This window comes from Armatimonadia bacterium, assembly GCA_039679385.1.
GTDB lineage: Bacteria > Armatimonadota > Zipacnadia > Zipacnadales > JABUFB01 > JAJFTQ01.
Genome location: JBDKVB010000129.1, coordinates 1 through 51,478 on the forward strand (window position 1 = coordinate 1; position 51,478 = coordinate 51,478).

Annotated in this window: 38 protein-coding genes, 1 pseudogene and 1 riboswitch; of the genes and pseudogenes, 22 read left to right on the plus strand and 17 right to left on the minus strand. The window is 64.8% G+C overall.

The genetic code is table 11. From position 1 onward, the window contains the following. The first annotated feature begins 108 nt into the window (after positions 1 to 108). Complete coding sequence (locus ABFE16_14455; GenBank protein ID MEN6346498.1) at positions 109 to 1,521, plus strand: type II and III secretion system protein; 1,413 nt, start codon at positions 109 to 111, stop codon at positions 1,519 to 1,521. A gap of 10 nt (positions 1,522 to 1,531) precedes the next feature. On the opposite strand, the gene ABFE16_14460 is transcribed toward ABFE16_14455, so the two are convergent. From ABFE16_14460 to ABFE16_14475, 4 genes are all read right to left on the minus strand, one after another. Then, on the minus strand, positions 1,532 to 2,134 hold the full coding sequence (locus tag ABFE16_14460) for a type II secretion system protein (protein MEN6346499.1): 603 nt from the start codon (positions 2,132 to 2,134) through the stop codon (positions 1,532 to 1,534). Between the two features lie 115 nt (positions 2,135 to 2,249). Continuing rightward, positions 2,250 to 3,239, minus strand: a complete 990-nt coding sequence (locus tag ABFE16_14465; GenBank protein ID MEN6346500.1) for a Gfo/Idh/MocA family oxidoreductase — start codon at positions 3,237 to 3,239, stop codon at positions 2,250 to 2,252. Positions 3,240 to 3,257: 18 nt separating this feature from the next. Then, complete coding sequence (locus tag ABFE16_14470; protein MEN6346501.1) at positions 3,258 to 3,707, minus strand: FxLYD domain-containing protein; 450 nt, start codon at positions 3,705 to 3,707, stop codon at positions 3,258 to 3,260. Further along, positions 3,688 to 6,135, minus strand: a complete 2,448-nt coding sequence (locus tag ABFE16_14475; protein MEN6346502.1) for an ATP-binding protein — start codon at positions 6,133 to 6,135, stop codon at positions 3,688 to 3,690. The genes ABFE16_14470 and ABFE16_14475 overlap by 20 nt, the downstream gene beginning before the upstream one ends. A gap of 209 nt (positions 6,136 to 6,344) precedes the next feature. Between ABFE16_14475 and ABFE16_14480 the strand changes: the two genes are divergently transcribed. Beyond that, positions 6,345 to 8,018 (plus strand): sialidase family protein, encoded by a 1,674-nt coding sequence (locus ABFE16_14480; GenBank protein MEN6346503.1) that lies wholly within the window; start codon positions 6,345 to 6,347, stop codon positions 8,016 to 8,018. 100 nt (positions 8,019 to 8,118) lie between these two features. Here ABFE16_14480 and nadA read toward each other — a convergent pair whose 3' ends face one another. From nadA to nifS, 3 genes are all read right to left on the minus strand, one after another. Next, complete coding sequence (gene nadA / locus ABFE16_14485; protein ID MEN6346504.1) at positions 8,119 to 9,030, minus strand: quinolinate synthase NadA; 912 nt, start codon at positions 9,028 to 9,030, stop codon at positions 8,119 to 8,121. Between the two features lie 86 nt (positions 9,031 to 9,116). Next, positions 9,117 to 10,397 carry an FAD-dependent oxidoreductase gene (locus ABFE16_14490; protein MEN6346505.1) on the minus strand — a complete coding sequence of 427 codons (1,281 nt, stop codon included), beginning with the start codon at positions 10,395 to 10,397 and terminating at the stop codon, positions 9,117 to 9,119. Beyond that, positions 10,398 to 11,582 (minus strand): cysteine desulfurase NifS, encoded by a 1,185-nt coding sequence (gene nifS / locus ABFE16_14495; protein ID MEN6346506.1) that lies wholly within the window; start codon positions 11,580 to 11,582, stop codon positions 10,398 to 10,400. It abuts the gene before it with no gap. Between the two features lie 364 nt (positions 11,583 to 11,946). Here nifS and ABFE16_14500 point away from each other — a divergent pair. The 17 genes and pseudogenes from ABFE16_14500 to ABFE16_14580 all read left to right on the plus strand — a co-directional run bounded on the left by ABFE16_14500 (position 11,947) and on the right by ABFE16_14580 (position 32,790). Further along, positions 11,947 to 12,201 (plus strand): annotated as a pseudogene (locus tag ABFE16_14500) (stalk domain-containing protein). A gap of 111 nt (positions 12,202 to 12,312) precedes the next feature. Continuing rightward, entirely contained in the window at positions 12,313 to 12,792 is a 480-nt protein-coding gene (locus tag ABFE16_14505) for a peptidylprolyl isomerase (GenBank protein ID MEN6346507.1), read from the plus strand. An 85-nt stretch (positions 12,793 to 12,877) separates the two neighbouring features. Next, positions 12,878 to 14,083, plus strand: a complete 1,206-nt coding sequence (locus tag ABFE16_14510; protein ID MEN6346508.1) for an argininosuccinate synthase — start codon at positions 12,878 to 12,880, stop codon at positions 14,081 to 14,083. A gap of 111 nt (positions 14,084 to 14,194) precedes the next feature. Continuing rightward, the gene (locus tag ABFE16_14515) at positions 14,195 to 17,131 is read left to right on the plus strand and encodes a discoidin domain-containing protein (GenBank protein MEN6346509.1); all 2,937 of its coding nucleotides are present in this window, start codon (positions 14,195 to 14,197) and stop codon (positions 17,129 to 17,131) included. A gap of 53 nt (positions 17,132 to 17,184) precedes the next feature. After that, a complete protein-coding gene (thrC, locus tag ABFE16_14520) occupies positions 17,185 to 18,300 on the plus strand; it encodes a threonine synthase (GenBank protein ID MEN6346510.1) in 1,116 nt (371 codons plus the stop codon). Positions 18,301 to 18,399: 99 nt separating this feature from the next. Further along, positions 18,400 to 19,467, plus strand: coding sequence for a nitronate monooxygenase family protein (locus tag ABFE16_14525; protein ID MEN6346511.1), 1,068 nt, complete (start codon positions 18,400 to 18,402; stop codon positions 19,465 to 19,467). Positions 19,468 to 19,563: 96 nt separating this feature from the next. After that, positions 19,564 to 20,442: a phosphoribosylaminoimidazolesuccinocarboxamide synthase gene (locus ABFE16_14530; protein MEN6346512.1), complete on the plus strand. Its 879-nt coding sequence runs from the start codon at positions 19,564 to 19,566 to the stop codon at positions 20,440 to 20,442. A 98-nt stretch (positions 20,443 to 20,540) separates the two neighbouring features. After that, positions 20,541 to 21,998: a tRNA lysidine(34) synthetase TilS gene (tilS, locus tag ABFE16_14535; GenBank protein ID MEN6346513.1), complete on the plus strand. Its 1,458-nt coding sequence runs from the start codon at positions 20,541 to 20,543 to the stop codon at positions 21,996 to 21,998. Positions 21,999 to 22,068: 70 nt separating this feature from the next. Next, the gene (gene ftsH / locus ABFE16_14540) at positions 22,069 to 24,030 is read left to right on the plus strand and encodes an ATP-dependent zinc metalloprotease FtsH (protein MEN6346514.1); all 1,962 of its coding nucleotides are present in this window, start codon (positions 22,069 to 22,071) and stop codon (positions 24,028 to 24,030) included. A gap of 185 nt (positions 24,031 to 24,215) precedes the next feature. Continuing rightward, positions 24,216 to 24,791, plus strand: coding sequence for a hypothetical protein (locus tag ABFE16_14545; protein ID MEN6346515.1), 576 nt, complete (start codon positions 24,216 to 24,218; stop codon positions 24,789 to 24,791). Between the two features lie 87 nt (positions 24,792 to 24,878). Beyond that, complete coding sequence (folK, locus tag ABFE16_14550; protein MEN6346516.1) at positions 24,879 to 25,403, plus strand: 2-amino-4-hydroxy-6-hydroxymethyldihydropteridine diphosphokinase; 525 nt, start codon at positions 24,879 to 24,881, stop codon at positions 25,401 to 25,403. 65 nt (positions 25,404 to 25,468) lie between these two features. Continuing rightward, positions 25,469 to 26,347 (plus strand): ATP phosphoribosyltransferase, encoded by an 879-nt coding sequence (gene hisG / locus ABFE16_14555; protein ID MEN6346517.1) that lies wholly within the window; start codon positions 25,469 to 25,471, stop codon positions 26,345 to 26,347. A gap of 131 nt (positions 26,348 to 26,478) precedes the next feature. Continuing rightward, a complete protein-coding gene (locus ABFE16_14560; GenBank protein ID MEN6346518.1) occupies positions 26,479 to 28,320 on the plus strand; it encodes a DUF4838 domain-containing protein in 1,842 nt (613 codons plus the stop codon). 71 nt (positions 28,321 to 28,391) lie between these two features. After that, on the plus strand, positions 28,392 to 29,105 hold the full coding sequence (locus tag ABFE16_14565; protein ID MEN6346519.1) for a nucleotidyltransferase family protein: 714 nt from the start codon (positions 28,392 to 28,394) through the stop codon (positions 29,103 to 29,105). Between the two features lie 67 nt (positions 29,106 to 29,172). Further along, a complete protein-coding gene (locus ABFE16_14570) occupies positions 29,173 to 30,420 on the plus strand; it encodes a M14 family zinc carboxypeptidase (protein ID MEN6346520.1) in 1,248 nt (415 codons plus the stop codon). A 65-nt stretch (positions 30,421 to 30,485) separates the two neighbouring features. Beyond that, positions 30,486 to 30,815 (plus strand): thioredoxin, encoded by a 330-nt coding sequence (gene trxA, locus ABFE16_14575; GenBank protein MEN6346521.1) that lies wholly within the window; start codon positions 30,486 to 30,488, stop codon positions 30,813 to 30,815. Between the two features lie 412 nt (positions 30,816 to 31,227). Then, positions 31,228 to 32,790: a trypsin-like peptidase domain-containing protein gene (locus tag ABFE16_14580; protein ID MEN6346522.1), complete on the plus strand. Its 1,563-nt coding sequence runs from the start codon at positions 31,228 to 31,230 to the stop codon at positions 32,788 to 32,790. Between the two features lie 120 nt (positions 32,791 to 32,910). On the opposite strand, the gene ABFE16_14585 is transcribed toward ABFE16_14580, so the two are convergent. From ABFE16_14585 to ABFE16_14625, 9 genes are all read right to left on the minus strand, one after another. After that, positions 32,911 to 34,275: a PFL family protein gene (locus ABFE16_14585; protein MEN6346523.1), complete on the minus strand. Its 1,365-nt coding sequence runs from the start codon at positions 34,273 to 34,275 to the stop codon at positions 32,911 to 32,913. A gap of 59 nt (positions 34,276 to 34,334) precedes the next feature. Next, entirely contained in the window at positions 34,335 to 34,604 is a 270-nt protein-coding gene (locus ABFE16_14590) for an ACT domain-containing protein (protein ID MEN6346524.1), read from the minus strand. 52 nt (positions 34,605 to 34,656) lie between these two features. Next, complete coding sequence (locus ABFE16_14595) at positions 34,657 to 35,613, minus strand: lysophospholipid acyltransferase family protein (GenBank protein ID MEN6346525.1); 957 nt, start codon at positions 35,611 to 35,613, stop codon at positions 34,657 to 34,659. Between the two features lie 218 nt (positions 35,614 to 35,831). Beyond that, the gene (locus ABFE16_14600; GenBank protein ID MEN6346526.1) at positions 35,832 to 36,779 is read right to left on the minus strand and encodes an aldo/keto reductase; all 948 of its coding nucleotides are present in this window, start codon (positions 36,777 to 36,779) and stop codon (positions 35,832 to 35,834) included. Positions 36,780 to 36,828: 49 nt separating this feature from the next. Further along, positions 36,829 to 37,860, minus strand: a complete 1,032-nt coding sequence (locus ABFE16_14605; GenBank protein MEN6346527.1) for a sugar kinase — start codon at positions 37,858 to 37,860, stop codon at positions 36,829 to 36,831. A 176-nt stretch (positions 37,861 to 38,036) separates the two neighbouring features. After that, complete coding sequence (locus ABFE16_14610; GenBank protein ID MEN6346528.1) at positions 38,037 to 38,831, minus strand: sulfide-dependent adenosine diphosphate thiazole synthase; 795 nt, start codon at positions 38,829 to 38,831, stop codon at positions 38,037 to 38,039. Positions 38,832 to 38,913: 82 nt separating this feature from the next. Then, positions 38,914 to 39,019: riboswitch (TPP riboswitch) on the minus strand. A gap of 95 nt (positions 39,020 to 39,114) precedes the next feature. Further along, a complete protein-coding gene (locus ABFE16_14615; protein MEN6346529.1) occupies positions 39,115 to 40,080 on the minus strand; it encodes a hypothetical protein in 966 nt (321 codons plus the stop codon). 141 nt (positions 40,081 to 40,221) lie between these two features. Further along, positions 40,222 to 41,481 (minus strand): 2-C-methyl-D-erythritol 2,4-cyclodiphosphate synthase, encoded by a 1,260-nt coding sequence (gene ispF / locus ABFE16_14620; protein ID MEN6346530.1) that lies wholly within the window; start codon positions 41,479 to 41,481, stop codon positions 40,222 to 40,224. Continuing rightward, complete coding sequence (locus tag ABFE16_14625) at positions 41,478 to 42,611, minus strand: PIN domain-containing protein (protein MEN6346531.1); 1,134 nt, start codon at positions 42,609 to 42,611, stop codon at positions 41,478 to 41,480. Before ABFE16_14625 ends, ispF begins: the two co-directional genes overlap by 4 nt. 641 nt (positions 42,612 to 43,252) lie before the next feature. On the opposite strand from ABFE16_14625, the gene ABFE16_14630 reads away from it, so the two are divergent. The 3 genes from ABFE16_14630 to ABFE16_14640 all read left to right on the plus strand — a co-directional run bounded on the left by ABFE16_14630 (position 43,253) and on the right by ABFE16_14640 (position 50,575). Continuing rightward, a complete protein-coding gene (locus tag ABFE16_14630; protein MEN6346532.1) occupies positions 43,253 to 44,299 on the plus strand; it encodes a C45 family peptidase in 1,047 nt (348 codons plus the stop codon). Between the two features lie 96 nt (positions 44,300 to 44,395). Beyond that, positions 44,396 to 48,505 (plus strand): carbohydrate-binding domain-containing protein, encoded by a 4,110-nt coding sequence (locus ABFE16_14635; protein ID MEN6346533.1) that lies wholly within the window; start codon positions 44,396 to 44,398, stop codon positions 48,503 to 48,505. A 132-nt stretch (positions 48,506 to 48,637) separates the two neighbouring features. After that, positions 48,638 to 50,575: an adenylate/guanylate cyclase domain-containing protein gene (locus ABFE16_14640; protein MEN6346534.1), complete on the plus strand. Its 1,938-nt coding sequence runs from the start codon at positions 48,638 to 48,640 to the stop codon at positions 50,573 to 50,575. Positions 50,576 to 51,138: 563 nt separating this feature from the next. On the opposite strand, the gene ABFE16_14645 is transcribed toward ABFE16_14640, so the two are convergent. After that, the coding region (locus ABFE16_14645) for an IS110 family transposase (GenBank protein MEN6346535.1) at positions 51,139 to 51,478 on the minus strand (340 nt) is incomplete at its 5' end.

A 51,478-nucleotide genomic window follows, 5' to 3' on the forward strand; every position in this document is an offset into this window, starting at 1 on the left:
CGGCGAGAGGGGGCCTTGCGCCTCCTCTCGCCGAAGGGCGTTACTACCTCGACGCAAGGGTACGCGAGCAGTCGGGGTGCCGCGCAAGCAAGTGAAAGGTCTGGACCAATGGCACGAGCCTTGACGACGCGCAGGGGAACCCTACTCGGTGTACTGATCGCGCTGCTATGCTGCGGTGCTGCGCAGGCGGAAGACGCCAAGGGCCCTTCGGCCGAGAAGCCCGAGGAACCGGCTCTGGTGAACAACTCCTTCTTCAACACCGATGTGCGGCAGGCGCTGTCGGACCTTGCCGCGGACACCGGAGTGACGATCCTGCTGGACGAGAGCGTCGTCGGGTTCATCAGTCTGGACCTCAAGGACGTGCCGCTGGACCGGGCTCTGAAGCTGATGCTGCTGCCCCTGGGGATGGTGTACCGGGAGATCGAGCCGGGCGTGTACCTGGTGACGGCTGCAGACCCGAGGGCTCCGAGCTTCCGACTGGTGGCGGAGACGCAGATCCTGCCGATCGGCCACCTTGACCCACAGAACCTGACGCGGCTGCTGCCGGACCGCTATGCGCAGTTCGTGCGAGTGGACACGGCTGCACGTCGCTGCCTGATCGAGGCCCCCAAGGAGTACCTGGAGGATATCGTGCGCCTGATCCGGTCGCTGGACACGGCGCCGGGACAAGTGCTGATCGAGGCCCTGGTGCTGGAGACGACAACGGGGGCGCTGAAGCAGTACGCACCGACCTTTGCTTCCTCACATCTCGCGGGTGATATTGCCGGGGGGATCTTCAACTACCAGTCGAACTCGCGGAACCTGAGCAGCGCGAACACCTCGACAACCAGCCAGAAGCCGACACCGGGGAACCTGCTCGTCGGCTTGCAGTGGCTGATGGAGAACAACCAGGCGTCGCTGCGGGCCAACCCGCGTGTTGTGGCGCCGGATGGAACGGCGGCGGAGATCGAGGTCGGCACACAGCAGTACTTCAGCCTGCTGACCGGGTCGGCGGTCTACGCCTACACGAGGCTGGAGCGCGTCGATGCGACGATCAAGCTGAACATCAAGCCGCGGATCCTGCCCGAGGGGCAGGGGATCGAGTGTGACATTGAGCCCAACGTGGCCGATGTCGTGGGCCAGGGCTCCGATGGGCTGCCGGTGATCACCATCCGGCGTGCCAAGTCGACGGTGCGGGTGCAGAACGGGCAGGGGATTGTGATTGGCGGACTGCTGCAGGAGACCTCGTCCTCCACGGAGAGCAAAGTGCCGATTCTGGGCGATCTGCCGGTGATCGGCAAGCTGTTCCGGTCGAAGAACACCTCGAAGGGCCAGCGGGATATCCTCTTTGTGATCTCACCGCACCTGCTGGATGCGAACGGGCAGTTCGAGGGTCCACTGCTGAGCGAAGTGCTGATGTCGCGCAAGGCCCCCAGCAGCGTCGGCGAACTGCAGACGCCGCCGAAGCCGGTGCCCGTGAAGCAGGAGACAGGCGCAACCCGGGCCGACCTGGGGCAAGCCTTTAGCGTGAAGGCCCAGTAGGGCGCAGCCGTCAAGGCTCCCAGTGATTGTCGGCGCCGGTCAGGTCTCTGGGCTGCAAGGTCTCCGGCGGACGGTTCCATTTCACGTTGCCGGCGAGGTAGACGAAGTTGGCCCCGATTCCATGGCGAGCGTCGACACGGCCCAGACCATTGGCTTTGAGGCCCAGGCCCGTGCTGCGAACAGAGCCCCGTAGGTCGAAGAGGAGGATCGTCTGCGCCGGACAATCCACCTGGTCCATGAGCAGAGAAGCCCCGCTGTAACCTCCCACTAAGGTCAGGTCGTGGTTGATCCCATAGCTGTGCGACCGGCAGACCATGCCGCTAGCCGTGTTCGGCATCTGGTCGGCAGGGCACAGGAGCAGCATCCCCGAGCGATAGTAGGGCTCGAGGATTACGTCCCAACACAGGTCGGTGTTGCGCAGGCCGGAGGGCGAACGTGCAGGGACGAGGCGACCATCGTTGTCCTGGACGTAGAGCATGACTGCCCCCGCGAGGCTGCGCAGGTTGGTCATGCAGGTGGCGCGTTCGGCACTCTTGGTGGCGGTCTCATACACCGGCAGCAAGACGGCCGCCAGGATGAGGATGATGGCGACGACAACGAGAGTCTCTACCAACGTGAACCCACGAGCGGACTGCAAGAACCTCGCGCCCCCCGGCGGTTGAGTTCAGGACGGCCCCGGCAGGATGACGGCCAAGAGCCGGAAGTGCCAAAGGATGGTAAGGCCCGCGTCAGGCGGGCTGGGAATCACGACCGATCTGCATGAGCTGCAACTGCAACCGCAGGTTAGCCAGCCCCTCCTCCAGAGTGACCAGCGGGGCGCCCTCGCCCCGGACTGCGGCCACGAAGCGGCTGATGGAGTCCTGCACAAAGTCCACGGACTTGAGGCGATGGTCCCCGATGCTCAGGTATGCGGCGAAGACCCCATTTTCGTCGTTGCGCCCCTCGTAGTCAGCCAGCACGTCGTCGAGGCCAAAGCGGCGAGCCAGCGGTCCTTCGGGCACGTTGACGGTGTCGATGACGGCCTGGACCGAGCGCCCCGCGTCAGTCCGGTACGTGAAGTCGGCACGGACCTGGTGAGCATCAACAAGGACGCGGGTCGAGGAAGCCTCGAGCTGTCCCGGGCCGGCAAGGGCGAGGAGCAGGCTGAGCGGATGGGGTGAGAGGTCTACCCAGATCTTCTCGCCGCTGGCGCCGGACTTGCCGCCGCGCGAGTCCATGCGCATGTAGAAGCGCTCGAAGGAGGCCGGGTCGACGGGCTGACCGGAGAGTTCGCACAGCTTCAGGTAGGGCTCAAGTGCGGCGACGTACTGGGTGTTTGTGGCCGCAAGAAGACTCCGCGTGCGGGCCGCCTCAACCATGGAGCCGGCTTCGTCGAGGAGCTGCTCGAAGGGCTTGTCCCAGTCCCACACCAGGGGCTTCTCGCAGAGGATCGCGCAGCCGGCGTCAGCGGCCAGCGCGAAGTGCTCGGCATGCAATTGCGGCGGCGAGCACAGGGCAAGGAGGTCGGGTCGGGCAGCGTCGAGCATGGGCTCGACGCCAACATAGCCCTTTCCCGTGAAGCCGAAGAGCTTGTGGAGGACCTCCGTAGTGGCGGCGACGGACTCCTTGCTGGTGCCTGCGAAGGCCACGACCTCGCAGCCGAGAGCGTTGAACCACTTGGCGTGGTGCTTGCCGATTCCGGATGCGCCGATCACGGCGGCGCGCAACGGGCTGCTCATGGTTGGGCCCCCTGCAGGTCAGTTGGAGTTGTCGGGCGCGGCATCCTTGTCGGGAGAGGTCTGGGCCTCCGGTGCGCCGGGTCGAGCGATGCGGAACTCGACGTCGCGCTCCTTGCCGTGGCCGGTGACGGTGATGGTGAAGACCTTGGGCTGTCCAGGCTTGATGTCCGTGACGACGACGCGGTTGATGCCCCGCTCCTCGCCGCCGGGTCCGCGAAGGGTGACGATCACCATTGCTTCCTTAACCGGCCGGTCGCCATGGTTCACGATCTCGGCCATGACGCGGGCCAGGTGGTGCTCCTCGTCGAGGTTGTAGCGATAGCGATCGATGCGCAGGTTGGCGATGTCCTCGGTTACCCGCGGAGCACGAGTGCCACACCCGCCGGCGAGAGCGCCCAGGAGGCACGCCAGCAGTCCCCAGGAAGCCAGAGGTGTGCTGCGGAACGACCTACCGATTGTTGTTGTCATTCTTGGCTGGCTTGGCATGGTTCGCGGTACCGTTGTCCATTCCGCGGCCGTCGAAGGAGGCGGCGAAGTTCTCAAGGGTGGCTGTGACGAGTTGGTTGATGGTGCCTTCGGGATACGTACCGTTCTTGCGCCTGCTGCCCGCTGGTACGCCGGTGAGGACCTCCAGGCCCTCGTCGACGGTGGAGACCGCGTAGATGTGGAACTTGCCGTCACGCACGGCCTCAATGACCTCGGGCTTGAGCATCAGGTGCTGCACGTTGCTCTTCGGGATCAGCACGCCCTGCTCGCCCGTGAGGCCGCGCGACTTGCAGGAGTCGAAGAACCCCTCGATCTTCTCGTTGACGCCGCCGATGGCCTGGACGTGGCCTGCCTGATTGACGGAGCCCGTGACGGCAAAGCCCTGAGAGATCGGGGCGCCCGCGAGGCTAGAGAGGATGGCGTACAGTTCGGCGGAGGAGGCGCTATCCCCTTCGATCAGGTCGTAGTTCTGCTCAAAGGTCAGGGAGGCCGCCAGGGTCAGCGGCTTCTCATGGGCGTAGCGGCCGTTGAGGAAGCCGGTGAGGGTGAGCAGGCCCTTGTCGTGCAGGCGCCCGGTGAGCTTGGCTTCGCGGTCGATCTGCATGACCCCGCTCTTGCCGACGAAGGTGATGGCGCGCAGGCGGTTGGGACGACCGAACCAGTAGTCGCCCAGGGGGATCACTGAGAGCGCGTTCACCTGCCCGATTTCCTTGCCCTTGAAACTCAGCTCGATGAGGCCGCGGTCGGACATCTCGCGCATTCGCTCCTCGATGCGGTTCGAGCGGGAGACGTGCTCCTCGATCGCGCGCTGTACGTCCTCGGCGGTCACCAGGGAGTTGCCATTGTGCCCGCACCAGTAGGCGGCTTCGCGGACCAGGTCGGCCACATCGACGAAGCGGGTGGTGAGCCGCATCTGGTCGGCGACGAGGCGCGAAGCCTGCTCGAGGATCCTGGCGACGGCTGGGGCCTCGAAGTGGGGCAGTCCTTCCCGGCGGCAGACGGTGGCGACGAACTGGGCATACCGGCGCAGGGCCGTGCGGTTGCGCGGAGTGCTGGCGTCGAAGTCGGCTTTGACCTTGAAGAGCTTGCGGAAGTCGTCATCGTAGTTGTACAGCAGGTAGTACAGCTCCGGTGAGCCGACGAGGACCACCTTCACGTCGAGAGCGATGGGCTCGGGCTCAAGCGTAACGGTGGACATGAAGCGGAACTGATCCTGCAGGCTCTCGATGCGGACCAGTTTGTTCTTGAGCGCGCGCTTGAGGGCCTCGTAGGCGTAGGGCTTGCGCAGGAGAGTCTCGGCCTCGAGAACCAGATAGCCTCCATTGGCGCGGTGAAGGGCACCGGGACGGATCATGGTGTAGTCCGTGACCAAAGCGCCCATCTGAGTGCGGTGCTCGATCAGGCCGGTGAGGTTGTCGATGGTCGGGTTCGACTCATAGACGACGGGTGCGCCGTCGCGCGGCCCACAGGAGAGCAGGACATTGACCCCGTAGAGGGAATAGCGGCTGTCCGGAGTGGGCACAGCGATGGGGAAGGGCATCTGCGGCGTGTCCTCATCGCGTGCGCGCAGGCCCTCGATGTTGTCGATGATGTCATCGAGGATCTGGCGCAGGTGCTCGCAGACCCGCTCCTCGGTAGCATATCGCTTCTGCAGCTCCTCGAAGAGATGGCCGACGGCGAAGCGAGCGACCTCCTGGTCTAGCTTCTTGACCTCCACGCGGACCATCTTGTCCTTGCGATGGTGCCGGCGAAGCATCTCCTCGAGCTTGTCCTGGAGCTTAGCGCGCCGAGCGTCGATGGCCTTGCGGTCTTCCTCCGTGAGCTCCGCGTAGTCCTGGGGGCTCATGACCTCGCCGTCTTTGGCCGGCGCAACGAGGACACCCGCGGGTCCGCGCCCAACGACCATATTGGCCGCCTCAGCCTCCTTCTCGAAGGCTGCCAGTTCGGCCTGGCGCTCCTCGCGGAAGGTCTTGAGGGCCTCCTCGCGACGGTCGACGTACTCCTCGCTCTCGAAGGCTGCGGCGAGTTCGCGCTGCACGTCCTCGATGAGTTCGTTCATGTCATCGCGGAACTCACAGGCGGAGCCGCTGGGCAGGTGCAAAGCCTTGGGCTGGTTTGGCTGGTCGAAGTTGTGCACGTACACCCAGTCGCCCGGGGCAGGCTGTTGCGCGGCCGCCTGGTCAAGCATGGCGCGGCTCATGGAACTGCGGCCGGTGCCCACAGGGCCCATCACGAAGACGTTGTAGCCGTCGCTCTGGATATTGACGCCAAAGCCCAGGGCAGCCACGGCGCGATCCTGTCCGATCGGCGCGGCGAGGTCCTTGAGGGTCTCCGTGCTTGTGAAGCCGAGCTTGTCGCAGTCGCAAGTCCAGCGCAGTTGCTCGGGTTTCAGACGCAGCCGATCGATCACCGGCGATCACTCCCAGCCTAGGATGCTCCCTCGGGCGCCCGATAGCTGGAACTGACAAAAGAAGGAGGGACGACCGGCGCCTGAGGGGAAGTTGCAGAAGCTACCAAACCCACAGTACCATTATGCCGTGCCTGGACTCCGGCCGCAAGCGATTTCGGCCCGGCGGGGCTACAGTTCGCCCATCACCATCAATCTGAGGTGGCTCAGCCATGAAGGTTCTTGCTGCAGGGATCGTGCTGTCACTCGTGCTCCTGATCCAGACTCTAGGCGTCTGCCAGGTTACGGCGCAGATCGAGTGGAGTGACGTCTACACTGCCGACAAGCTGCCTGACGAGGCCGGCTGGGGCGCGTCAAAGGGTACGAACACCTCTTCAGAGATCACCCCGGAGGGCCTGCACCTCAAGGATTCCGGGACGGCCAACACGGAGCTTCACTGCTACAGCCGACGCTGGCCGGCCCAGCCGGATCGCGGATCCGTAGCAGAAGCAACCGTCAAGGCAGTCTCGTGCACCGCTCGCTCGGGGATGTGTCTGATGGTGGCCGACGGAGTGCACGAGGACGTCCTGACCTTCTACCCGGACCGTATCGAGCTGAACAACAGTGCGCTCAAGTATGCAATGGACACGACGGACGCCTTCCACACCTACCAGGTCAGGATCTGCGGGCTGAATATCGAGGTGTGGGTGGATGGGAAGCTGGCCATCGACGGCTGGAACAAGTTCCAGGCCCCAGCCTACGGGAAGCGCTGCGTGGTGCAGTTCGGGTCTATCTCCAGCGCCTCCACCGGTGAGGCCTACTGGAAGGACGTGCGCTACAGCGTGAACATCCTGTCGGCAGAGCAGATTGCCGGGGCCAAGAACGTGAACATCTACTACAAGGAGGGCATCTACGCGTGCTTCCCCTCCCTGATCCGCACCGCCGACGGTACGCTGGTTACGGGCTTCGGGACGCGGGTCCGACGCTCGCACATTGACGGCACAGGCGGCTCAGCCCGATACCTCTCCAAGGATGGCGGCTACACCTGGGAGCAGACCACGGAGACCTTCACCGACCCGGCCCATGTCAGAGAGGATGGGGCTATCATCTCACCCCATGCCCAGGGCTGGATCTACGTGCCTGACACGGAGCTGGAGAAGGTCAAGGCCGGCGGACGACGCTGGATGAAGGCCCGTGAGGGGACGATTGCCTACCTGGGCGAACCGCGGGTGTCGATCACCATGCCCGGCAAGACCCCGGAGACCAAGGACCTGCCGAACCCCGATATCCGTGGGGTGATGACCTTCAACCCCAGCGCCTTCCTCCACCGGGGCAAGCTGTGGATGACTGCGATCTACGGTGGTCCGACCGGTCAGCCCATGGGTGTGTGGGTGATCCGCTCGGAGGACGACGGCAACACTTGGGAGGTCCTCCCGGTCGCGCTGCCGGCGGACAAGAAGCTGGGCTATGGGGAAGCAGCGATCTGTGACAACGGCCGGGGCGAGATCCTCTGTGTGATGCGCCCGGACCCCGAGAGCTATGACACCTACCAGTGCTTCTCGAAGGATGACGGCAAGACCTGGAGCAAGCCTGAGGACTGCCGGTTCTGGGGCTATCCGAGCAATGTCATCCTGCTCAAGGACGGCCGCCTGCTGTGCAGCTACGGCTACCGGCGCGATGCCATGGGTGTTCGTGCGGTCCTGAGCAGTGACGGCGGGCATACCTGGGACGTCGACAAGGAGATTGTGATCCGCTGCGACGGCAAGGGAAGCCCGAGCGATATGGGCTATCCGATCTCGCTGCAGATGGAGGACGGGCACATCTTCACGATCTACTACCTGAATGATGCGGCCAACGTGACCCACATCGCCGGGACGCACTGGAACCTTCCTCCGGCGAAGCAGTAGCGCAGCCCTGGGCCCACAGCCGGAACACTAAGCAAGCGAAAAGGGGACAGAACCCGTGACGGGTCTGTCCCCTTTGTTTTGGCGAGGCAGGTGGGGCCCGTCAGCCGATGGCGACCATTCGCTCGACGGTCGCGCGGGCACGGCCGGCGATGCCCTCGTCGATCTCGATGACGTGCGTGTTTGTGGTGAGGGCCCTGCGGATGCTCTCCAGGGTAGTGAGCTTCATGTTCGGGCACAGAGCTGAGAACAGGGGATAGAAGGTCTTGCCCGGGTTGTCCTTCTGGAGTGGATGCAGCAGGCCCATCTCGGTGGCGACGATGAACTCCGAGGCGTCCGATTCGCGGGCGAAGCGGAGCATCCCACTGGTTGAGCGGACGGCGTCGGCAAGTGCAAGGACCTCGGCAGCACACTCAGGGTGCGCAAGAACCAGGGCAGCGGGGTGCTCCTGCTTGGCCTTCTGGATATCCTCGGCGGTGATGTACTGGTGGGTCGGGCAAAAGCCCGGGTAGAGAAGGATCTCCGTGTCGGGCACAGCCCTGGCGACCCAACTACCGAGGTTGCGGTCGGGGATGAACAGGATCCGGTCGGCGTCGAGAGACTTGACCACCTCGACGGCGTTGGCTGAAGTGCAGCAGATGTCGGACTCCGCCTTGACCTCAGCGGTGGTGTTGACGTAGGCGACGACCGGTGCACCCGGATACTGGGCCTTGAACTCCCGCAGCTGCTCGGGGGTGATCATGTCGGCCATCGGGCAGCCGGCTTCCTTCTCGGGTAGCAGAACGGTCTTGGAGGGGCTGAGGAGCTTGGCCGTCTGGGCCATGAAGTGGACGCCGCAGAAGACGATGACCTCGGCCTCCGCCCGGGCGGCCTGACGGCTGAGGCCCAGGGAGTCGCCGGTGAAGTCGGCGATGTCCTGCACCTCGGGGCGCTGGTAGTTGTGGGCCAGGAGGACGGCCTTGCGCTCCTGGCGCAGGGCGTTGATCTCGTTGATAAGCTCGCTGTTGTCGGTCATGGGCGGCCTCCGGGCGCCACCGTTTGCGGGCAAACGGTATGGCAGGGAAAGTCAGTGGGTGAGCCGGCCAAGGGGCGCGCCAGGGATCACGGCACCAGGGCGCCATGGGCGCGCAGCTCAGCCTTGATGTCATCCAATGCGACTTCGGTGGGTGGGATTCCTGCTTTGGCGGCGAGAGCGGCCGCCGCACCGACTGCCTGCCCCATTGCCATACAGGGGGCCTGGACTCGCAGCGCGGAGTTCGCGAGGCGGTCGCTACTCACGCAGCGACCGGCGGCAAGCAGGTTGCGGCTTCCCTTCGGAATCAGGGCGCTGAAGGGTATTGAGGGGACGACCCCCTCCTGCAGGGGCTCGGGCGTGACGCCGTTCTCGTCATGTACGTCAACGGGGTAGAAGGCCCAGCAGATTGCGTCCTCAAAGAGCCGGCCGCTGCAGTAGTCCTCGACGGTGATGACGGTCTCGCCCAGGATGCGGTAGCTCTCTCGCACGGCGGTCTCGGAAGCGCCGAGTTGCAGTCGGGCACGCTCGCCGCCTGGGAGGGACTGCACAAAGCGCAGCAGGCGCAGGGCCATCTGACGCCCTGCGAGGTTGGCTGCAGTCTGAGTCACAGAGGTGGAGGAATCGGCGCCGAAAACATGATTCGCGCCGTGGCTGCCGAGGAAGGAGAGGAAGGTAGCCTTCCGGTCCCACAGGTCGCCGGGCTGAAGCCTTCCGTCCGCGAGGGCCTGCTGGTACCGTGCCTCGACGAGCTCAGGGTCCATCGCCTTGACGTCGTAGCCCTCCAGCCGGAAGTGCAGCGTGCCGGGCTGGATGACCTCCTCGCGCTGCCGGGGGTATCCGAGCAGGCCCACGACCTCGGCGCCGCCGGTGCAGTCGATGAGCTGCTTGCACTGGACACTGCGACGGACGCCGCTGCCTGCGACGGCAAGATGCCAGCCGGTGTCAGTCGGTGCGCCTCCGAGAGGGAACTCGTAGTAGCACAGCTCGACCCCGGACTGCAGGCAGGCCTCCTCCGCAAGGGCGGCATAGAGCGGCCCGTTCAGGCGGACCTGGTGCATCGAGTGTCGCGGTGGCCGGACGGTGAAGTCGGGCATGGTGCCGCCGTCCAGCTCCACAGCGCGGGTGACCAGTTCCCAGCCAAGGCCGGCGATGATCTGCCGCTCCCAGGCATGGAACAGACCCGGGTAAGCGACGCCGCCGGTGGTCATGGTGCCCCCGAGTTGAGGGCCTCGCTCGATCAGTACCGTGTGGGCACCGGACCGGGCAGCCTGAAGGGCGGCGATAGTGCCCGCAGTGCCGCCGCCGATGACAAGGACATCGGCCTCGGTCTGGAGCGTCGCAGGCATTGGCGGGAAGGGACACTGCATCTAGAGGGTTCCCTTTCGCTGGGCATCGGCGTAGGTCGGCGACATCGCTCGCAGGCGCTCCACGAACTGCGGCAGAGCGAGGAGCAGGACGTCGACATCGGCGTCGGTGGTGTGACGCGAGAGGCTCAGACGCAGGGAACCATGGGCCACCGCATGGGAGCAGCCGATGGCCAGCAGAACGTGGGACGGGTCCAGGGAGCCGGAAGTGCAGGCCGAGCCACTGGAGGCGCAGATCCCGTACAGGTCAAGGGACAGCAGGATGCCCTCGCCCTCGATGTAGTTGATGGTGAAGCTGGCGATGTTGGGCAGGCGCTTCTCAGGGTGCCCTGTGAGCTGGCAGTGCGGAACTCGCTCAAGGACGCCGTCGATGATGCGCTTGGACAGGCGGCCCATCCGCTGGTTGTCCTCGTCGGCCCGCTGGGAGAGCAGCTCGACGGCCTTGCCCAGGCCCACGATTCCAGCGACGTTCTCGGTACCGGCACGGCGACCGCGCTCCTGGCCGCCACCGTCGAGGACCTTGACCAGTCGCGTGCCCTTGCGCAGGTAGAGCGCGCCGACGCCCTTGGGGCCGTAGACCTTGTGGGCCGACATGGCCAGCAGGTCGACGTTGAGCTCATTGACGTCGATCGGGACCTTGCCCAGCGACTGGACGGCATCGGTGTGGAAGACTACGCCGCGCTCCTTGCAGAGCGCGCCGATCTCGGCAATCGGTTCGACGGTGCCGATCTCGTTGTTCGAGTGCATGATCGAGACGAGAATCGTGTCGTCGCGGATCGCGTCGGCGACCTGCTCGGGCGAGATGACGCCATAGCGATCGGGGACAAGGACCGTGGTCTCGAAACCGTCGCGCTCGAGCGCCTTGCAGGTATGGAGGACTGCATGGTGCTCGATGGCCGAGGTGATGAGGTGCTTGCCCTTGCCTCGGAGGGCCCAGGCGGTACCCTTGATGGCGTAGTTGTCGGCCTCGGAGCCGCAGCCGGTGAAGACGATCTCCTGGGGGTCTGCGCCGAGATAGGAAGCAATATGGCCCCGCGCGTTGTCCAGGGCCTTGCGTGCGCGGCCGGCCAATCGGTAGACACTGCTGGGATTGCCGTACTCGTCCTGCAAGAAGGGCAACATCGCGCCAAGGACTTCGGAATCGACCTTGGTGGTAGCCGCGTTATCGAGGTAGATCACGCCGCCCACTCCCAAAACACGCCCCGAAACCGGGCGAGAGCATTGGTAAACGAAGTTACGCAAACATTAAGCGGCAGCGACCGGAGAGTCAAGGGGAAGGGGGTTCTGCGTGGCTCTGAAGGGGCCCCGGAGCCGGTGACCTTACAGCCAGGGGTCCTTTGTGCTACAATAGGCTTGAGTAAGAACGCCCCCTACTGCTTGAGGGCGGTTTTATCGTTCGTGCCAAGAGGTAGCAATGGGGAATCTCCGACGCTCGATGTTGGCGGCTTCACTGCTTGTCTGCACGTGCTTTGCCTGTGCTGCGGACCCGGAGAGGGAGTCACCCCTCCAGGGTGTGTTCGCCTGGGGAACCGGGACGCGGCCGGTGGCCGTGATGGCACCGGTACGGGAGGTGTTCCGTCTGCTGGGGCTCAAGCAGAGCTGGCAGCCCGCGACGGACACGATCTCGCTATCAGGCCCGACGGGCACTGTGTCCTTCCGCATTGGCCAGACGCAGGCACGATTCGAGCCCCAGGCAGGGGGCGCCGGTGTGACGGCAACACTCCCGGCGGCCCCAAGGTACCTCGGGAACCGACTGTATGGACCGGTGGAAAGCCTGTGGAAACTCGCCGGCCTTGGGGTGCGAGTGGTGAAGCAGGAGGATACCGGCGTCGAGTACCAGGCGGGCGACAAGATATTCGTCATCACGCTGCTTTCGGGAAGGGAGAAGAGCATCATCAACCAGGCCAAGGGATCGGTAGTGAAGTTCCAGACCTCCAAGGGTGACATCCTGCTTGAGCTGTTCGACGAGCAGACGCCAGTGACCGTGGGCAACTTCCTCGACCTCGTGGGAAGCGGGTACTACGACGGACTGACCTTCCACAGGGTGATCGCCGACTTCATGATTCAGGGTGGGTGCCCCAAAGGCAATGGCACCGGTGGCCCGGGCTGGACCATTCCGGACGAGGCAGACCGGGGCCTCAAGCACGAGCGCGGCAGCCTCTCGATGGCGAAGACCGCGATGCCCAATACGGGCGGCAGCCAGTTCTTCATCTGCCATGTGCCCTGCGCGCATCTGGATGGGGTGCACACGGTGTTCGGGAAGGCCGTCGAGGGCATGGACGTTGTCGACGCGATCCGTCAGGGCGACACGATCCAGCAGGCGACCCTTCTGAGCAAGTCAGCCCAGGCGGAGGCTGCGATAGAGAAGACCAGGGCGGCCCGAGTGCCGGAGAAGTAGCAAAAGCCCGTGGAGGAGGCCGGCGAGGTCGGTCGTTAGGATACTCACCCGGGGGAGGGGAAACCCTCGGGTTTCAAGGAGAGACATGATGGCTGAGAAATGCGTACTGGCGTATTCCGGAGGTCTGGACACCTCCGTGGCGATCCAGTGGATCGCGGAGAAGTATGGCGTAGACGTGGTTGCGGTCGCCGTCGACGTGGGCGAGGAGAAGGACTACGAGGGTATCCGCGTCAAGGGCGAGCAAGTGGGCGCCGTCAAGTCGATCGTGGTCGATAAGCGGCAGGAGTTCGTTGACCAGTTCATCAGCCAGGCGATCAAGACGAACCTTATGTATGAGCACAAGTACCCGGCCTTCACGGCTCTGGCCCGCCCGCTGCTTGCCAAGACCCAGGTTGAGGTCGCGCAGGCTGAGGGCGCAAGCCTCCTGGCCCACGGCTGCACCGGCAAGGGTAACGACCAGGTGCGCTTTGAGGTCACCTACCAGGCCCTGGCTCCCGAGATGCGCGTCGTAGCTCCCGCACGCGAATGGGGAATGACCCGCGAGCAGGAAATCGACTACGCCGCAGAGCACGGCATTCCCGTGCCGGTAGCCAAGAAGAGCCCGTACTCCACGGACACCAACCTGTGGGGCCGGTCCATCGAGTGCGGTATCATCGAGGATCCCTCCAAGGAAGCTCCAGACGATGCCTGGGTCTGGACGGTCAGCCCGCAGGACGCCCCGAACGACCCCACCTACGTGCGCATCGGCTTCGAGCGGGGCGTTCCCGTGTCGCTGGATGGCGCCAAGATCAACAGCGTTGAGCTGGTCGCCAAGCTGAATCAGCTCGGCGGGCAGAACGGCGTCGGCCGCGTCAACATGATGGAGAACCGGCTGGTCGGCATCAAGTCGCGCGAGTGCTATGAGACCCCGGCGGCGACGATCCTCCTGGCCGCCCATCGCGACCTTGAGAGCCTTACGCTGGACCGCGAAACCTACCATTTCAAGCCCTACCTGGAGCTGCGCTGGGCCGAGTTGGTGTACTACGGACTTTGGTACACCCCGCTGCGCGAGGCCATCGACGGGTTTGTGAATGAGACCCAGAAGCGCGTCAACGGCGAAGTGACCGTCAAGCTGTACAAGGGCACCTGCGAGGCCGTTGCACGGACCTCGGAGAACAGCCTCTACGACTACAGCCTGGCAACCTACGACGCCGGCGACACCTTCGACCAGACCGCCTCGGAAGGGTTCATCAAGATCTGGGGCATGCCGGCGAAGGTCACAGCAGCTGTCGACCGCAAGGTCGGGCTCTAGTCGGCGAGACAAGCGAGACCGGTGGGTAGGGCCGACCTCGGTGTCTGCCCTACCCTTGTCCACGGCCGTCCACTGCGAGGACCACTTGTTGCCTTCCCGGAGGATCGACCTATGAGGGGACTCATCGCCGCGATCGCCGGAGTTGCCGCCCTTGCGCTGTCGATAGCACTGTGCGGTGCTCAGGGGCTGGTGACCAACGGCGACTTCAGCCAGGTGAGCGGCGGCGATCAGGGGCTTCCGGTGGGATGGACCGTGGCCGGAGCAGATTCCGCCGCGTATCGGGTCGTCAACGACGACGGGCACAGCGGCTCGCTGAGCCTGCGGTACAAGGTCGATCAGGCGACGGCCTCGGGCGCTGCGGCACAGTCTTTCGCGTGCAAGCCGAACACGGACTACCTGGTCACGGCCGCTCTGAAGAGCGACGGGACGCTGCTTCCTGTGGTGCAGGTAGCCGTGCCCGTTAACCCGCCGGTGAAGGTGCTGTCGCTGCGCTCCGGCGGGCAGAAGGTCTGGACGGTGCAGACCGCACGCTTCAACAGTGGCACGGCGACGCAACTGGAAGTACGGGTGTACGGCGACGCGGCACTGGCTGAGGGTAAGCAGGCCGCTGCAGGCGTGGCCGGCCTTGACGATGTGCAGGTCTACGAGGCGTCGAAGGCTCCCGCAGAGGTGAGCCCGGGACCGGCGATGACCCCTCCGGGGCCGAACATCGCGCTGAAGCGCCCCTACACGCTGACCCCGGCGCCGAACTACAGCTACTGCACCGAGCCGGGCGACAAGACCCAGTTGACGGACGGCAGCTACTCGGTCGGATACTTCTGGACGCAGCCGACGACGGTGGGCTGGAGTAGCGGAGGACCCGCACGCATCCGCATCGACCTGGGGAAGATCGAGCCGATCGCGGGGCTGTCCTTCAGTACCGCAGCGGGTGTGGCCGGTGTGACATGGCCGACCTCTATCCTGGTGCTCGTGAGCGACGACGGCGACAAGTGGACCTGGGTCGGCGACCTGGTGGAGAAGTCCCTGCGCTTCGGGACGCCGCCGACGGACCGCTACTCGCAGTACCGGTTCTTCACCGACGAGCTGGAGGCTCGTGGTCGCTATGTCGAGCTGATTGTCGATTCCTCGCCCTATTGCTTTGTGGATGAGGTGGAGGTATACCGGGGAACGGCGGACATGCTCGTAAAAGCGCCGGTGGGGAAGGTGGCGGACAGCCCGACGGCCCTGTTCGAGCAGCTCCGCCTGCGGAGTGCGGTTCTGTGGCGTCTGACGGCCGACCTGGAACAGGCACGCAAGGCGATCCGCGAGAGCAAGAGGACGGCGGCCGAGAAGGATGCGCTCCTGGACCGCGCCGACCGCCTGGCCGAGGAGGTCAGGCGCCTCCCGTCGGAGCTTCCGGCAGACCTGCACTGCGTGCTACCGCTGAATGACCTGCACGCGGAGATCTACGCCCTGAACGCCCCGGTTCTGCGGGCACAGGGGCTGTCCGGTCTGACGGTGTGGGGAGCAAAGCGATGGGATCCGTTGTTGCCCACTCAAGGGCCTGAGCTTCCGCTCTCAGCCCCCGCGCTGCAACTGACGATGATGAGGGACGAGACCCGGGCCGTGGCGCTGAACGTGACCAACAGCACGGACCGCGTGGTCGAGGCCGAGGTCACAGTGACCGGGCTCGGCGGGCCGGCGAATCCGGAGTGGATCAGCGTCCGCGAGGTAGTTTTCACCGACACCCGCGACCGGCGTCCAATTGCTGCGGCGCTGCCGCAGGCCAGGAAGATCGACGGTGGGTACGAGACAACTGTGCCCTCGGGCATGACGCGTCAGGTGTGGCTGTCGGTCAGCACGAAGGGGATTGCCGCCGGGGAGTACCGCGGGCAGGTAGTGATCTCCGGCGCCGGGCAGCGTACCGAGGTACCCCTGAGCATCCGGGTGTATCCGCAGCAGATGCCGGCACAGTTCACGGCGGCAGTTGGTGGCTGGGACTACACCAACGGGAACGGATCCTATGATGTGAGGCCCTCGAACCTGCAGATTCTGGTTGACAACCTGCGGGCTCATGGTGTGAACTCACCATGGGCGAATTCCGGCGTCATGCCTCAGGGGGCCACCTTCGACGCAGCAGGGAACCTCACCGGGACGCTGGACTTCAGTGCCTGGGACACCTGGGTCAGCCGCTGGCCGGGAGCGAAGAACTACTGCGTTTTCCTCTCGGTCGACAGCAAGTTCTCGGGCGAGCCGATGGGCACCGCGCGGTTCAACAAGATGGTTGGAGACTTGTTCCGCGCCTGGGTGAAGCACTTCGACGAACAGGGCCTCAGCCCGGCCAAGCTCGTTGTGTTGCTGGTCGACGAGCCGCACGATAACGACCAGGCCAAGGTCATCATCAACTGGGCGAAGGCAGTGAAGGCAGCGGCTCCCGAGGTGGTTCTGTTCGAGGACCCGACCTTCCGCGACCCGCGAGAGGCCGACCCGGAGCTGTTCGCCGTGAGTGACATCCTGTGCCCGAACCTGCCGATGTGGTGGGGCGCGCCCAAGACCTTCGCCGACTTCTACTGGGCGCAGCGTGAGTCTACAAAGAAGCTGTGGTTCTACTCCTGCTCCGGGCCCGCGAAGCTGCTGGACCCGATCAACTACCACCGGGCGCAGTTCTGGGCCGGGATGGCGAACGGTGCACAGGGGTCCTTCTACTGGGCCTTCGGGGACGAGTCGAACGCAGCGGGTTCCTGGCGGGCCTACAGCCAGAACCGCAACCAGTACTCGCCGCTGTTCATCGATGCCACCAGCGTCACGGACGGCAAGCACATGGAGGCCGTCCGGGAGGGCGCTGAGGACTACGAGTATTTCGTGATGCTGCGAGACCGCTGGGCCCAGCTTCGACGCGAAGGCGTGGCCAGCCCGAAGCTGCAGGCCGCAGAGAGACTGCTGGCCGCTGGTCCGTATCGCGCCCTCAAGGGTGTTGGCGCCGGGAGTCTGGGCTGGCTGGACAGCCGGGATCGCGAGGAAATGGACCGGGTGCGCGTGGAGTTCCTGGAGGCTCTGCAGGGGCTCTAGGGCAGGCCCGGCGCAGCGTGCCGGGGACCGTGTCGCACAGAGAGGGAGCAGGTATGAAGGCTCACAAGCAGTCGAACCCCTGGCGGGGTGTGATCGAGGAGTACCGCGAGTACCTACCGGTGAGCGAGAGTACGCCCGTCGTGACGCTGCTGGAGGGTGGCACGCCGCTGATCCCGAGCCTCGCGATCGCACGGCGGCTGCCGGGTAAGCTGCGCATCTTCTTCAAGTACGAGGGCGTCAACCCGACCGGCTCCTTCAAGGATCGTGGCATGTGCATGGCCATGACCAAGGCGAAGGAGCGGGGCGCCAGGGTGTGCATGTGCGCCTCGACCGGGAACACTTCAGCCGCTGCGGCCGCCTACTCGGTACGAGCCGGAATGCGTTGCGTGGTGCTGATCCCGGACGGGTATATCGCGCTGGGCAAGCTCGCGCAGGCGCTGGCCTATGGTGCCCGGACGATCCAGATCGCCGGGAACTTCGACGACTGCCTGAACTTGGTGCGGGAGATCACCAGCCGGTACGACATCGAACTGGTGAACTCGCTGAACCCCTACCGGATGGAAGGCCAGAAGACGGCCGCCTTCGAGGTTTGTGATGTGCTCGGCGCGCCGCCGGACTTCCACGCGCTTCCGGTGGGCAATGCGGGGAACATCTCGGCCTATTGGATGGGCTACAAGGAGTACCGCGAGAAGGGGATGGTGGACCGGCGGCCGACGATGTTGGGCTTCCAGGCGGCCGGGGCTGCACCACTCGTGAGCGGCGTCAGGGTGGACAACCCGGAGACGATCGCCACGGCGATCCGCATCGGCAATCCCGCACGGTGGCAGGACGCGGAGAACGCGGTGAAGGAGTCCGGTGGGGTGTTCCGGGCGGTCACGGACGAAGAGATTCTGAAGGCCTACAAGGACCTGGCGGCGGAGGAGGGCGTGTTCGTCGAGCCGGCGTCGGCAGCGTCTCTGGCCGGGGTGTACAAACTGGCTGAAGACGGGTACTTTGGGCAGGAGCCGGCAACCGTGGTGTGCACGGTTACCGGGCACGGGCTGAAGGACCCGGATCGGGCGATCCAGATTGCGACAGAGCCCGAGAAGTGCGGCAAGGATCTCGGCGAGCTGATTGAACTGTTGGGGCTGTCGGGCAAGGACGGGGGCTCTCGCCCTGGGCGGGAGTAATGTGGAAGGGGAACTCGGTCTTCGAGCCCTGGCAACGCAATACACGAGAAGGACGGAGTTGCGCGCCATGCGTGACGGTCTTCTGAAGGGTCGCTGCGAATGAGACTACCGACGCTTAGGATCGGCGATCTGACAATTCCTACACCAATCATACAAGGCGGGATGGGGGTCAGAGTATCTGGGGCACGGCTCGCGTCGGCGGTAGCCAATGAGGGCTGTGCGGGGATGATCGCGAGTGCGGGGATCGCGCACTATGAGCTCTACTCGGGGAAGCACTTCGTTGAGATGAATGACCTCGCTCTCAAAGAAGAGATCCAGAAGGCCCGGAGTCTGAGCAGCGGGGTCATTGGCGTCAACATCATGGTTGCCCTCTCCAACTACGCCAATCTGGTCAAGGTGGCCGTGGAGAACAAGGTATCCATGATCGTCTCCGGCGCGGGCCTTCCTCTGGAACTGCCCGGGCTCGTGCAAGACGCACAGGTGAAGCTGGTGCCGATCGTGTCGTCGGCACGGGCGCTGCGCATAATCTGCACCAAGTGGCTCCGGGCACACAATCGGCTTCCGGATGCAGTGGTGGTCGAAGGACCACAGGCAGGCGGTCACCTCGGGTTCTCACACGCGGAGATGGGGGCTGAGACGCAGCCGAGCCTGGAGAAGCTGGTGGCCGAGACCGTCGCGGTGGCGAACTCCTACGAGCGGCCGATGCCGGTCATCGCCGCAGGAGGCATCTACGACGGCGCCGACATCTCCCGATTCCTGAAGCTGGGCGCGTCGGGTGTGCAGATGGCGACGCGCTTCGTCTGCACCGAGGAATGCGACGTCGACGACGCCTTCAAGAACGCGTACTTGCAGGCGAAGGAAGAGGACGTGATGGTGATTCACAGCCCGGTTGGTATGCCGGCGCGGGTCATCCGGAACGCCTTCGTGGAGCGCATCCTGCGCGGCGAGACCGTTCCCTTCAAGTGCGAGTACCGTTGCCTGCGCAGTTGTGATCCGAAGACTGCGCCCTTCTGCATCGCCAAGGCCCTCGCCAACGCCGCTGCCGGCAAGCTGGAGGACGCCTTCGCCTTTGCCGGGTCCAAGGTGCGTCGCTGCGCCGAGATCGTGTCGGTCAAGAAGCTGGTCAGCCAGCTCGTGGCCGAGGCCTCGGCGTGCTACGACGCCTGAGCGAAGGCCGAAGGTGCCAGGGAGCGCGGTACTCGGGCAAGAGCACCGCGGCGACCTGAGCTCGAACAGGAGCAATCGACCAGGATGAGTGCCCAGGTGGAACGCACGGTTCTCAAGACCGACCTGCCGGGAGCGGTCTGTGCACGCTCCGGGAAGGTGCGGGATGTCTACGACTACGGCGACGGCCTACTCATCGTCGCCAGCGACCGGATCTCGGCCTTTGACGTGATCATGGCCAACGGCATCCCTGGGAAGGGCAAGATCCTCACCCAGCTATCCCTCTTCTGGTTCGACTACCTGCGAGAGGTAACGCCGAACCACCTGATCAGCGCCGAGGTCAAGGACTTCCCGGCGCCGACGCAGGCCTTCGGCGAGGTGCTCGAAGGGCGGACAATGTGGTGCAAGAAGGCCCAGGTGATCCCGGTGGAGGCCGTCGTGCGCGGGTACCTGGCCGGGAGTGGCTGGAAGTCCTACCAGCAGAGCCGGGAAGTCTGCGGCCACCGTCTGCCCGCCGGTCTGGTGCAGTCGGCGAAACTGCCGCAGCCGCTCTTCACGCCGACCTCCAAGGCAGAGTCCGGGCATGACGAGAACATGACCCGCGACGAGGTCAAGAACCTGCTTGGCGCGGAGCTCGCTGAGAAGCTGGAGAGCAAGGCCATCGAGATCTACCTGAAGGCCTCGGAATATGCTGCCACGCGGGGCTTCATCATCGCGGACACGAAGTTCGAGTTCGGCCTGGTCGACGGCGAGATGATCCTGGTGGACGAGGTGCTGACGCCGGATTCCTCGCGGTACTGGGATGCTGACAAGTACGAACCGGGACGGCCTCAGGAAGCCTTCGACAAGCAGTTCGTGCGCGATTACCTGGAGACGCTGGACTGGAACAAGGAACCGCCGGGACCGGAGCTGCCGGCGGAAGTCGTCGCGCAGACGCGCGAGATCTACCTGACGGCGCTGCGGCGACTGACGGCCTAACTCCTGCATGAGTTGTTGCGGGTCCTAGGGTGCGGGCTCCGGCGCGACGTCGGACAAGCTGGAGCCCGCTTGCGACGCACCTCTGGTGACGATCCACTGTGTCTGCTCCCCCACGGACGTTCGAGCAAAAGCTGCTGGCGACGGTGAGACGCTACCGGATGCTCGAGCCGGGTGAGCGCGTGTTGGTGGCTGTCTCCGGGGGCCAGGACTCGCTGGCGCTTCTGGATGCTCTTTCCGGGTTGCGGGAGCGGCTGGCGGTCACGGTGCTGGCTGCCCACCTCAACCACGGGATCCGGGGCGCTGAGGCGGAGGCAGATGCGCGCTTCGTGGCGGAGTTCGGTGAGCGCCTGGGCGTTCCGGTAGTGTTGGGCGAAGCTGAAGTGCCGGAACTGGCGAAGTCCTGCGGCCTGTCGCTGGAGCATGCGGGACGCGAGGCGCGCTACGGCTTCCTTCGCGAAGTGGCTGCGAAACAGGGCTGTGCCAAGATAGCCGTGGGCCACACGAGGACGGACCGCGCCGAGACGGTGCTGATGAACGTCCTGAGGGGCTCCGGCCTGGATGGCCTGAGGGGCATCCCGCCGGTCAACGGGCAGGTGGTTCGTCCCCTGATCGGCCACAGCCGGGAGGAGACGGGCACCTACTGCCGCGAGCGTGGCCTGGAGCCCCGCGTCGACCGGACAAACCAGGAGGTTGACGGGTACCTGCGGAATCGTGTGCGCCTCAAGTTGATGCCTCTGCTTGTCGAGGAGTATTCACCGGGAGTCGAGGAAGCGTTGGTGCGACTTGCGGAGGCCGTTGAGGAAGAGGTGGTGTGGACCGGCCCGATGGTGGACGCGGCGCTGGCGGAGGTCTGTGAGCGGGATGGCGAGGCCCTGAGAATTGGGCTGGCAGAGCTGTCGCAGGTGCCCGACGGGCTGGTCAACCGCCTGCTGCTGAAGTGCCTGCAGGAGGCTTGTGGTGGGACCGCGGGTGTGCTGAGTGCACACGTGCAGGCGCTCAGGGAGCTAGTGGAGGAGGGTAAGCCGGGCTCGCGGGCGGCCTTGCCCTTTGAGGTTTGCGCTAAGCGAGGGTATAATGCTCTTGTCTTGGCCCGGCAAGAGGCTCGTGAAGAGGGCTGGAAGTCGTGGAAGGTCGAGCTGGAAGTGCCGGGAGAGGTTAGGTTGCCGGTCGGGGGCAGTCTGCGGGCACAGGTGCAGGAATGTCCGCCTCGCCTGAAGTCAACGCCGCACTCCGAGGCGTTGGTGAAGGTTGAGGCAGCCGGCCGGGAACTCGTCGTGCGCAGTTGGCAGCCCGGCGATCGGGTACAGCCACTGGGCATGACCGGTCACAAGAAGCTGCAGGACTGCTTCGTCAACGCAAAGGTGCCACGCGCGGACCGACACCGAGTCCCGGTGGTGACCGATGCGAAGGGAACAGTCCTGTGGGTTGGCGGCGTGGTGGTGGGGCAGCAAGGACGGTTGCATCCGGAGGATACCCGCTGTGTTCGCCTGACCTGGACGCCACCGGAGGGTGTGGTCTGGTGGTCAGGAAGGGACGAGTGCAGTCGGGGGCTTTAGCGTTAGCCTAGAGGGCTTTCGTACCATAGACACTGGAGGAGGCCGTCGGCCTTGCCCGGCGGCGGAGTCAATGCCCAAGCAAAACCCTGTGGTTCTGACGATCGTGGCCGTCGCCTTCATCTATATCCTATGGATGATTCCGCGGCTGAACGCCCAGACACCGGTCAAGGTGTTTGACAGCCTGCCTGAGCTCAACGAGGCGGTGAGAGCCGGCTACCTGTCTGAGATTGAGATCGTGGGTGGCGGGCGACAGATTCGCGGCTCCCTCTCGACGGCAGGCCGTGCCCATTACGAGAGGAAGTACGACAAGTTCCGGGCCGAGGTGTGGATGAGCCCGGAGACCGTGGACAAGCTGGTGGAGACGGTGCCGCGGGGGACGAAGGTGTCGATCGTCCAGGGCCTCTGGGCCGACCGCCTGCTGGCACTGGCCGGCAATGTCCTTGTCCCGATCGGCATCCTGGTGTTCCTGTGGGTCTTCTTCACCCGGCAGATGAAGATGAGTGGCGGGCAGGCCCTGTCCTTCGGGCGCAGCCAGGCGAAGCTGCTGGGCGAGAATCACGAGAAGGTCACCTTCAACGACGTTGCGGGGATGAAGGAGGTCAAGGAGGAGCTGCAGGAGGTCGTCGAGTTCCTCCGGGAGCCTGAGAAGTTCCGTGCGCTCGGTGCGAAGATCCCCCGAGGCGTGCTGTTGGTGGGACCTCCGGGCTGCGGCAAGACCCTTCTGGCCCGAGCGGTTGCGGGTGAGGCGAACTGTGCGTTCTTCTACATCAGCGGCTCCGACTTCGTGGAGATGTTCGTCGGGGTCGGTGCATCGCGGGTACGCGACCTCTTTGCCCAGGCCAAGCAGCACCTGCCGGCGATCGTCTTCATCGACGAGTTGGACGCCGTGGGCCGCCTGCGCGGTGCGGGCCTTGGTGGCGGGCATGATGAGCGCGAGCAGACCCTGAATGCCCTGCTGGTGGAGATGGATGGCTTCGACCCGAACGCGGATATTATCATCCTGGCGGCGACGAACCGCCCGGACATCCTCGACCCGGCGCTGCTGCGTCCAGGGCGGTTTGACCGCCGGATTGTGGTGGACAACCCGGACGTGGGCGAGCGCGAAGCGATCCTGCAGATCTACGTGAAGGACAAGCCGCTCAACGAAGAAGTCGACGTTAAGGTGTTGGCCAAGCGAACACCGGGCTTCTCCGGCGCCGATATCGAAAACCTGGTGAACGAGGCGGCCTTGCTGGCGGCACGGCGCGACAAGAAGCGCATCGACATGGTCGAGTTTGACGAAGCCGTCGAGCGCGTAATCGCCGGGCCGGCACGGCGCAGTCGGGTCATTCGGGAGCATGAGCGCAGGACGCTGGCCTACCACGAGGCAGGCCATGCGCTGGTCGGTTGCCTGATGCCGGGGTTCGACACGACCTACAAGGTGACGATCCTACCCCGTGGCATGGCCCTGGGCTACACGATCAGCCTGCCCGAGGAGGACCGGTACCTGGTTACGCGGACCGAGATTCTGAACCGCATGACCCAGGCGCTGGGCGGTCGCGCCGCAGAGGAGCTTGTCCTGGGAGAGCTCACGAGTGGGGCTGCGAACGATCTGGAGCGTGTGACCGAAATGGCGCGGCAGATGGTGACCGAGTACGGGATGACCGAAGCCCTTGGGCCGCTAACCTATGGCAAGCGGCACGGGCCGATTTTCCTTGCCCGAGACCTCGCCGAGGAGCGGAACTACAGCGAAGAGGTGGCCCGGGATATCGACGAGGAGATCCGGCGACTGGTAGAGGCCTGCTTCAAGCGAGCGACGGAGCTTCTGGGCGGCGGCCGCGACAAGCTGGATGCGCTGGTGGAGGTACTGCTGGAGAAGGAGACCCTTGACCAGCAAGAGGTAGCGGCGATCGTGGCGACGGGGAAGCTGCCGCCGGAGCCGGAGCCCGACGAGACACCCTCGGAGCCTCCGGCCACTCCGGCGGAGCCTGAGGCGAGCCCGAGGGCGGCCGGCCCTGCGCCGGGCCTGCAGTCGAGCCCCGAGGCGCCATGAGGTAAGCAGATGGTCAGCAGAGACGCCGGCCTTCGGGCCGGCGTCTTTTTGTGACAGGCAGGAATCGGGCTGCTAACGTCGAAGTGGATAGCGTGACCGTTCTGGGGTGGGTGAGGGGCAGCAACAGTCGAGCTACCGGCAGCGGAGGATGCAGCAACGATCGAGAGACTGAGGGGTGTGAGGTCGTGAACCAGACAACTGGAATGGTTCGCGCTATTGAGACCTTGATGGCCGAAGGCAATACCGACGCGGTCACCCGTGCGTGCGACATGATCGAGGAGCGGACGTGCGGAGCAGACGTGCCGCCACGCGCCAGCGACATCCCGCTACTGGCGATACTGGCGACGGCCTGTGAGTTCACAGGAGAGGTAGCTCGTGCGCGGGAGGCGGCGAATCGGTGGGTCCTGGCAGCGCCGCTCGATCCCTACGCACACTACAAGCTTGCGCTGGTGGAGCAGCGGCTGAAGAACTACCCGGAAGCCTCCCGGCGGCTGTATCTGGCAGCGCGTCTGGCCGGTCCGGACGATGATGTGCTGTATGCGGTACGCGATGCACTGGGTGCGCTCGACGTGCTCCAACTCCAGCAGATCATCGCCCTGCGAGAGGTGGACTACGAGTTCCGGCTGCAGCTTCAGTCTACTCCCGAGGCGGCCCTGGAGGCCAAAGGCTTTGCGCTCACGGCCGGGGCCTTCCAGCAGCTCTTGGCCCACCGGGACAACGACCCTGAGTACCCCCTGAACCGGCCCCGGTTGCTTTCCTGAGGTTCGGTCAAGCTGCTTGGGTCCGCAGACGCGGTCCAGGTCTCTCCCCGCAGACATGCTGCCATATCCCCTTCGCGAGACTGAACCATGAGCGAATCTCCCGCGCTGGTATACCTTGGGCTGGGGTCGAATCTCGGGCACCGGGCGGAGCAGCTTGCCCGCGCTGCACTGTGCCTGGCGCTGACGCCCGGGCTGGACCTGGTCAGGCTCTCGCCGGTGTATGAGACGGCACCCTGGGGAGTGCAGGACCAGCCGCCCTTCCTCAACATGGTGATCGCGGTTCGCTCGGCGCTGAGGCCACAGATGCTGCTATCGGTGGTCAAGGAGCTGGAGCGCAGGCTCGGTCGTGTGCCCTCGGAGCGCTGGGGACCGCGAGCCATCGATATCGACCTGTTGAGGTACGGGGGGGAGTCCGTCGACTTGCCGGACCTGCAGCTCCCGCATCCACGGATCTGCGAGCGCCAGTTCGTGCTGGTGCCGCTGGCGGCGATCGCTCCGAGGGTGGAGATATCACCCGGCGTTACGGCTGAGGCGCTGGCCGATTCCGAGGACTCCGAGGTGCGGTTGGTGGGCCCGCTTGCGAAGGCGCTGAGGGGGTCCGGCGGGGTCTGACAAGGGCCTATCGGTTGTGGTATAATCCCGCGACGCAAAATCGCCAGTGGTAGGGAGTGACGTGCTTGTCTGAGCGAATCCTTCGATTGGGACTACCTAAAGGGAGCCTGCAACAGGCGACCCTTGAGATCTTCGAGCACGCGGGCTTCAAGATCAGCGTCGACGAGCGGCAGTATCATCCGGCCGTGGATGACGAGGAGATCTGGAGCGTGCTACTGCGCGCTCAGGAGATGCCTGGGTATGTCGAGCAAGGCATTCTCGACTGCGGGCTCACCGGTCTGGACTGGATCAGGGAGCGCGACGCCGACGTGGTTGAGGTTGCCGATCTGGTCTATGCGAAACGCGGCATGAGGCCCTACAAGTGGGTGCTCGCGGTCCACGAGAGTTCGGACATCAAGGGCCCGGAAGACCTGGGCGGGAAGCGGATCGCCACCGAACTGGTCGGTGTGGCCCGACGCTATCTGGCTGACCATGGCGTGGAAGCCCACGTTGAGTTCTCCTGGGGTGCCACGGAGGCCAAGTGCCCGAGTCTGGTGGATGCCATCATTGAGGGGACCGAGACGGGCAGCACCCTGGTGGCCAACAACCTCAAGATCGTCGATGTGCTCTTCGAGTCAACCACGAAGCTGGTGGCCAACCGGCAGGCGTGGGAAGACCCCTGGAAGCGCTCGAAGATCGAGGACATCGCACTGCTTCTGCGCGGCGCCCTGGCTGCAGAGCAGAAGGTCGGCCTGAAGATGAACGTCGCGGCCGCCGATCTGGAGAAGGTTCTGGGTGTACTGCCGGCGCTGAAGCGGCCGACGGTTTCCCCGCTGGCTGACGGTGACTGGTCGGCTGTGGAGACGGTCGTTGACAGCCGGACGGTCCGTACGCTCATCCCGCAACTGAAGGCCGCGGGTGCCGAGGGCATCATCGAGTACCCTCTGAACAAGGTCATCCCGTAGCAGTCGGCTTCTGAAGACCTGAGCAGGGCGCGGACGGCACTGTCCGCGCCCTCTCTTCTGCTCGGGAAGGTGTGGGGCGCCGGCGTCGGGAATCAACACCCAACTGCTGTTTGCGCGAGGTGATCGGTGCGATGCGGGCGCTGACGGTTGGTGTTGTGCTGCTAGGTTTGTGCTATCAGGCTTCTGCGGGGTTTGACGCCTACCTGTACGTGCGACGCAAGCCCACGGACGCCGCCCTTAGGGCTTCGCAGGAGCTGAAGCTGTACCTGGAGCGGATCACAGGTGCGGCCGTGCCTGTGGTGGCTGAGGGGAAGGACAAGGCTCCCGGCGGCCTGGCGATCCTGGTCGGGGACAGTGACCGGGCGCGGAGCCTGGGCTTTGACAGCACGAAGCTCAAGCCCGAGCAGATCCGGATCAAGTCCGGTGAGGGCTGGCTGGTGGTTCTTGGCTGCGACCGCGGTCCGACCGGCTTCGAGTTGGCGGGGACCCAGTGGGCGGCCTACGAGCTGCTGGAACGCCTTGGGGTGCGCTGGCTCTGGCCGGGGCCCCTCGGCGAAGTCGTGCCGTCGAAGCCGGACCTGGCGATGCCCGACCTGGACGTGGACTATACCCCGCCGATCATCCAGCGCAAAATCCGCGACATCGAGTACCACGAGCGAGTGCAGGCCGGGCTGGACAAGCTGGGCCTTACGCGCGAGCAGTTCGAGGCGGTCCACGCCGAGGGGCCGGCATGGTTTCGGCGTCAGCGACTGGGCACGCAGGGCGAGTACAACTACGGGCATGCCTTCGGACACTGGTGGGACAGCTTCCACGTCCAGCACCCGGATTGGTTCGCGCTTCAGCCCAGCGGCACCCGTGACCAGGGCAACATCGGCGACCGCGCCCGGCTGTGCGTCTCGAACCCCGAGGTCATCGCGCAGGTTGCGGCGGAGGCCTGTGAGAAGCTGGCCACCCACCCCGGTTTGATCTGTGCCTCGATCTCCCCCAACGACGGTGGCAGGGCAACCTTCTGTCTGTGCGAGAAGTGTCGGGCACTGGATCCGCCCGAGGCAACGCCGATTCAGGTGTGGCACCCGACCCAGAAGGACTTCACAATGCCCTCGCTCACGGACCGCTATGTGTGGTTCTACAACCACGTGGCCGAGATAGTGTCCGCCAAGTTCCCGGATCGCTACCTCGGGGCCTACGCCTACAGCGCCTATCGGCTCCCGCCGGTTCGCGAGAAGCTGCATCCGAAGGTGTTCATCGGCTTCGTCGGGCTCAGCTACCTGAACGAAGATGCCCGGCAGCGTGACCTGGCAAGCTGGGATGCCTGGTCGAAGATGGCCCAGCGGTTCTTCCTGCGACCGAATCTGCTGGGCGGTGGGCAGGGGTTCCCGGCCCTGTACCCGCACCGCATGGTCGCCGATCTGAAGCACTGCTTCGAGACCGGCATGACGGTGACCGATTTCGACTGCTGCTACCAACACTGGGCGCTGCAGGGGCTGAACTACTACGTGTTGGCGCGGTTTCTGTGGGACCCGTCGATTGACGTGGACGCGGTGATCGACGACTACTGCCGGGCTGGCTGGGGACCCGCAGCAGGCCCGGTGAAGCAGTATTTCGCTGCCCTGGAGCAGCTGATTGACCGAGTCGCAGCCGATCGCACCGATGCGGGTCGTAAGGAAGCGCCGGACTTGCTGGCACGGTACTACACCGACGAGGTGCTGGGCTCGTGCCAGGCGCTGCTGGATCAGGCACGGGAGCTGGCGAAGGAGAACCCTGCGGCGAAGCAGCGGATCGAGTTCCTGCAGACGGGCCTCACCTACACCCGGCTGAACCGCGACCGGGTGATGGCCCAGGCAGCGATGAAGAGCGGCTCGGGAAGCCGGGAGGCCTATGCGGCGGCCGACAGGGCGCTCGCAGACTGCTACCGGCAGATGGGGATCACTCTATCTGTGAACTCGCCCTGGATGAGGTTCTACGGCTTCTGACGGGTGGACGGAGGGTACGGATTGCGGTATCCTGACAGGGACCAAACTCGAAGAGGTTCCCCCGAAGCTTCATGAAGACCATCATCCTCCTGGCGGGCCATGCAACGCGCATGCGGCCGCTGAGCAGTTACCTCAACAAGGGCATGATTCCGGTGGCAGGTCGCCCGCTGGCGGAGTATGTGGTGCGCAGCCTCGTGCGCCAGGGGTTCAGTGAGTTGGTGTTCGCGGTGACGGCCTTCCCGGAGCAGTTGGAGAACTACTTCGGCGACGGATCCCGTTTTGGTGCGCAGATCGAGTATGTGGCGCGTCCAGAGCCCTCGGGAACAGCCGGCGAAGTGCTGGCGCTGCGGCCGTGCATCCCTGAGGGGGAGAGCTTCCTGGTTCATTACGGCGACATCCTGACCGCCCTGGACCTGCGGGGGATGCGTGAGCTGCACGAAACGACCGGCGCCACAGCCACGGTCGGGCTTGTTACCCAAGTGGAGATCCACGCCGGGGTTGGCGAGGTCAGCGAGGAGGGGCGGCTGGTTGGCTTCGAGGAAAAGCCTCTCGTGGGGCGGCCCTGTCACGCGGCCGTGGACATGTTTGGGCCGGGCGTCTGGAAGTACCTTGCGCCGGGCCTGGACTTTGGCTACCATGTTATCCCAGCGATGCTCGCTGCCGGGGAGAATGTGAGAGGGTTCGTCGATCAGGAGGCGTGGTGGATGGATGTGGGCAGGCTGTCCGATCTCGAGCCTGCCGGCGAGCTGATGGAGAAGGTACGTCGTGAAGGCCAGGGTATCTGAAGTGGCTTTGGAGAGATCCCGGAGGGAGGGCGAGCAGGCGCGAAAGTGGGCACGGCCCTGGAGGGTCGTGTGCCTGCTTGCGCTTGTGTCGGTGACGTGGACCTGCCGGGCGGAGATAGTCGATGACATCCTGAGCCACGTGCCGAGCTCTCCCTACAGCTATGCCGGGATGCTGAACAAGCTGGCCAGCCTGCAGAAGTCGAACCGGATCACGATCACGAGAATCGGCCGGAGTGCGCAGGGACGTGACCTCCTGGCCGTTGCAGTGCATGACCCCGCGACAGTGTTCGGGCAGGGCGCACGGCTGTTTGTCATTGCCCGTCAGCATGGCAACGAGACCTCGGGCACGGAGGCGGCGCTGGCACTGCTGCACCACTTCGCGACTTCCCAGGGCGAACTGGAGCGTAACATTCTGCAGCACTTGACCATCGTGTGCGTGCCGATGGCGAATCCGGACGGTGCCGAAGCAGGACGGCGACGGAATGCCCGGGACGTGGACCTGAACCGCGACTGGGCCTCTCGCTCGCAGCCGGAGACCGCAGCCCTTGAGCAGGCGGTTCGGGCCTGGAAACCGCATGCGGTGATGGACCTGCACGAGCTGCCGCAGAGCGCGCCCAAACCGGCCTACGAAGAGAACTTCATCGAGACGATCGGCTCGGGAGGCGGTATCCCGCAGGCCGTCAGCGATCACACGGTGGGTACAGCGGGCGAGCTTTCCAAGTGGCTCAAAGCGTATGGGTACCGCTCGAATATCTACTACGACGGCCCCTCGCAGTCGCGGAGCCTTTGCCACCGCTGGTTCGGCCTGTACCACAGCATCCCGAGCTTCCTGGTAGAGGTGAAGACGGGTCCGGGTCGCAGCCTCCGCAGTCGCACGGCTGTGCACGTACTCAGTGTGCTGGTCGTGGCGAATCACCTGGCGCACACCTTCGGGACCACGAATCCCGTACTGGTTGCGTCCGCGCCGCCGGCACAGGCCTCTGTACAGCGACCTGCGCAGCGTCCGACGACAACCGGGGGACCGGTATCGGTTGCACTGCGGACCGACCAGGAACTGGGTGAGAGCGCGGGCGGGCCCTTGGAGATCGAGGCGGTCGTAGGTGGCGGCCCGAGCGGCCGCTATGTGCGCTTCTATGTTGATGGCCGGCTGTGGCTCCTGAGCAATTCGGAGCCCTACCGGTGTTCGCTGGATGGCGAGGAGTTTGACGAGGGTGAGCACAGGGTACAAGTAGAGGTCCTGGGGGACAACGGACAGGTGATCGCTCAGACCGAGCGGACCGTCCGAGTTGACGAAAGCATGGTTGCAGGCGAGTAAGGGCTCAGACGAAGCCTTACTGAACTGATTGATCTATCACCGGAACACCCAAGGAGTGAGACATCATGGCACAGGTACAGGAGCTTACCGAGTCCACTTTCGATGCTGAGGTTCTCAAGGCTGAGGCCCCCGTACTGGTGGATTTCTGGGCATCATGGTGCGGCCCGTGCCGCATGGTCGCCCCCGTGGTAGAGGCCATCGCCGAGAATTATGCGGGCAAGGTCAAGGTCGGCAAGGTCAACGTTGATCAGGAGGCCGCTCTGGCGACGAAGTACGGCATCCGCACCATCCCGACGCTGCTCGTGTTCAAGGGCGGTCAGCCGGCAGAGCGCACCGTTGGTGTGCAGAGCGAGGACGCCATCGCGAGCCTGCTGGACAAAGTACTCGCGGGGTAGGTGCACTTGCGGCCAAAGCTGCAGGTTGAACCCAAGGGCGGCGGTCTCGGTCCTGTTCTCGGATCCGGGCTGCCGCCTTTTTCCGTCAGGGGCTCTTTGCGGACGCTGGGAGCAAATCTGCATAAACGGGTGTTATAAGGGATGTCGGAGGAAAGTTGCTCAGAGGACAGCCCGTCGGAGCAGGCGAACCTCAGGACTGAACACCAGGTTGTATGACGGCGTCCTAGTCTGAGATCGCAAGGGCCGTTACCAGGCAGACCGCGGGTGATCGGGCCCGACCCGCAGAAGTCACTGGTGTGAGGCCTCCTGAGGCGCAGAACTCGACGGGTCCACCTGAGGCAATCTACGGGCACAAATCGAATCCTAAGCGCCCATTCATACACCTTGGCCGAAGGCCAGGAGGACAGCAAAAATGCACAGCACTGGATCGCTGGTGAACCGCCATTCGCATATCACGATCATACTGCTCAGCATGATCGTTGGTGCGGTGTTGACGGGGCTCGTGTTGTACTACCCGCGTGCCCATGCGCCGGCTGAGGCGCAGGTCACCGGTGCAGGAGTCGGCCTTGCCAAGCAGCTTGATAGCGTTTTCACAGGGGTTGCCGAACGGACGACCCCTGCGGTTGCCAGCATACGGGTCGAGACGGTGGGCACGGGTGCCGAAGCCGACGAGGAAGGCAACCAGATGGACGTCCCCGTGCCGCCGGGCTTTGAGGAGTTCTTCAAGCAGTTCCGGCAGCGTGGCGACGGTGGTCAGCCACAGGCTCAGCCACGTGGTCACAGTCTCGGTTCGGGGTGGATCTACCGTGACGACGGCTATATCGTGACGAACTCCCACGTCGTCCGCGGGGCGGAGAAGATCACGGTGAAGCTCAATGACCGTCCGAACGACGAGACGGAATACACGGCCAAGCTGATCGGCACCGATCCGAAGACCGAACTCGCTGTCATCAAGGTTGACGTCAACCGCAAGCTGCCGACGCTCAAGCTTGGTAACTCCCAGAACACGAAGGTCGGCCAGTGGGTCATGGCCGTCGGCGCTCCCTTCTCGCTGGAGCAGACGGTCACGGTCGGCGTAGTCAGCGCCAAGGGTCGGTTCCTTCCGGGCCAGAGCCGCTACATCCGCATCGGTGACATTATCCAGACCGACGCGTCGATCAACCCGGGCAACAGCGGTGGTCCGCTTGTCAACCTGGACGGCGAGGTCGTCGGGATCAACGTTGCAATCGTCTCCAGCGGACTGACCCCGGGCAACGTGGGGATCGGCTTTGCTGTGCCGGCCGACACCGCCCGCGGTGTTGTCGAGGACCTGATCCAGAACAAGAAGGTCGCGCGCGGCTACCTGGGTATTGGCATCGGCGACCTTGATGAGCACATGAAGGACTTCTACGGTGCTCCGGACGGCGGTGCCCTCGTCGAGAGCATCAACAAGGATGGCCCTGCCGTTAACAGCGACCTCAAGGTCGACGACGTCATCGTTGCCGTGGATGGCGAGAAGGTTGCCGACACCTGGGAACTGCAGAAGGCAGTCGGCGCCCGGAAGCCGGGTGCAGAGGTATCGCTGAACGTGCTGCGGGACAAGAAGCCACTGGCGGTCAAGACCAAACTCGGTGAGATGCCTGCGAAGATCGCCGGTTTCGAGGAAGCGGCCAACGCTCCCAAGGCTCAGGAGAAGTCGCCCTTGGGCGTCAAGATAGAGAACCTCTCGGCAGAGCTGGCGCAGCGACTGGGCCTCGACCGGAACACCGGCCTCGTGGTGACGAGCGTCGATCCGAACGGACCTTCTGCCAATAAACTCGACCGTGGCGACGTGATCACCCAGATCAACCGGACCAAGGTCAACTCGATTGACGACTTCTCGAAGGCCCTCGATGAGGCGAAGAAGGCCAACATGAAGTACGTGATCGTGGGCTACGACCGGTTCGCCGGTGACGAGTGGATCAGCGGTCGGGAGAGCGTTCTCCCGAAGTGGTAAGACGCTGACCGAAGCCGCCCGGGAGGGGCTAACACCCTCCCGGGATACGAATACGCCGGAGACTGCATCAGCGGTCTCCGGCGTTTTGATTCGTCGGCGTGCGTGAGGCGGAGCTTGCGGTCAGTTCTTGAGGCTGTGCAGTGGCGCAGGGATCCGGCCGCCGCGAGCGATGAAGACCGCACTGTCGAGGGGGCTCACGGGCATGATCGGCGCTCGACCGAGTAGACCGCCGAAGTCGACGCTGTCACCGACAGTCTTGCCCGGCACCGGAATCAGACGAGCAGCCGTGGTCTTGTTGTTGATGACGCCGATTGCCGCCTCATCAGCGATGATGGCGGAGATGGTGGAGGCCGGGGTGTCGCCGGGGATGGCGATCATGTCGAGGCCGACGGAGCAGACAGCGGTCATGGCCTCGAGCTTCTCTATCGAGAGCACGCCCTCTTCCGCGGCCTGGATCATGCCTGCATCCTCGCTGACCGGAATGAAGGCGCCACTGAGACCGCCTGCGTAGGAGGTGGCCATCGTGCCGCCCTTCTTGACGGCATCGTTGAGTAGGGCCAGGGCAGCGGTGCTCCCGGCAGCACCACAGCGTTCGAGCCCCATCTCCTCAAGGATGTGGGCAACGCTGTCGCCGATGACCGGCGTCGGGGCCAAAGAGAGATCGACGATACCGAAGGGCACACCAAGCCGTCGCGAGGCTTCCCTGGCGACAAGCTGACCCATCCGGGTGATTTTGAAGGCGGTCCGCTTGATGGTCTCGGAGACGGTTCCGAGGTCGGCGCCCTTCACATGCTCGAGGGCGCTCTTGACGGCCCCTGGGCCGCTTACCCCGACATTCACCACGCACTCGGGCTCGCCGATTCCGTGGAAGGCACCGGCCATGAAGGGGTTGTCCTCGGCTGCGTTAGCGAAGATAACGAGCTTCGCACAGCCGATTCCGCCCTGGTCAGCAGTACGCTGCGCGGCCTCGACGATAACCTCACCCATCTGCCGGACGGCGTCCATGTTGATGCCGGTGCGGGTCGTCGCCACATTGACGGAGGAGCAGACGCGCTTGGTGGCTGCCAGGGCCTCGGGAATCGACCGCACCAGGACCTCGTCGCCCCGGGTGTAGCCCTTGTGGACGAGGGCCGAGAAGCCGCCGATGAAGTTGACCCCGACGGTGTGGGCCGCCTGGTCGAGGGTGGTGGCGAAGGCGACGTAGTCCTCCTCACCACCGGCAGCGGCAAGCAGAGAGATGGGCGTCACAGAGATGCGCTTGTTGATGATGGGGATGCCGTACTCGGTCTCAATCTCCTCGGCGACCGCGACAAGGTTCTCGGCGCAAGTGGTGATCTTGTCGTAGATGCGCTGCCGCGCTGTCTCGCCGCTCTGGGCTGCGCAGTCGAGAAGGCTGATGCCGAGGGTGATGGTGCGAATGTCGAGACGCTCGGAATGGATCATCCGCAGGGTCTCGTTGATCTCTGAGGTATCGAGAAAGCGCATGGCAGTACTCCTCCGCAAGGGTTGGTGCCACCCCGGTCGGGCAGGGCGAGTTCGCCGCCCTAGACCCGGTGCATGGCCGTGAAGATACCCTCGTGCTGAACACGAATCTGCACGCCCAGTTCCTGGCCGACCGCGTCGAGACGGGTCGAGAGCGCCTTGAGGTCAAGGCTCTCGTCCAGGATCTCGGCGAGCATGATCATGGTGAAGTAGTCCTGGAGGATCGTCTGGCTGATGTCGAGGATGTTCACGTTGCTTTGGGCGAGGACGTTGGTGACTTTGGCGATAATGCCCACGCGGTCCTTGCCCAGGACCGTGATGACGATCTTCATCTTGCACCTCCGCGTCAGTATGCCGTGGCCGGATCACAGCCCGGGCAGGCCGTCAGGCGGTCTCGTCTGCGTCGGTTAGTGGATAGGGAGAGGGAAGGTCCCAACCGGGCCGCCAGAGGTGGTAGGGCCAGGTGTACTGCTCCGGATGGGCCCGGAGGCGGCCCTCCAGCGACTTCATGGTCTGCGCCGTGGTGAGCCACACGTCTCGGTCGCGGTCGCCCGTGTCGGGCAGGCGGATCGGTGGCTCGAGGGCTACCTGATAGCGACCGTCCTGCTCACGGATAGAGTGAGCGGGGATGATTGGGCAGCCGGCGCGCTGAGCCATGAGGGCAGGAGTGTGCCACACGTGGGTCTCACGGCCAAAGAAGGGGACGGTCAGGCCCTGCCCACGAGCGAAACGGTCGGGCATGATGGGCACGAGCTGATTGTGCTTGAGGGCTCGCAGGATGCCCCTGGCACCCTCCGAGATGGGGATGACCGGGAACCCGAGGCGATCGCGGATCTCCAGGATCGTCTTGGCGATGCGCGGGCTTCGGGCTGACCGTGAGAGCGGAACCAGTGGGAAGCCCTCGTACATGAGACGCATGGCGCCCACTTCCCAGTTGCCGAAGTGGCCGGAGAACAGGATCGCGCCCTTGCCGTGCTCCAGGGCCTCCGCGAGGTACTCTCCGCCGGTGATGTAGGTCACCTCAGAGAGCTCCTCCTTGGACATCGAGGTCATCCGCAGGGCTTCCATGAAGAGCATGACCAGGTGCTGGAAGCAGCCGCAGATGACTTGGTCGAGTTCGTCGTGGGAGAGTTCGTCGCCGAAGGCGAAACCCAACTGGCGGGCTGCATCGCGGCGGTGGCGCCTGTCGATGCGGTAGCCGAAGCGTCCGAGCTTGCGGGCGTAGTCCTGCATCTGCGGCCAGGAACGCTTCGCAGCGGCCCGCTCGAGTCGATGGATCACGTAAGGACCGAAGGCGCCCCGGACCTTGCGGCGAAGGTCGGCGGTGTTGATGAGCTTCAACGCGTCAAACCTCTTCTGCTTCCTGCCCCCGTCAGCGTGCCTGGGGCAAGGTGGCGCGGCCAGGCGGTTCCAGGGAAGGCGCGTCTACGAACCGGCGCCGTCAGCAAGCACCAGCCGGCATGGGAATAGGTACGGCTCACAGATGGATCAAGCCGGGACGCCCAGAGTCTGCGAGCGTCCCGGCTATTGTAGCAGATTGGTCGCCAACCGGTCTCGGGCTAGCGCGGGGCATAGCCCCACATGTTCGAGGAGAAGTCGAGCTGGACGCTGATCTTCGTCCCGGCCTCGCTGATGGCCTGGTACTCCTCATCAGTTAGCTTCCAGCCGACGCCACCCAGGTTGCCCTCGACCTGCTGCGGGGTACGGGCACCGACGATCGGTGCGGTGATCCCCGGCGTCTGAAGCATCCAGGCGATAGCAGTCTGGGCAAGGGTCTTGTCTTGGGCCCTGGCGATCGGCTCGATCACGTCGCGAACTGCCTGCACGCACTGCTCGAAGATGCCCTCGGCGAAGAGCTTGCTGTGCGAGCGGATGTCGGCGGGGATCGTCGACCGGTCCTGGAACTTGCCGGTCAGGAGGCCCTGCGCCAGCGGGCTGTACGGGATCACGGCGATGCCGTTCTCGCGGCAGAAGGGCAGGACGTCCGCATCGTACTGCCGCCAGAAGACGTTGTAGGGCGGCTGGCAGGTGTCGATCTTCGCCGTCGCGACGGCTTGCTGCATCTGCTCGAGCGAGAAGTTGGACACGCCCACGAAGCGCACTTTCCCGGCCTTGCGGATCTCGTCCATGGCGCCGATGGTGTCGGCGATGGGGATTCGGGGGCTGGGGTAGTGGACCTGGTACAGGTCGATGTAGTCGATGCCCATGCGTTCCAGGCAGGCGTCGATGCCCTTGAGGATGCCGTCGGGAGCAGCGCCGATCTTGCTGGCGATCAGGACCTTGTCACGGCGGTCCTTGACGGCATTCCCGACGATCTGCTCGGAGTAGCCCTTCCCGTAGCCAACGGCGGTATCGATCATGTTGATGCCGGCGTCAAGGGCGGCGTGGATCGCTGCGACGGACTCGCTATCCTTGACGTCGGTCCAGCTATCTTGGCCGAACTGCCAGGCGCCGAGGATGATCTCGGAAACCTGGGCGCCCGTAGTGCCCAGTTCACGGTACAGCATGGTTGACGTCCTCCCTTGCGTTCGGCTTCCCAGTGACTGTCAGCGGAGACTACCGCTGGACGCGTCCGCTGCCGCCACCCTTGAGAAGCGCCTTGACCTCGTCTGCGGTGACCTGGTTGACGTCGCCGACGATGGTGTGCTTGAGGCAGCTTGCGGCCACGGCGAAGTCGATGGATTCCTGCGGTCCCAGGCCGTTGATGAGCCCGTAGATGAGGCCGGAGGAGAAGCTGTCGCCGCCGCCCACGCGGTCGACGATGGGCAGGATGTTATACTCCGGGCCCTGATACATCTCGCCACCTGAGTAGAACACTCCGCTCCAGGTGTTGTGGGAGGCCGAGAGGCTGCCGCGGAGGGTGATTGCCACCTGCTTGAGGTTCGGGAACCTGGCGATCAGTTGCTCTGCGACGGAGCGGTAGAGCGCCGCCTCCACCTTGCCGGCTTCAACATCAATACCCTCGGCGGTGATCCCGAAGACCTTGTCGGCGTCCTCTTCGTTGCCAATGGCGACGTCGCAATGCTTGACCAGTTCGGGCATGACCTCGGAGGCCGTCTTGCCCCACTTCCACAGGTTCTTGCGGAAGTTCAGGTCGCAGGAAACGGTGAGGCCCTTGGCCTTGGCGGCCTCGATGCCCTCCAGGCAGACGTCGGCCGCGCCCTCACTGATGGCCGGGGTGATGCCGGTCCAGTGGAACCAGTCGGCACCGTCGAAGGCGGCGTCCCAGTTGATGTCGCCGCGCTTGACCTCGGCGATGGAGGCCCCTGCGCGGTCGTAGATGACCTTGGAGGGCCGCTGCACAGCGCCGGCCTCGAGGAAGTAGATGCCCAGGCGGTTGCCCTGCCAAGCGATGTGGCGGGTGTCGACGCCGAACTGCCGCAGGGAGTTCTCGCAGGCCCGTCCGAGGTCGTTCTTGGGCAGGGCGGTCACGTAGCGGGTGTCCACGCCGAAGTTCGCAAGGCCAACGGCCACGTTCGCCTCGCCACCACCGTAGACCACCTCAAAGCTGGTGGCCTGAGTGAAGCGGAGGAATTCTGGCGGCTTGAGCCGCATCATGATCTCGCCAAAAGTGACAGCGGTCGGCATCGGTCATCTCTCCCAGTCAAGTTTTCTGGGGCACCGGGTGGTGCAACCACGCTGCCCGGTGCCCGGTTGATTGTCGATTGTGCCTCGAAGACACCTCAGGCGGGGCTCCAGGCCCCTTTCCCCGGAGGTTTCGCCGTAGGCACCCGTGACTCCTCCGGACTGGGCCTGTTGGGGTCCTAAGCCTGGCGGCGGAGCACTTCGAGGGCGAGCTGCGAAGCCCGCTGTCCAGAGAGGAACATCCCGCCGAAGATCGCGCCCATGCGGTGCGAAGCAAAGACGGCGTTCGCGGCCATGCCACACACGATCAGGCCGGGGTAGACCTCCTGGGTGTTCGGAACGAGGGCAGCCTCACCGTGTGCCGCCCACATCGGTCGCTCTCCGGGCACGGCCTCGGCGCCGGTGCAGAGCCTGGCTCCCGGGATCTTCGCCAGCACGCGTCGGGTGACTTCGGATGGGTGGCCGGTAGCGTCGATGACCACCTTCGCCTCGAGAGCGAGCGGGTCGACGTGAAGCCCGGCCTTCTCGACGGCACCCCAGTTGACGACTACACCGGCCACACGGTCGTCCTCGCGAACGACGACATCCTCCACGGCGATTCCGACCCAGATACGAGCCCCGGCGTCGATGGCGGCAGCAGTGAACTTGCTGACCGTCTCGACGGAATCGGCGGTGTACAGGCCCTCCGCGTGGGAGGCAAGGTGAACACCGACACCCTCAAGGATCGGGCGCGCGTCCTCCTGCAAGACGATGCGCGGCATGAGCATGCCGCCGCCCCACATCCCGCCGCCGACATGAAGATTGCGCTCGAAGACGCCGACCTTGAGGCCTTCGCGGGCCAGAAGGGCTGCGGCGTAGATGCCGGAAGGACCGGCACCTGCAACCGCCACGTCCAACTCGAGGCAGTCCTGGAAGTCCTGAGCGAAGGTGCTGACGATGAGCTTGCTGATGGTTGTTTCTTGGATCTGAGCCATGGTTCGCTACCTCCCTAGAGCACGGCAGCGAAAAGGCCGCCGCGCTGTCTGGGAAAGCACACAGCCGGCGGCCGACATGGCGGCCCGTCGTCTGTCGCTTCCCTACGCCGGCATTAACCGGATCAGGTTCGTGGGGTCTGCGGCTTACGCCGCACTCTCAGCTCCGGGGAGCTCCCCCAGCGACATCTGCGGGCATTCTACCGCTAACCGTCGGCTGAGTCCAGCGAAGGGGATCGGGCAGCAAGGAGGAGGATCAGGGCACAGGCAGAGCCCCGAGAAGGCCCTAGAGCAGGCGCGCGAGCCACAAGATGAGCGGGGCAAGGAAGATGCCGGTGACGTTGGTGGTCAGAAAGAGAGCACCGGCCAGACGCTCATTGAGGTGGAAGACCTGCGCGAGCAGCACGGACATGATCGCCGAGGGAGTGGCGGCCATGATGAAGCAGACGCAAAGCAGGCTGTGATCGGCGAGAGCCCAGTAGCCAAAGGGGATGGCCAGGAGCAGACCGAGAGTCGGGGACACGAGGTACTTGAGAGCGTGCAGGATGACGCACTCGCGCCAGTATACGCGGACGGCAGACAGATGCAGGCCCAGTCCGATCGCGAAGAGGAAGGCTGCGGTACTGGCCGGCATGGTGAGGTCGATGAGGAAAGCAGAGGACGACGGAGCCGGGACGTGGAGCCAGTTGAGGGTCAGTCCGGCAAGAATGCTGAGGGTCGGGTTGCGGGATTGCGGGTCCGTGAACTGGCGCGCAAGGACCTTGAGGATGCCCTGCCCGGCCTCGGCGGAGTAGCACCGGGCCACGTAGAAGCCGAAGGTGAAGAGCATCGGCATGAAGGAGATGCAGTAGACCGAGCCGAGGGCCGCGCCCTGAGCGCCGAGAGCCACGAAAGTGAGGAAAGTACCGTAGGTGAAGCCCTGGTTCGAGAAGATCGCAGCGGTCGTGAAGGAGCCTGTATCGGAGCGGTCAAGGCGCAGGAGACGCGAAACCAGTGCTCCGATGGGCCACATTGCGACGATGAGAACCACACTATAGACGGGCAGAGCCAGGGCGCGCCAGTCAGGGGTCTTCATGCTCCAGAGAGCGAGGAACATGACGACCGGCTGGGCCCAGACAAGGGTAAAGCGGTTGATGGCAGGTGACCAACCGGGCTTGGAGCGCCCGGTTCTGCGCAGGCAGTACCCGGCAAAGAGACCGCCACTGATGACGGTCATGGTCCGTACGGTGTCGATGAGCAGCTTCTGGTCCACGCGCGGAGCTCTCCCAGCAAGGGACAAGGCAAAACCGCGGCGCACAACCCAAAGCGCCGCGGCAGAAGGTTACCCAAGTGGGAAAGTATAGGCCAGGTCGGACCCGGACGGCAAGGTCGAAAGCTCGGCACGGACCAGCGCTCAACGCACAGACAGGAGGCAGACGGCCTCGGCGGCAATACCCTCCTCGCGACCGACGAATCCCAGACGCTCGGTAGTGGTGGCCTTGACGCTGACCTGCGAGACCTCGACCTGGAGCGCCCGGGCAAGGTTCTCGCGCATCTGGGGAATGTGCGGTGCGAGCTTTGGACGCTGGGCCAGGACGGTGGCATCGACGTTGACGATCTCGAAGCCCAGGGAGCGAATATGGTCGGCAACCCGGCGGCACAGAAGGGCGCTGTCGATGCCCTTGTAGGCGGGATCGGTGTCCGGGAAGAGCTTGCCGATGTCTCCGGCGGCCGCCGCGCCGAGAAGAGCGTCGCAGATCGCGTGGAGCAGCACGTCGGCGTCGGAATGGCCGGCGAGACCGGTCGGATGCGGAAGATGGACGCCACCCAGGATCAGCTTGCGCCCCTCGACGAGAGCATGGACATCGTAACCGTGCCCCACGCGGAGGGGGAAGGCATCAGGGCGTTCCGTCGACATGGCAACCTCCGGTGAAGAGGCGTGAGATGACGCGGCCTGGTCGGGCCTGGAGGCTGTCGGGGCCTGACCTCGGCGGGACAGGAGCGTCTCGGCGAGGTGGAGGTCGTCGACCGTGGTCACCTTGAGGTTGGTGGGCTGGCTGGGGCAGATGAACACCGGCAAGCCGCAGCGCTCGACGACGGAGGCGTCGTCAGTGACCTCCCAACCCTCCTGCCTGGCTTGCTGGTAGCAGTCGACCAGGAGCTGGTAGCGGAAGGTCTGCGGGGTCTGGGCTCTCCAGAGGGTGGCGCGGTCCGGAGTGTCGAGGATGAGGCCCTCGGGAGAGACGACCTTCACGGTGTCGGTGACCTGCGCAGCGGCGACACAGGCTCCCGAGGCCTGGGCCAGGACGATGGAAGTGCGGATTGTCTCCTCGTCGATGAGCGGGCGCGCACCGTCATGGATGGCAAGAACCTCGGGCGGGTTGTGGGCCAGGGCCTCGAGGCCGGCCCAGACGGTGTCCTGACGCCGTGCACCACCGGCGAGGAGAGTCAGTGGCTTGGTGAGGCCGGCCTGCTCGCAGAGGTCGCGGGCGAGGTCAAGGTAGTCGGCGCTCACAGCGAGGAGTAGACGTGAGACAGCATCGGAGCGGTCATAGGCACGGAGGGCCCAAAGGAAGAGTGGCGACCCCGCCAGGTCCACGAAGACCTTGGGGAGGTCGCCACCGAAACGCGTGCCCATACCCGCCGCCACAACAAGCGCGGCAGCGTCGGTCATCTTCGCTCTCGTTTCTTGCGTCCGTTACCGGCGGCAACGGCGGCGCAGTTCTCGCCACCGAGGTCTGAGAAGATCATCTTGCCGGCGGTCGTCTGCAGCACGCTGGTGACGCAGACGGGGACAAGCTGCCCGAGGTGCTCGGAGCCGCCTTCGACGACGACCATCGTGCCGTCATCGAGATAGGCGATGCCCTGCCCCGGCTCCTTGCCCTCCTTGACCACGGTGACGGTCAGGCTCTCGCCGGGTAGGAAGACCGGCTTCATGGCATTGGCCAGTTCGTTGACGTTCAGAACCGGGACGTTTTTGAGCTTCGCGATTTCGTTGACCGAGTAGTCATTGGTAACGACCGTCGCGCCGACGAGGTCGGCAAGGCTGACGAGGCGCTGGTCGACCTCCTCGTTCTGGTCGAGAGCCTTGGGGTAGTCTTCGAAGACGCTGGTCTCGACGGAAGGTGTCTCCTTGAGACGGTTGAGCATATCCAGGCCGCGGCGTCCACGAGCGCGCTTGAGGCCGTCCGCGGAGCTGGCAATGTGCCGGAGTTCCTGGAGGACGAAGCCCGGGATCAGGATCGAGCCCTCGAGGAAGCCGGTCTGAGCGATGTCGGCGACTCTGCCATCAATGATGATGTTGGTGTCGAGCATCTTGGGCCTGGAACTGCCACCATTGACCGGCCCGTGGGCGCGCCCCGGGGCAAGGCCGGGGAAGACGAAGACGATCTGCTCCTTGGCACTCATTGCGAAACCGATGCCCAGGATGATTCCGACGACGCAGGCGAAGATGCGGATCGGGACACCGATACCCTCGACGTTGGCAACGGGGGTTGTGAATAGGATTGCGACGGCCAGGCCGATGAGCAGCCCGATGACGGCGGTGATCTTGTCGAGCAGGGGTACGGTCTCCATGTTGTTGACCCAGGAGATCAACTTGCGGAAGGAGACAAGCCCGAACAGAAAACCAATCAGACCTCCTACGCAGTTAAAGCCGATGCGGAACATGATGTCGCTTGTCGGGGCGCCCTCGGGAGCAGGGATCATACGGATGACGACGGTGGCGCCGTAGTTGGCAAGGATTGCCCCGACGAGGGCCATCGCGGCGGCGAACAACGACCAGAGACCCCTCAGAATGAGCAACGTTCATCACCTACCGGTGGTGGCGGGCAGGACGCGGGAACAGGCGACCTGTCCAGGGATGTGGAGGAATAGTCTTCGTGTGCTGGTATATGGGTAAAATTGTGACATACGCCTGACGGCAAGAACATCCTCGCTATGATACACATCCACCTAGAACACTGCAAGGAGCCACCAGGTGCCATTTAGATTGGCAGGCCTTACTGATGTGAAGCGGCAAAGGTTGGGGATAGGTTCCCGGGAGCACAGGGCGGGGATCGACCGGCAGTCGAGGGATGAGGCCGGAAAGGGAATTGATGAAGGCAGGTGAGTTGTTGCAGCGGCTTGCAGCCATCAAGCCCAGACGCCCCTCGAGACGGTACGGACGGCATGCGCGGCTAGTGACCTGGCCCTGCACAGTGTTTCAAAGGTACCTACTACCCACCCTCCATGTTCTTCAAACCTCCGCTATGGCCACATCCGCTTGCTTCGCACCCAGGAGCGGTGCTGCCGAGTGTCATACGTGAGAAGGTGGGCGGCAGCGAGAGGGAATCGGCGCGCGAGTGCGAACTTGTTCACCGGTGAGGGAGGCCACTGGCCCCGGGGTCGAAGGCAGCGGCAGCAGGAACAGCGGATCGGAGACCCCAGCCCCCGGAGGGCGCAAGATGCAGATCGAGATCGTGACCCTGAGCGGAACTGAACGCGAGATGGGGAGGCAGCACGGAGAGGCCTTCGCGGCCGGAGTCCGGGCGATGTGCGAGATCCGGAGGAGGCTGATCCTGGATAGAACACCCCAGCACACGCGGCAGAGCCTGCTGGGGCTGACGGCCGAGCCCCTGGCGATGCTCCAGGCGATGCTGCCGGAGGTGTATGCGGAGTTCTCGGGGATTGCGGAGGGGGCAGGAGTGTCGGAATCCGAGCTGTTCGTCGGGAATGGGTACACGGATGTGGTGGACCTGGCAGCCGCCAGCGCTCCCCGTCCGGAGGAGTGCACCTGCTTCGGGGTCACGGGCATCGGTGCGCGCGATGGCAGGAACTACGTGGGCCAGACCTGGGACATGCACGACAGCGCGCTGGACTACGTGGTTGCCTTCGAGCGTCGGCCGGTGAAGGGGCCGAAGACGGTGACGCTGACGACCATGGGGTGCCTGTCGCTGATCGGGATGAACCAAGCCGGGGTCGCGGTCGGGAACAACAACCTGGTGCCGGTGGATGCGCGACCGGGGCTGATGTACCTGTCGCTGATCCACGGGGCCCTGGCGCAGCGGGACGCGGCAGCGGCCTTTGAGCTGATCTGCGAGGCGGAGCGGATGTCCGGACATCATTACTATATGGGCGACGCCGAGGGCGGAGTGCGAGCTGTGGAGACCACGGGACGGCGGCATGCGGAACTGGGACCTGACCGCCGGGGGGTCTACGCCCACGCGAACCACTATGTGGCGCCGGAGCTGAGCGGCCTGGAGATGGTTCACCCGCTAACAGGGAGCAGGGCTCGCGAAGACCGGATGCGCGCCTTGCTGACCGAGAGGGCGGGTGACCTGGAGGCAGAGGGCCTGATGGGGCTGCTGGCCGACCACGAAGGACCGATCTGCCGGCACCCGCGAGGCGACGGCTCGACCTGTGGTGCCGTGATCATGTCACCACAGGAGCGACGGATGTGGTTGCTGAAGGGGAGGCCGTGCGAGGGCGGTTTCGTGGAGCTCTCGCTCTAGCGGCGAGAGCTGTGCGGCCCAAGATGCGAAGGGCTGGATGGACTGCTCGCGATGGCGCGAGGATGTGCAGGACACGGGATAGGCTGGAGGCCCAAGATGAACCGGACACAGTGGACGATGGCGCTGCTGGTACTGGTGATGGGGACTGCCTTCGGGCAAGGGCGGCAGGAGCTGAGTCTTTCGGGCGAGTGGGAGTATGTGAAGGTGGCGGATCTCACGACTCCGCCGGCAGAGGGCTGGACTGCGATCCATGTGCCCGGGATGCTCAGCGGGATGGACTACGAGCGTGCCTGGTTCCGGCGAGACTTCGGCATCCCGGAAAGCATGCGGGGTATGCGGGTTGTGCTGCATTTCGGGGGCGTGAAGTACAACAGCGTGGTGCGAGTCAATGGGCAGAAGGTTGGAGGGTGTTTTGGCGGCTATGACCCCTTCGACGTGGACATCACGGCGGTGGCGCGTTTCGGCGAGGCGAACCGGCTGGAACTGGGCTGCTGTGACTGGACCGGCATCTTCAGCGACCGCGAGACGAGCTTCGCGGTGACCCAGACCAGGGCGGTAGATGCGCGGTCGATCCCCAGGGACAAGATACTGGCACCGATCGGCGGCCTGTGGAACCTCTACGGTCCGTGGGATGACGTGAAGCTGCGGGCCCATCCGGCTTTGTACGTGAGTGACCTCTTTATCAAACCCTCCTGGCGCAAGAAGACGTTGCGGGTTGAGTACACGATCAAGAACCTGACGGAGAAGGCAGAAGAGGTGACCCTGGGAGCGGTCGTGGAGGACCAGGGCGCTGAAGGACCGCCCCTTGGGCCACAGAAGGTCAGTGTCCCGGCCGGCCAGGAGGTTGCGGTGGTGCAGGAGGTGCCCTGGAGCACCCCGCGTTGCTGGTCGCCGGAGGACCCGTACCTGTACTACCTGCGAACCAGGCTCAGCCGGGGCACGGAGGTACTGGATGAGCTGCGTACGCGGTTCGGGTTCCGGGAGTTCTGGGTCGAAGGACGGTACTTCTACCTGAACGGATCCAGGATCAACTTGCTGGCTACGTCGTGGTGGCCGCCGAGGGAGGCCGTGGACAAGGAGTACATCCGCGGGCAGATCGCGGCGATCAAGGGAGCCCACTGCGTGATCTTCCGCACCCATACGCAGCCGTGGCCGGAGATCTGGTATGAGACGGCGGACGAGGAAGGGCTGATGATGATCCCGGAGGGCGCCGTGTGGAACGATGACGCGGCTTACCGGGTGAACGATCCGGTGTTCTGGAGCAACTACGCTGCGCACCTCAAGGCAATGGTGAATCGGGAAAAGAACCGGCCCTCCGTGGTGATGTACAGCCTGGAGAACGAGTTCTACGGCGGTCGGGTCAACGACGATTCGCCGGCGAAAGCGGAACTGGTAAAGCTGGGCGAGATGGTGCGGCAGTTGGACCCGACACGGCCCTTCATGTATGAGTCGGATGGGGACCCGGGAGGCGTGGCCGATGTGGTTGGGATCCACTATCCGCACGAGTACCCGCAGTTCACCACGTGGCCGAACACGGCCTACTGGATGGACGGGCCGAAAGCCGGTGGCAGTCTGTTCACCAATGGCGCCCCCTCCTGGCAGTGGGACCGCAAGAAGCCGGTGTACGTGGGCGAGTTCCTCTGGGTGCCCTCGTCGGACCCCTCGTGGCACACGGTGTTCTTCGGTGATGACGCGTACCTGGACTACACCGGGTACCGCGTGCGGGCCAAGGGGGAGTCGTGGCGGATGGCGATTCAGGCCTACCGGCACTATGAGGTCGGTGGCATCTCGCCCTGGACGATGGTGGAGGGCGGGTCACTGGACGAGACCAGGAACGCCATGTACGCCGCGCAGAAGTACGCGATGCAGCCGGTGGCGGCCTACGTCCGGGAGTATGACCACAACTTCTACGCCGGGGAGGAGATCACGCGGACGCTGGAGGTGTACAACGACCAGTTGAGCCCGGCGAACCTGGTGGTGCAGTGGACGCTGCTGGAGGGAGACCGGGAGCTGCACCGGGGTGAGAAGAACCTGTCGATGGAGCCCGGCGAGCGGCGTGAGATCGAGATCGCGGAGACGATGCCGCTGGTTCTTGAGCGTAGTGAGGTGACACTACGTGTCAGGGTGATGAAGGCTGCGGAGACGGTATTCGAGGACACGAAGGCCTACTCGGTGTTCCCGCCACTCAAGCTGACCGCGCCGGCCGGAGTGCAGATTGGCGTCTACGACCCGAACGGGGCGACGCAGGGGACCCTCGAGCGGCTGTCCGTGCCGACGGTGAAGGTGGATGACCTGAAGGCGATTCCGGCAGGGGTGCAGGTGGTGGTGATCGGCCGCGGTGCGCTGCAGCCGGAGAAAGCCGGCATGCCGGTGATTGGGGAAGGCGGCGAAGGTGGCCCGCTGGTGGATTGGGTGCGCCGGGGAGGCCGGGTGCTGGTGCTGGAGCAGTCCGAGTACCCGCGGGGGATGATTCCGGCCAGCCTCCTGAAGCAGGACTCGACGATGACCTTCGCGCAACTGCCCGGTCATCCGCTGCTCAAGGGCATCCAGGCGACCGACCTGAAGTGGTGGCGAAGGGACAATATGGTGACCGAGGGCGAGCCCCTGCGGCCACGAACCGGGGCATGGCGCGCTGTGGTGGTCTCGGGCAGCCAGGCAGGGCTGTCGCACGCACCGCTTCTGGAGCTGCCGATTGGGCAAGGAACAATGGTGCTGTCGCAACTGAAGGTCGCGGGGAAGCTGGGTGTTGAGCCGGTGGCCGGGATGCTGTTGCAGAACGCGCTGGGCTATCTGGCCGGATATGCCGGAAAGCCGAATCGGACGGCGCTGTATTGCCCGTCGGCGGTGACGAAGGACTACCTGGAGGGCCTGGGACTGGTGTACGCGGATATCACGCAGGCACCGGGGAAGTGTGACTGGGCTGCTACGGACCTGTTGGTGGCCTGTGGGCCGCTGGAAGGGCTGGTCAAGGAGGCTGAGACGGTCCAGCAGATCGTCGCGCTCCTGGAACGGGGCGGAACGGTGCTGCTGCACGGGGTCACTGCGCAGGATATGGTGGACCTCGCGCCGGTGGCGGGTGACCAGATACGGCTTGTGCCCTATCAGGGCTCTGTGGTGAGGATGCCGGGGGCACACGCGCTGTCGGAGAGCCTCACCAACGAGGACCTGTATTGGCTCGGGCCGCAGACAGCGGCGAATAGCTGGGCAACGCGGCCGAGAGCAGGGGACATGGCAGACTTCGTGGTGGCGAAGACACTGAGTGGGACGAGGGTTGGTGAGTACCAGCACGGGCAGATGACGGTGGCGGGAACGTACTCCTCCGACCGGGAGAACTGGGCGTCGCTAGCGACGAGTGGCTCGACGGCGACGGCGAAGGTGGAGATCCCTGCGGAGGGGATGTATGTGATCGGCGTGCAGGCGGGTGGGACACCGACGCTGGGGATCTGGCCTGCCGGTGACGTGCTCGTGGACGGGCGGCTTCTGGGGGCGTTCCAGTGCCAGAAGGGCGAGTTGGATACCTACACGGTATCAGGGAAGCTGACGGCCGGGAGTCATGAGGTGGCAGTGCGGTTCACGAACGATGCCTCGCGGCCTCCGCTGGAGGACCGGAACATGTTCGTGGGTGGGATCGTGATTGCGGAAGATAACGCGGCCGGTGGAGTGGCGCTGCTGACCCAGCCCGGGGCACTCGCAGTGGTCCAGCGCGGGCAGGGGCGAGTAGTGCTTGACGAGGTGAACTGGGACAAGACCGACAGCAACGCGGAGAAGGCCTCGCGGTACATCTCGGGGCTTCTCACCGGCCTGGGTGCGTCGCTTGAGGCGACGAAGGCAGCAGTGATCCCGGTCAACCAATGGGAGCACGCGCCGGGGATGAACTGGTACCGGTCGGAACCGGGATGGGCGTACCTGGGTGACCGAGGATGGATAGCGGGGAAGGTGGAGTGCGCGCGGGCCGGGCGCTACCAGTTGCGCCTGGTGGGGAGAGGGACGCCTGCAGCAGGGCAGTACCCGGTGGTGGAAGAGAGCATCGACGGGAAGCTTGTGGGGCAGGTGGAGGTGGCCGGGCAGTCGACGCGGGGCTACCCGCTGAGTGTGGAACTGCCGAAGGGCACCGTCGAGATAAGGCTGGAGTTTGTGAATGACCTGAACGTGGAGGGTGAGGACCGGAATCTGTGGATTGAGCGGCTGGAGGCGGTAGCAGAATAGCAGGAAGCCGGCAACTGGAGCGAAGAACAAGGAAACCTGCGAGAAAGGTATAATGTAACTGAACAGCAGCCTGCCTGGGTCGTGAGGTGGCGGTTCCGCTGGGTGCCGGGAGATAGCGGGAGGGGATGACCCTTGCCGTCGCGTGACCCGACGACTCTTGCGCTGGAGGCACGGCGAGCACGAGGAGTGCAGGTCGGTATTGCACTGGTTGTGCTGGTGGTCGTTCTGCGTTTCACCCCCCTGACGAGCAACCTCTTCCTTTTCTCTGTGATCGAGAATCTGGCGTACGACAGCACCTTTGACCGGGCGCAACCTCAGCCCCCGGTCGACCTTGTAATTGTGGCGGTTGATGACCGTTCGCTGGCCGAGATGGGGCGATTTCAGGACTGGCACCGGGACGTATATGCGAACTTGGTGGACAGACTCCTGAGCGCGAAGGTAGTGGCCTTCGACCTCTTGTTTCCTGAACCCGACGCGGGCCCAGGGATGAGTGCGTCGAAGAGCGATGAGAGGTTTGCAGCGGCGATGCGCAAACACGGGAGAGTGGTTCTCGCAGCGCACTGGGAGGAGGGAGGCGGCCAATCCGGGCGATCCGGAGCGGGCGATCGGGAACGGTTGCAGCTTCCGACCCGAAGGCTGGCTGAGGCTGCAGCGGGAGTTGGGTACGTGGACCTGACGCCCGATGGTGACGGGGTGTACCGGCGGTTCAGCCCGCAAAGGGTGGATGCGGAGGGGCAAGCGCGGGAGCACTTCGGGGTCGTGATTGCGAGGCTGGCCGGGGCCAGGGCGGAGGCCGGAAAGGGCGGCACTGATCGGCTCATCAACTACTGCGGACCGCAGGGAACGGTTCGTCGGGTGAGCCTGGTAGAGGTGCTGAAGGATCCGAAAGTGGCGGAAAGCCTGGCCGGGAAGATCGTGATTGTGGGAGCGACGGCGCCGGGGCTGTATGACATCCGACCGGCGCCCTACCGGAGCACGGGCAGGCTGTTCTATGGCGTGGACATGAACGCGAATATTGTGAATACGCTCACGGGGCCCGGCCGGCTGGTGGATCGGACCGGTTCGTGGCTGTGGGCAGCCTATGCGGTGCTGGTCGGGACACTGGTGACCCTGGTGGTGTGGAGGGCCGAGGAGACGGTGGCGGCGACGCTGAGCATCCTGGTGGTGCTGGCGCTGGCGGTGCCCTCGTTCCCTGTGGCGCTGCGGTACCTGGGGCAGGTGGTTCCCTATGGGGCGATTCTCGGCGCGGCTGTGGTGCCGCTGGTGCTGGGGCTGCCGGAGCGGCTGACGGCGGAGAGACGGCTGATTCAGCGGCAGTTCGGGGCCTATGTGTCGCCGGAGGTGCTGCGGGGGCTGATGAGTGAGCCGGAGACGCTGCGGAGTAGTCAGCGTCAGCAGGTGACGCTGCTTTTCGCGGACGTGCGCGGCTCGACGACGCTGGCCGAGCAGACGTCGCCGGAAGTGTGGGTCGCGCAGCTCAATGAGTATCTGACGCAGATGAGTCGGGCGATCTTCACCTACGATGGGTATCTGGACAAGTTCATGGGGGACGGGATCATGGCTGTGTGGAATGCCTTCGGGACGCAGGAGGGCAGTCACGCTGAGTTGGCGGTCCGAGCCGGGCTACAGATGCTGCAGCGGCTGGAGGTGCTGAATCGGGCCTGGGCCTCGCGCGAAGGCCGGGCACAGCTTCGGATTGGGATCGGGATTCACAGCGGGGAGGCAGTGGTGGGGAACGTGGGGTCAGAAGACCGGACGCAGTACACGGCGATCGGGGATACGGTGAACACGGCCTCGCGGATCGAGGAGATGACGAAGGAGTACGGCGTGGCCTTCGTGGTGAGCGAGGCGACAGCGAAGCTGGTCGGGGAGCAAGTGACGCTGCGCGAGCTGGGGAGAGCCCCTGTGCGAGGCAGATCGGAAGGAGTGGGTGTGTACGAGGTGGTCGGGCCGGGGAAGGCAACGACACCTCACTCCCCGGCCCTCTCTCCACGACACGGCAACGGCACCTCACGCCCTTTGTCCCCCTCTCCACGCGGTGGCGAGGGGGAAGGCAAAGGCAACGGATGACGGCAACGGCAACGGATGACGGCAACGGCACCTCACTCCCCGGCCCTCTTTTCATGCGGCGGCGAGGGGGAACGGCGAAGGCAACGGCACCTCACCCCGGCCCTCTCCCGAGGGGAGAGGGAGAAAGGCAGAGGCACCTCACCCCCTGCCTTCGGCGTCCCCCTCAATGAAATGGCCTGTCAAGAGGCCGGGGCGAGAGGATGTGTCGTTAGCCTTGAGTCGTGCCTCCGTTGCCCTTGGCCATGTATATAACATGGCCAAGGTGTGTGCTGTCGGAGGTCTGCTGTTACGGGTCTGCCGGCTGTTGTCCGCGATCTGCCCTCGCCTGGTTACGGTCTGCCGTCGCCGTGTGCTGTGCCCTTGGCCTGCGTGATGGAGGCTTTCTCATCCCTCAATGGGTGCCGACGTCGCACAGGTTAACTTCGTAGACTGCCGGCTCCTAAACCTCTCCCGATCTCAGCGTCAGACGAGGGGAATCCGAGGACACCGGCAAACCGAAGCTCACGCAAAACGGCCGGTACAGCACAGCTCGCAGGGCCCGGCTCAGGCAGCCGCAGTGCGGCTCAGGCGGCCTCTGTGCTGGACTGGTGCAGCCGCCGGTGGGCGTAGTACACGTCTTTGACAATCTCGCGGGCCGCCGCGATCTTCGCCGCGTTGGCCCCGTGACGGCTCTTGACCCGCAGGTACACCTCCTTGGCGCGGCTGGGGTGTTTGCTGCGAACCGTGGCCTGGGCGCATATCACCGCCCAGTAGCGCAGGTGTTTGTTGCAGTGTTTGGGCAGCCGCCCGGTGCGAGACTTGTCGCCGCTTTGCTGCACCGAGGGGGCCAGGCCCGCGTAGCTGATGAGCTGTTTGACGCTGGCGAAGCGGTTGAGGTCGCCCATCTCGGCGAGCATGCCCAGG

Excerpts from the sequence above, each read along its gene's own strand:
- ABFE16_14455 (MEN6346498.1), top strand. The coding sequence starts at position 109 with ATGGCACGAGCCTTGACGACGCGCAGGGGAACCCTACTCGGTGTACTG.
- ABFE16_14465 (MEN6346500.1), bottom strand. The coding sequence starts at position 3,239 with ATGAGCAGCCCGTTGCGCGCCGCCGTGATCGGCGCATCCGGAATCGGC.
- ABFE16_14470 (MEN6346501.1), bottom strand. The coding sequence starts at position 3,707 with ATGACAACAACAATCGGTAGGTCGTTCCGCAGCACACCTCTGGCTTCC.
- ABFE16_14480 (MEN6346503.1), top strand. The coding sequence starts at position 6,345 with ATGAAGGTTCTTGCTGCAGGGATCGTGCTGTCACTCGTGCTCCTGATC.
- nadA (MEN6346504.1), bottom strand. The coding sequence starts at position 9,030 with ATGACCGACAACAGCGAGCTTATCAACGAGATCAACGCCCTGCGCCAG.
- ABFE16_14490 (MEN6346505.1), bottom strand. The coding sequence starts at position 10,397 with ATGCAGTGTCCCTTCCCGCCAATGCCTGCGACGCTCCAGACCGAGGCC.
- ABFE16_14510 (MEN6346508.1), top strand. The coding sequence starts at position 12,878 with ATGATGGCTGAGAAATGCGTACTGGCGTATTCCGGAGGTCTGGACACC.
- ABFE16_14515 (MEN6346509.1), top strand. The coding sequence starts at position 14,195 with ATGAGGGGACTCATCGCCGCGATCGCCGGAGTTGCCGCCCTTGCGCTG.
- thrC (MEN6346510.1), top strand. The coding sequence starts at position 17,185 with ATGAAGGCTCACAAGCAGTCGAACCCCTGGCGGGGTGTGATCGAGGAG.
- ABFE16_14525 (MEN6346511.1), top strand. The coding sequence starts at position 18,400 with ATGAGACTACCGACGCTTAGGATCGGCGATCTGACAATTCCTACACCA.
- ftsH (MEN6346514.1), top strand. The coding sequence starts at position 22,069 with ATGCCCAAGCAAAACCCTGTGGTTCTGACGATCGTGGCCGTCGCCTTC.
- folK (MEN6346516.1), top strand. The coding sequence starts at position 24,879 with ATGAGCGAATCTCCCGCGCTGGTATACCTTGGGCTGGGGTCGAATCTC.
- ABFE16_14560 (MEN6346518.1), top strand. The coding sequence starts at position 26,479 with ATGCGGGCGCTGACGGTTGGTGTTGTGCTGCTAGGTTTGTGCTATCAG.
- ABFE16_14565 (MEN6346519.1), top strand. The coding sequence starts at position 28,392 with ATGAAGACCATCATCCTCCTGGCGGGCCATGCAACGCGCATGCGGCCG.
- trxA (MEN6346521.1), top strand. The coding sequence starts at position 30,486 with ATGGCACAGGTACAGGAGCTTACCGAGTCCACTTTCGATGCTGAGGTT.
- ABFE16_14580 (MEN6346522.1), top strand. The coding sequence starts at position 31,228 with ATGCACAGCACTGGATCGCTGGTGAACCGCCATTCGCATATCACGATC.
- ABFE16_14585 (MEN6346523.1), bottom strand. The coding sequence starts at position 34,275 with ATGCGCTTTCTCGATACCTCAGAGATCAACGAGACCCTGCGGATGATC.
- ABFE16_14590 (MEN6346524.1), bottom strand. The coding sequence starts at position 34,604 with ATGAAGATCGTCATCACGGTCCTGGGCAAGGACCGCGTGGGCATTATC.
- ABFE16_14600 (MEN6346526.1), bottom strand. The coding sequence starts at position 36,779 with ATGCTGTACCGTGAACTGGGCACTACGGGCGCCCAGGTTTCCGAGATC.
- ABFE16_14605 (MEN6346527.1), bottom strand. The coding sequence starts at position 37,860 with ATGCCGACCGCTGTCACTTTTGGCGAGATCATGATGCGGCTCAAGCCG.
- ABFE16_14610 (MEN6346528.1), bottom strand. The coding sequence starts at position 38,831 with ATGGCTCAGATCCAAGAAACAACCATCAGCAAGCTCATCGTCAGCACC.
- ispF (MEN6346530.1), bottom strand. The coding sequence starts at position 41,481 with ATGACCGACGCTGCCGCGCTTGTTGTGGCGGCGGGTATGGGCACGCGT.
- ABFE16_14630 (MEN6346532.1), top strand. The coding sequence starts at position 43,253 with ATGCAGATCGAGATCGTGACCCTGAGCGGAACTGAACGCGAGATGGGG.
- ABFE16_14635 (MEN6346533.1), top strand. The coding sequence starts at position 44,396 with ATGAACCGGACACAGTGGACGATGGCGCTGCTGGTACTGGTGATGGGG.